This window comes from Pseudoalteromonas sp. Isolate6 (genome assembly GCF_022398435.1).
GTDB lineage: Bacteria > Pseudomonadota > Gammaproteobacteria > Enterobacterales > Alteromonadaceae > Pseudoalteromonas > Pseudoalteromonas galatheae.
On sequence record NZ_JAKEVK010000003.1, the window covers coordinates 1 to 57671 of the forward strand.

Consider the following 57671-nt stretch of genomic DNA (forward strand, 5'->3'; position numbering starts at 1 on the left):
AGACCATCATTTCCCTCCTTTTGGCGACATTAGCGATTTTTATTTCCGGTTGTAAAACCTCTTCTAACTCTGAAAGCACAGAAGTAGTTAAAAATACAATAGAGCTTGGCAGTGCTGAAATTAAAAAGTCAGGCCATGCACAACCTCTTTTTCAAAACAACCAACTTGTAGGGTATGAGTTCAAAAAAGGCTTTGCCATACCTGCTGAGTTAGGAAACTTCTTTGGCTTTAGCTATCGAGTGAATCAACTAATAAATAGCACGACTGAAAACCCAAACAGTACGGGCTATGTCGCGGTTAAAGTACCAGTTACCGTAACGGTTGTGCATCCTGAGATCATGATCAATGGAAAACCAGAAACAACCTCTTCATGGAAAGATACATTATATTTTGGTCGTGATAATTTTGCGATGTGGAAGTTTGAAAGTCCGAATGAGCTTGTTAACGGCAAATGGACTATATCTGTTACCTACCAACACAAAGAAATCGCGACCAAAAACTTTTTTGTAAGTGTGCCACCAAAGATGCCGAAAAAAGTGACTCAAGTTTGCCAAGTCGAAATTGATAAGTTTCCAAGTGCTTTGCAGCAAGCAAATACGGCATGTTGTACGAACAATGATGCGCAAGCATGTTATAACTTTGCATGGCGTGGTCTAGAGCGTATACGAGATAAAGAAGGCGCGGCATTATACTATGCAAAAAGCTGTGAACTTGGTGATATTTCAGGCTGCCGCCAAGCAGCAAAAATGGCAACGACTCCTGAAAAACGTGATGCGTTTTATCATAAAGGTTGTGATTTAAAAGATATGGATAGCTGTATTGAAGTAAATCGGTTTAATTAACCCCGACTTAGTTCATAGAGTTTAACGAGGACACCCACCTCAGCTTCCAAATTACGCATCCCAACTTGTATGTTGGGGTGGTTTGCCTAAGCTAGAAGTTATTCATAATCAAGTTTTGAAGGCGATTTATAAAGGACTGGTACTCATGGGCATCAATTTACTAAAACTTGGTTATCGCGCACGACAACGCTCTGCAAACACAAAAGTTAGAAATTTAGAGTTGAAAAGCTTGCTCTGCTAAGCCAACAACCGCTCGCAGTTTGTTAGGTTTGTCCGTCGTCGTTTTTGCAGTGTTTCGCAGTAAGCGGTTATTGTTCGCTCTCGACCAACAGCACCGTGGAATACCCGAGAAAACTGCGTAGTGAGTTTTATCCAGTTCTCAGGCTCTATATTAAGTGGAATGAGTATGGGTTGAGACTCAAAGATATAGCCTCGCTTGTCGGCGCGAATATATTGGCCTGTGAGTTCAACCAATTCAATATAAGATTTAATTTCAAAGGGCAGGCCTTTAGGCATGCGTTTTCGTGGGCTACCCGCAAAACGTAACAGACTTTTTGATTGTTTTCCCAGCTTTGCATGGTTGATTCGTTTTTTGATGCTGGTGTAGTCTGAGGTTTCAGGCGTTGCGGCAATGTTGGCTCTAATTGGGTTTAGGTCTACGTCAGCGAGACAATCAGTCAATGCAGCCTCGTCTAGTAATGCTGGGGTTTAAACTGTCCTTCTCAAAACCAGTTAGCCTTTCTCTGTACTTGGCGACATGTTCATTGAGTATCAATTGCTCCGATTCGCTGAGTGACTCACCTTCAGTAAATTTTTGGCTTACCCTATTACCTTTAAACAGCTTGTGCCACCGTGTCACAACTGATTTATCCGATAAGCGCTTAGCCTGTCTTGCATCAACGTATAAAACAATGTGAATGATTACTCATCGCGGCATAAGCACAGACATCAATAAAAAACGGAGCCAAACATCAGGCGCTTTTCTTCAACCCGATCCCGGCGGTGTTCGTATGATTTTCCGGTAAATTTATCTTTACCACATAAAAATACGCGTCTTACGCAGCGGGAGATACAGTGATAATATTTGATGTTAGTTAAACTGATTTGTTTTTTACGGGCTGTTGCCATAGTTTGGTTTCCTCAATCCTTTGAGAGCGGGATTAACGCTTAGGCGGTATCTGAGGAAGGTACAAGTTAGGGGGGGAGGTAATTGTTGTTGGCTTTGTTCGTGCCCCACAAAATTTTAGCCAACTAGTTTTGGCTAGTTGCAACGGCTTATGCAGCCGTGAATCATTTGGAATACAGGAGAATATAATGAGTGATAGTTGGGATGATTATGCTGATGACTGGGATACAGATCCAGATGTGGTCGAATATTCAAAAAAAGCTTTTGACTCGTTAACTAAATTTACAAGTCTGGAAGGCAAAAATGTTTTAGATTTTGGTTGTGGAACAGGGCAACTAACTGAAAAAGTAGCTCGTGTCGCATCTTCAGTTGTTGCTATTGATCCCTCACCGAAAATGATTGAAGTTTTAAAGAACAAGAATATTCATAATGTAAACTCACTATCGTGCGAAATTTCAAGAGACTCAATCAACCATCCTATTTTTGAGCCCGGTTTTGATTTAATTATTGCGTCATCCGTTTGTGCTTTTGTTCCAGATTATGAGAAAACGTTGTCTGAGCTTAAGCTTCTTCTAAAAGAAGGAGGGACATTTGTCCAGTGGGATTGGAAACGAGCCAATGAAGATGGTGATTTTGGCTTTACCGAAGACATGATAAAAAGTGCCTATACAAATGTAGGTCTTTCACTTGTACGTGTTACCGAAGAGTTTTCGTTAGCAAGTGAAAAAGGCACTATGCATGTATTAATGGGAATAGCATGCAATGCATAGCAAGTTCATACCCGATCTGCTGCGTTAGAACGCTATTTTTAAGGGAGTACATAAGTTGTTTAAAACAGTAACAGATTTGGCCGAAATCAAGGAATGTCAATTACTTCTTGAAAGAGTATTAAAGAACAGTCTTTCGAACAAAGGGCGCTTTAATATCGGTTTTCCCGGGGGGAGTTGGAAAGACAAAGAGATACATTACAATAATGATTTTTGGTTTTTACATTACGAAATAGATGGTGAGGAGAAGTCTCCTCGGTATTGGAATGGTTTTGGACTTACGGAAAGTTTAAGTGATAAAAAATCTAATAATATAGTAGTCGAGATAAACATCCCTACGAACAGAGTTAATCGAAAAGTAGCTGGTTTTTTTGCAAAGAGTGAGAATGGAAAGGTGGCTCTTTTTCATAGAGGAGGTCTTGGTGGAGGGTGTAAAGGGGTAGGTAAACAGGCTTTTCTAAAATGCTCATCTTATGAATTAACTGAAGTAATGACAGGTGTGGATGTGGATAAAGCCATAATGGTTGGCTTTGTTGAAGACGAGAATTTTATCACGAATCTATATAAGTTTTTACAAATAATTGCCAGCTTTAAAGAAGCAATTAGGTCTGGAGAGCTTACAGAAGCTACTTTCCTTACAGACGATGACTTATTAAATCGCATTCTCAACGAAAACCCAAAGAGAAAAACACCCAAGCGAGCAAAGACAGCAAGCACTACTTATGAACGTAGTGAGTATGTTAAAGAGTTTGCTCTCAGGCGTGCCGGTGGTTATTGTGATTTGTGTAATCAAAAAGGACCATTTAAATCAAAAATGGGCCGCTGGTTCCTTGAAGTTCACCATATAAAATGGCTGTCAAAGGGGGGATTAGATACTGTCGACAATGTAGTTGCTCTTTGCCCTAACTGTCATCGAAAAATGCACTTGGTTGCTTTTCCTGACGATATTAGAAAATTAAAACTAGCTGTAGAATCGAAATAATACCGTAATAACACGAACGCTTTAAACAAGAGATGCAAAACAGCAGGCTTGCATCCCTTAGTTGCTAATTTTAGCCTGCTATTTTGTGTCGTTTACGACAAGCGTTATAAGTACTAGGAGAAATCGTGCACCCAAATAGAAATGCAATTGCTTCTGGCGGCCTTGTTGCTTCGGTGTTATTTTTTGTAATTCTAATTGTCCTAGCGCTCTGGGCATGGCCAAAGTACAAAGTTTATAAACTAGAAATGAATGGTATCGCTGCTCTGAAAGAAGCTGAGTGGAGTAAGCAAATTCTAATTGAAGAAGCCAAAGCGAGAGAGCAGGCAGCTTTGATGCAAGCTAAAGCGCGAGTCACTTTAGCTCAAGCAGAAGGTGAGGCGAAAATCGTCCAAGCTAAAGCTGAAGGCCAGGCTGATATCGAACGTGCAAAGGCTGCCGCTGAAGCTAATAAAATTATTGGTGAGTCGCTTAAAGGCAACGAAGCTTATCTGCGTTACGTTTGGATAAAAGGGCTACAAGATGGTAAAGGAGAGCGCATTTATATACCAACAGAAGCTGGACTCCCAATTTTAGAAGCTGGTAAAGCTAGAAAATAACGTACTTATAGCAAGGCCGTTAAACAAAAAACAGCTTCTGATAAAATAGATTGAAAACCTCACTAATAGCAAAGTGTTAAAAACTAAACTTGTTATGTTGTTCGACGACCAACCACCATTGGAGTATGCCAGAGATAAAAATGAGGATAAAAATAAGTCACACCCATCACTATTAATATCGAAGCTGAGAAAGTGAAGTAAATACTTAATGCGGCGTTACCACCGCTCGCTATTGGCACATATACGACGTTAGATTTAACTAAGTTCTACCAGTCAAATCTAACAGAGCAAGTTAAGGTTTACTCACATTAGCTCTTGCCCAAATTAGCATAAAAAAAACCAGCGTATTGACGCTGGTTTTTTGGGTTATTTTTTCTTTTTAACCTTGGCGGCTTTCTTTTTCGCCTTGATTTTCACCGGGTCTTTTTTCTTCTTCGGTGCTTTTGCTTCTTTATGTTTAGGTTCAAGACCTTTAATTACACGGCGCTTAAGTTTTTGGTCGGTGTAACGCTCAACCTTTCCTAAAACCTCAACATCGTGAGCTTCAACCAAAGAAACCGCAGTGCCTTTTTTACCAGCGCGGCCAGTACGCCCGATACGGTGTACATAAATATCCGCAGTGCGTGGCATATCAAAGTTGAATACGTGGCTGATATCAGCAACGTCAATACCACGGGCTGCAACATCTGTTGCCACTAAGATATTGGTCTTGCCACTGTGAAAACTTGCCATCGCAGCCATGCGTTTGTCTTGTGGCATTTCACCACGTAGCCAGGTGGTTTTAATGCCTTTTGCAAATAGCTCGCCCACCAGTGTTTCAAGTCTTTCGCGGGTTTTAACAAACACAACGGCTTTAGTGACTTCTTCATCATCGAGCAACTGCGCTAATAGGTTAACCTTGTGCTCGTAGTTATCTGCGAGATGAACCCACTGATGGATTTTACCTTTTTCTTTTCGTGATGGCGTGGCTTCAAGTAGTGCTGGGTCTTGTAATATACGTTCAGCAAACTTCTCAACGCTTTCGCCCTCAAGGGTTGCAGAGAACAAAAAGCACTGACGACGGTTAACCGCTTCAGAGCAAATACGTAGCATTTCTTTTCGAAAGCCCATGTCTAGCATGCGATCCGCTTCATCTAAGATCAGTAGCTCAACGTTTTCTGCGTGGAAGTTCTCGGTTTCAAGATATTCCATCAAACGACCAGGCGTTGCGATGAGGATATCATTGTTCTTTTCGAAGATTTCTTTGTGACTGCCGTAATTAATACCGCCAGTTACCACACCTATTTTAAGGTTAACACCTGCGGCAAGGAGTTCACATTGCTCGTGTATTTGATAGGCAAGTTCACGCGTTGGCGTCATGATAAGTACGCGGGCAAAGCCGGGCTCTTTGCGAGGGAAATCAAGCAAATACTGAATCGCAGGGATCAAGAATGCAGCGGTTTTACCCGTACCGGTTGGTGCGCTGGCGAGAATATCTCGGCCAATTAGCGCTTCAGGAATAGCCATCTGTTGAATGCTGGTGGGAGTATCGAACCCCATTTTTTTAATCGCACTAATCAGCTTGCTGTCTAAATCAAATTCAGTAAATTGCATATTGCATCACAAATAAAGGACAATAGCGGAATTATACGTTGCTATTGCATTTTCTCAAAGGTATAGGATGTCTCAGTTTGCATTTAAACAATTTTCGGTGACTCAGCATCATGCGGCAATGAAGGTTTCAACTGATGGTATTTTGCTTGGCGCGTGGGTTCCACTCGCTGAAGCCAACCGGATTATTGATGTCGGAACGGGAACTGGACTTATCGCATTGATGTGTAAACAGCGGAGTCCAATTAGCAAAGTTCATGCAGTTGAGCTTGATGACGCTGCGTTAAAGGATGCAGAATTTAATATCAAGCACAGCCCGTGGCCTGATATTGAGCTACATCGCTGTGCAATACAAGAGTTTGATAGCGAGCTGCGCTTTGACCTCATGGTATCAAACCCACCTTACTTCAACGCGAGTTTGAAAGGAGAAAATCAAGCGAGAAATAGAGCGAGACACACGGACAGCCTAAGTTTTGATGCTTTGCTTGATGCCTTCGAAAAGTTTACGACGGATGCTGGGCAACTTGCGGTAATTTTACCCTATGAAGAGAGCTTGCTATTTCAGCAGCTATTAGAAAAAAGAAATCTGGGGCTTGCAGCTAGTTGTATTATTCACACAACACCTAATAAAGTACCTTCAAGGCGCTTGATGTTGCTAGGCAAAGCGCGTTATGAAAGCGTCAGTGAAGAGGTATTGGTGATTTATGACTCAAATAATCAATATACGAAAGAGTATGTTAGATTATGCCATGCGTTTTATTTAAAAATGTAGATGCCAATGCGTTACACCAATTGCATTACGTAAATGAACTATTCCAACTTTCAAATAGGTTTCAGAGTTAATGCAATTGGGAGTGTGCTAACTCATCGAAAGGTTAAAGCGCTAACTCAGTATATTCCGTCATGATTTGCTCTATCCAAGTTGCGATACGTTCGTCGCTTTTATCGTATTGACTGTCTTCATCTAGTGCCAGACCAACAAACTGACTTTTATCTTCGGTAAGTGCTTTTGACGCTTCAAATTCATACTCGTCTGAATTTGGCCAGTAACCTAAAAAGGTGACGCCTTGTGGGGCAATTTTTTCATGTAGCATGCCTAGTGCATCTTGAAACCATTCACCATAGCCTTGTTGGTCACCCATGCCGAATAGCGCTATCACTTTGTTGCTAAGGTCAACACTGTCGATATCGTCCCAATGAGACTCCCAGTCTTCTTGAAGTTCGCCGAAGTCCCATGTGGAAATACCAAAAATGAGGAAGTCAAACTGCTCTGCTTGTTTTAGCGGCTCGTCCTTAATATTAAATAAGGTAATTGTGTCTTTGCCGATGATTTCTTGAATCTTTTCTGCGGCCATTTCTGTGTAACATGTTGTCGAGCCGTAAAATAACCCAATTTGCATTGTATTTATCACTTTCAATTTGACTGGTATTATAGGTGGCAAGTCTACATCATGACGTTAATAATTAATACAGGTACTCTGTGAGCGAACACCAAGCAACTTCCCATACACTGTCCGATCCACAATATATAGAAGCCTTTTTAGATGCGCTATTTTTGGAGCAAGGGCTCAGTGAAAATACTATTGCAGCCTATCGTAGCGACCTTGAAAAGTTTCTCTTATTTATAAAAGCAGAAACCTCTGTGTCTTCTTTACTGGAGATCACAAGTCAGGACGTTGAGGCTTATTTGGCACACAGAATAGACAAGGGCTTAAAAGCAAAGAGTAACGCGCGAGCTATCAGTGCATTGAAGAGATTTTATTTATATTGGCTGCGAGAAAAACAAATCGCGCAATCGCCGCTGGATACTATTGCGCAACCTAAAACAACACAGTCGTTGCCAAAAACCCTGTCAGAGCAGGAAGTTGAAGCCTTGCTCAATGCCCCTGATTGTGATGACCCGATGGGACTGAGAGATAAGGCTATGCTTGAACTCTTGTATGCTACAGGATTGCGCGTGACTGAGTTGGTTGGGCTAAGAATGGAACAAGTCAATATGAGACAAGCTGTTGTACTTGTGCGTGGTAAGGGCGGCAAAGAACGCTTAGTGCCGATGGGTGAAGAAGCATTGCATTGGATTGAACAATTTCTCAAAAAAGGGCGGGGCTTAATGATCAAGCATGCTACCGATTTTGTCTTTCCATCCAAGCGCGGTATAGGTATGACACGACAAACTTTTTGGCATCGGATAAAACACTATGCTATTTTGGCAGACGTAAAGTCGCCGTTATCGCCACATACGTTACGTCATGCTTTTGCAACACATTTATTGAATCATGGCGCTGACTTGCGAGTTGTACAGATGATGCTTGGCCATAGCGACTTGTCGACGACTCAAATTTATACACATGTTGCTAGTGAACGTTTAAAGACGTTGCATCAGCAGCATCACCCAAGAGCTTAATTTGTGTTGCTTGGGAATTATTTATGGTTATTCCGGTCTTAGTGGGTAACACAAAGGGGCGAGTGCTCCCCTCAAATAACAGGTTTAGAGAGAACATAATGAAAAAATTAATTGTTGCCGCTTCACTGGCATTGAGCTTTGGCGCTTTCGCTGAACAAGTTGAGGGTCCTGTCGCACCAACGGCACAAGTAGACCCAATTACGACGCAATTTAGCGGACTAGGTATAACGGTTAAGCAAATCAAAGATAGTCCGCTTGCTGGCTTAAAAACAGTGATCACAGATAAAGGGGTACTTTATTCAAGTGCTGATGGTAAATACCTGATTCAGGGCACTATGATTGATCTTGATAACCGCCGTAATATCACTGAAGACGCGTTGAGCGATGTACGCCAGAAAGGTATTGCTGAGTACGAAGACTCCATGATCGTCTATAAAGCGGAAAATGAAAAACATCAAATTACGGTATTCACAGATATTACTTGTGGCTACTGCCGCAAACTTCACCGTGAACTAGAAGATTACTTAGCGGCGGGTATTACCGTGAAATACCTAGCTTTCCCGCGTGGTGGCTTACGTGGCTCAGGCTATGAAGATTTGAAAAACGTATGGTGTGCAAAAGACGCCGCGGCTGCACTTACTGAGGCGAAAGCTGGCGGTGAAGTGAAAACAGTCGAAAGCTGTCATGCACCAATTGCAGAACACTATCAGCTTGGGCAAAGTTTTGGTATTTCAGGAACGCCTGCGATCATTCTTGAAGATGGTTCAATGATCCCGGGTTATCAACCTGCAGCAGCTATTGCACAAATGCTAGACGCAAATAGCCCTAAGTCATAATGACTCACGCTTGTTGATGGAGTTCGTGTTGAGAACTCGATAAGATAGCAAGATTAAAGAATATAAAAGGCCATTTTGGCCTTTTTTGTTTTGTGAAAAAGTATGCATACAGAAATTAAACCAAGAGAGCGAGTTGATGACAGCCATTTACCGGCTTCCCTGCATCCCGTGATCAAGCAGCTTTATGCTGCCAGAGGGGTTAAGTCGGTTGTTGAACTAGACAATAGCGCCGCAACTTTACACGATTTTAAATTATTTAAAGACATCGAGCTTGCAAGCCAAATTCTGGCTGAAGCACTTTCTTTGCAACAACAAGTGTTGATTGTTGGTGACTTTGACGCTGATGGCGCAACGAGCACTGCCGTGTTAATGGAGGGGTTGCCTCAGTTTGGTTTTCAGCGTGTGGATTACCTCGTGCCGGATAGATTTAGCTTGGGGTATGGCCTAAGCCCAGCATTGGCCGAGCAAATCGTCGCCATAAAGCCTGATTTGGTGATCACCGTAGATAACGGTATTTCCTGCATTCGCGGTGTCGAAATCGTGAAGCAAGCGGGTATAAAGGTGATTGTTACCGATCACCATTTACAAGGCGATGAGTTGCCGTGTGCCGATGCGATTGTTAATCCAAATCGTGTTGACTGCGATTTCCCGTCTAAGTCTATCGCGGGCGTTGGGGTTGCCTTTTATCTGCTGATAGCGCTGAGGCATTATTTACGGGCACAAAATTATTTTGTGGAGCAAAATATCGCGATGCCAAATTTGGCGGCATTATTAGATATTGTTGCCCTAGGGACCGTGGCTGACGTTGTGGCTTTGGATGCGAATAACCGCACTTTGGTACACCAGGGGCTCGCGCGGATCCGCAGTGGTCAAACGCGACCAGGGATCCAAGCGCTTATCGAGGTTTCTAACCGTAATAATGCAAGATTAAGTGCCAGTGATTTTGGCTTTGCGTTAGCGCCAAGACTCAATGCCGCGGGGCGTCTTGACGATATGAGTTTAGGTATTGCTTGCTTGTTATCGAAAGACATTAACCAAGCTCGCCGTATTGCGTCTGAGCTCGATAGTCTAAATATAGAGCGACGAGAGATTGAGCAAAGTATGCAGCAAGAAGCACAAGCCGTATTGGAGCGCTTGGTACTTAAAAGCCAAGAAGTACCAGATGCCTTGTGTTTGTATCAAGATGATTGGCATCAAGGCGTGATAGGTATTCTAGCGGGACGCTTAAAAGAAAAATATCACCGCCCGTGTATTATTTTTGCACAAGGCGACAACGGCGAGATCAAGGGCTCATGTCGTTCTATTGAAGGTCTACACATGCGCGACCTCTTAGAATCTATAAACACTCAGCATCCAGAATTAATTGTAAAATTCGGTGGTCATGCGATGGCAGCAGGACTGACCATTTTAGAGTCTGAATTTGCGCGGTTTAAACAGATATTTGAACAAAACGTCAGTGCGACGCTGAGTGAAGAAGCAAAGCAAAGTATTCTGTTGACGGACGGTGAACTGCCGGGCGATTGCTTCACCATGGATTTTGCTTTTGAACTACAGCAGGCAGGTCCGTGGGGGCAGCAATTTAGTGAGCCGGTATTTCAGGATGTATTTGAGTTGGTGCAGCAACGTATTGTTGGCGACAAACATCTAAAACTTGTGCTTAAGCATCGCTCGGGCCGATTGGTTGATGCGATAGCGTTTAACGTTGACGTTCGGGCTTGGCCTAATCTCCAGGCAACCCATGCGTTGTTTGCTTATCAATTAGATATTAATGAGTTTCGTGGTAAATATAATTTGCAGCTCATTGTGCGTGAACTTCAGGCGCAGCCGAATAAATAGAGATGTGCGACTGAGTTTGTTAAAAAACTCCCAAAATTCTCACTTTAAGGGATGCTAAGCGCGGTTATTATTTGATACTATTGGTCGCTTAAATCTATGGTCTGACCCGTTGTCAGACCTGTTTGTGTGAATTCGCAAACCGACAAATTTAGTTCTGGAGTAAAGGTAAATGTTTGAAGTGAATCCTGTGATTAATCAAATCAAGGAAATTCGCGAACGTACAGAGCTTCTTAGGGGGTATCTTTGACTACGCTCTAAAGCAAGAGCGTTTAGAAGAAGTTAATGCCGAATTAGAAGATCCTGCTGTATGGAATGAGCCGGAAAGAGCCCAAGCACTGGGCAAAGAAAAATCGAATTTAGAAGTGATTGTTGAAACCATCGACAATCTTGTGGCTGGTGCCGATGATGCGGAAGGTCTGGTTGAGCTTGCCGTAGAAGCCGAAGATGAAGAAACCTTCACTGAAGCAGAGCAAGAGGTCAACGGTCTTGTTGAGCAGCTGGAAAAACTAGAGTTTCGTCGTATGTTCTCGGGCGAGCAAGATGCCAACGATGCTTACATCGACTTGCAGTCAGGTTCTGGCGGTACTGAAGCTCAAGACTGGTGTAACATGTTGCTGCGTATGTACTTGCGCTGGGCTGAGGCGAAAGGTTTTAAAGCCGAAATCGTTGAAGCGACCGATGGCGATGTTGCTGGTATTAAGGGCGCAACAGTTAAAGTCACGGGCGAATATGCTTATGGTTGGCTTCGTACAGAAACGGGCGTACACCGCTTAGTACGTAAGAGTCCTTTTGATTCAGGCGGCCGTCGTCATACTTCGTTTGCTTCTGTATTCGTTTACCCAGAAATTGACGACAATATCGAAATCGATATTAATCCTGCAGATCTTCGTATCGATGTATATCGTGCATCGGGCGCGGGTGGTCAGCACGTTAACCGTACAGAATCAGCGGTACGTATTACCCATTTACCAACCAATACAGTAGTGCAGTGTCAGAATGACCGTTCGCAGCACAAGAACAAAGATCAAGCGATGAAGCAGTTAAAGGCGAAATTGTTTGAACTTGAACTGCAAAAGCAAAACGCTGAAAAGCAAGCCCAAGAAGATGCAAAATCTGACATCGGCTGGGGCAGCCAAATCCGTTCATACGTGCTAGATGATTCACGTATTAAAGATTTGCGTACAGGTATTGAAAATCGCAATACCCAAGCCGTACTAGACGGCGATTTAGACAAATTTATCGAAGCAAGCCTGAAATCAGGCCTTTAATCCACAAGCTAAACTAAGAGCTAAACAATGACAGATCACAATCAAGACGAAAATAAACTTATTGCTGAGCGTCGTGGCAAGCTAGATGCGATCCGGGAAAATTGCCCTGCGAATGGCCACCCGAACTCATTCCGCCGCGAAGACTACACACAAGATCTACAAGCTAAGTTTGGTGATAAATCGAAAGAAGAGCTGGTAGAACTTGATCATCATGTTTCTGTTGCGGGTCGTTTGCTTGCGAAACGTGGTCCTTTCTTAGTGCTGCAAGACATGAAAGGTCGTATTCAGGCTTATGCTTCAAAAGACGTACAAAAAGATCTAAAAGAGAAGTATGGTCAATTAGATATCGGCGATATCGTTGGTGTTAAAGGTCCGCTTCATAAATCAGGTAAAGGCGATTTATACGTCGACATGGTTGAGTATGAACTACTGACTAAGTCGCTACGTCCACTACCTGAAAAGTTCCACGGTCTGACTGACCAAGAAGCAAAATACCGTCAGCGTTATGTTGATTTGATCACTAACATGGATACGCGCGAAACATTCCGTATTCGTTCAAAAGTGATTGAAGGTATTCGCCGTTTCTTAGCCGAGCGTGACTTTATGGAAGTGGAAACGCCGATGCTACAGGTTATTCCTGGTGGTGCCTCTGCACGTCCATTTGTAACGCATCACAATGCACTCGATATCGATATGTATCTACGTATCGCGCCTGAGTTATACCTTAAGCGTCTAGTGGTTGGTGGTTTTGAGCGTGTATTCGAAATCAACCGTAACTTCCGTAACGAAGGTTTATCTACACGCCATAATCCAGAATTCACTATGATTGAGTTCTATCAAGCATATGCAGATTACAATGATTTGATGAACTTGACTGAAGACATGTTACGCACCGTGGCACAAGACGTGTTAGGCACTACTACGGTTGTTAATACTGTGAAGAATGCTGAAGGCGAAGTGACAGAGACGATTGAGTATGACTTTGGTAGTGCGTTCCAGCGTTTGTCTATGGCTGATGCTATTTTACAATATGGCCCAGATGCTGAAGCACAAGCTGAAATCTTCAAAGATCCAGAAAACCATTTTGAAGCACTAAAAGCATACGCTAAGAAAGTTCACGTTAAGATCCCTGAAAACTGTGTATGGGGCCCTGGTAAGTTCTTATGTGAAATCTTCGAAGAAGTCGCTGAACACAGACTTATCCAACCGACGTTCATTACTGAATATCCTTGGGAAGTGTCACCGCTTGCGCGTCGTAACGATGAAAACCCATTTATCACTGACCGCTTCGAGTTCTTTGTTGGTGGCCGTGAGCTTGCAAATGGTTTCTCTGAGCTTAATGACGCTGAAGACCAAGCTGCGCGCTTTGCTCGCCAAGTGGAAGAAAAAGATGCAGGTGACGATGAAGCAATGCACTACGATGCGGATTATATCCGTGCGCTAGAGCATGGTTTACCACCAACAGCGGGTGAGGGGATTGGTATCGATCGCCTTGTGATGTTGTTCACGGACTCACCGACTATTAAAGACGTTATCTTGTTCCCGCATATGCGTCCTGAAGTGCAAGCTGAACAGTAAGTATTTTCACGTAATCTGAACGTACATCTAGAAAAGCGCCTTATGGCGCTTTTCTGTTATTTTCGTAAGATAAATCTCACAGTATCTCTAAATACTTAGATTTATTATGTCCTTATTGCCAACGCCTATTCATAATAAAAGTTGTTTCTCTTTTGAAACTAGATTATCCCAATTTCCTAACTAGTCTTTTTCAAGTTCTAATGCTGTGTTAAAAATAACGAATAGGGAATCCAATAAGATGAGCAATAATGAGTTTGAAAATGTCGATGAGCACGAGCAAGCGAGAATTTTATATTATCGGGCTTGTATCGCTGAGTTTCAGCAGCTTGGTTATCAAGAAGCATTTTTGGACGAAGTTTTGCGTCAACAACGTGCATTAAGAAACACCTACAGCGATCCTAACCCCCTACAAAATGAGTAAAAATTGGCGTTAGTGCCGAGTAACTAAGCAGACTGCACAATCTATCACCATTCAGTGCTTTTTTACAAGAAAAGTATTTGACATATTTTTTCTAACCTATATTATACGCCCCACAAGACGGAGAGGTGGCCGAGTGGCCGAAGGCGCTCCCCTGCTAAGGGAGTATAGGGTTTGTAGCCCTATCGAGGGTTCGAATCCCTCCCTCTCCGCCATTTTTAATGGTTGTCTTGTACGGACGCATAGCTCAGCTGGATAGAGTACCTGGCTACGAACCAGGCGGTCGGAGGTTCGAATCCTCCTGCGTCCGCCACTTTTCCTTAAGTGGTTAAATATAAAGGCAGGAAAAAGGCGGTCGAAGGTTCACCTTCAAAAAATACGTCCTGAGTCCAGCACTTTTCTTTAGGTGGTTAAATATAAAGAAAGTTGGAAAACTATACATTCGTAACGGACGCATAGCTCAGCTGGATAGAGTACCTGGCTACGAACCAGGCGGTCGGAGGTTCGAATCCTCCTGCGTCCGCCACTTTTTCTTAAGTGGTTAAATAACAAAGGTAGGAAACAGGCGGTCGGAGGTTCACCTTCAAAAAATACGTCCTGATTCCGGCACCTTTCTTTAGGTGGTTAAATATAAAGAAAGTTGGAAAACTATACATTCATAACGGACGCATAGCTCAGCTGGATAGAGTACCTGGCTACGAACCAGGCGGTCGGAGGTTCGAATCCTCCTGCGTCCGCCACTTTTCCTTGAGGTGGTTAAATATAAAGAAAGTTGGAAAACTATACATTCATAACGGACGCATAGCTCAGCTGGATAGAGTACCTGGCTACGAACCAGGCGGTCGGAGGTTCGAATCCTCCTGCGTCCGCCACTTTTCCTCAAGTGGTAAAATAAAGAGAGAAACAAGCCGACGAAAGTCGGTTTTTTTGTGCCTAAATATCTCGTGTAGGAGCAGGTTTACCCTGCGATCTTTTACAAAAGTTGAATATGACGACGGTCGGAAGTTCACTCTCCACAACACACGTCCTGCGTCCGCCACTTTTCCTCAAGTGGTGAAATAAAGAGATAAACAAGCCGACGAAAGTCGGTTTTTTGTGCTTAAATATCTCGTGTAGGAGCAGGTTTACCCTGCGATCTTTTACAAAAGTTGAATACGACGGCGCTCGGAGGTTCACTCTCCACAATACACGTCCTGCGTCCGCCACTTTTCCTCAAGTGGTAAAAAAAGAGAGATATACAAGCCGACGAAAGTCGGTTTTTTTGTGCCCAAATATCTCGTGTAGGAGCAGGTTTACCCTGCGATCTTTTACAAAAGTTGAATATGACGACGGTCGGAAGTTCACTCTCCATAACACAGGTCCTGCGTCCGCCACTTTTCCTCAAGTGGTGAAATAAAGAGAGAAACAAGCCGACGAAAGTCGGTTTTTTTGTGCTTAAATATCTCGTGTAGGAGCAGGTTTACCCTGCGATCTTTTACAAAAGTTGAATATGACGGCGCTCGGAGGTTCACTCTCCATAACACAGGTCCTGCGTCCGCCACTTTTCCTCAAGTGGTGAAATAAAGAGATATACAAGCCGACGAGAGTCGGTTTTTTTGTGCCCAAATATCTCAGGTAGGTGCAGGTTTACCCTGCGATCTTTTACGAAAGTTGAAGACGACGGCGCTCAGAGATTCACTACTGCATGATTAAACTCCCGAAACACTTTTCATTTTTTTTCTGACTGATACCCTAATTGCGTATTTATTTAGAGAAAGCGTTATATGTTTCAATCACTCAGAATTTGTTTACTGCTTGTTTTTTGTTGTGTTCCTTTAACTGTTGAAGCGCTTACATTAGGTGCTGAGCGCGCAGATGAGTATTTACCTGTGTTAAAAGGTAAGCGCGTCGGATTAATCGTAAACCAAACATCCCGCGTTGACGACCAGCATCTAGTTGATTACTTACTTAATAAAGAAGTGGATGTTAAAAAGGTCTTTGCACCGGAACACGGTTTTCGTGGTAATTATGATGCGGGTGCTAAAGTCGATGATGCAAAGGATGTGAAAACTGGGCTACCAATCATTTCGCTTTATGGCAGTAATAAAAAGCCAAGGCCTGAGCAGCTCAAAGATATCGATGTGCTTATTTTTGATATTCAAGATGTGGGGTTGCGCTTTTATACATACATCAGCACTATGCACCTCGCGATGGAAGCTGCAGCCGATGCAAATATTGAATTTTGGGTTTTTGATAGGCCAAATCCAAATATTGCGTATGTTGATGGCCCATTATTAGAAAAACTATTTCAATCTTTTGTTGGTATGCATCCCATTCCTGTATTGCATGGCATGACCGTTGGCGAACTGGCAACTATGATTAAAGGAGAGGGGTGGTTAACCTCGCTTAAAGCGCCACAGTTACGAGTGTTTCCAATGCGAAACTATAGTGGCAGCACTGAATATAGATTGCCGATCCCGCCAAGTCCTAACCTACCAAACCAACAAGCAATCTACTTGTATCCATCTTTGTGCTTTTTTGAAGCGACACCTATTTCTGTTGGTCGTGGAACGAATTTTCCATTTCAAGTTTTTGGCTACCCAGATCCTAAATTGGGTGAGTTTCAGTTCACTCCTCGACCAGTGCTAGGCGCGGCTTCTAATCCTAAATTAAACGGTGTGACTGCGTTTGGTCAGGATTTAAGAAACAGCAATGTACGAGGTTTTGATCTAACTTGGTTTGTTGCTGCATACGCGCAGTTCAAGCACGAGAATAAAGCGTTTTTTCAGTCCCCCGATTTTCTCGATAAGCTTGCTGGCACGGACAAAATCCGCAAAGCCATTGAGTCTGGCCAATCAGCATTAGAGTTGAGAAAACTGTGGCAGCAGGATGTACAAGGTTTTTTAAAGCAGCGGAAAAAGTATTTATTATATCCGAGGTAGTATTGGGTTTTTGCTAGAGGTAAACGGCAGTGAAAGTCTGCCGTTAGAGGTTTACATCTTACTCGCTACGCAATATTTGCATGTTTTCATTGGCCTTATCCACACGTTTTTGCCAATGTAGGTTAGATTGCGTAAGTGCCGTGAATAAAACATCAATAAGGTAGGCCTGAGAAGTACGAGACAGCATACCTGAATGTTTAAGTGGTTCCCCTTCATTAATGCAATATAGTATCGCATCCGCCATTTCTGCGAGTGAGTGGCTACCGTAACGTGAAATGGCGAGACATTTACAGCCATTATCCAATGCTTGATTAGTCAAGGTTAGCAAGCTCTTGCTGGTTCCTGTATTGCTGATCACAATTAAAAGATCGTCTTTCCCCATTGTTGCAATAAAGCTAGAGGCGCTGATTTCATCAACTTGAGCAATCGCAGGTATACCAAGCTTTTGGAGTTTCCAAGTTAAATCCTGTGCCATCGTGAAAGTGCTACCAAGTGCACATACGATGACTTTTCGTGCATTTTTCACTAACTGAATTGCGTTTTCGAACTGTTTTGCTGAGTTCAATTTTCGAGTTTCGGAAATAACATTTTGCTGTTTTAGTTGTAGTTTATCTGCGATCAACTCGATAGAATCATTGCTGGAAATTAACTCATCAATTGGGGCGCTATTGTCTGTTTGCTCATTGAGCGCATCAACAACGGCAAGTTTAAAAGCTGGAAATCCTTTATAACCCAACTTTTGGGCAAATTTTACGACGCTAGATTGGCTGACACCTGCTTCGCGTGCCAGTTCAACAGAGGAAAGCGCACGGATTTTATCGCCCGAGTTCAAGGTAAAGTCAGCAAGCTTTGCCTCACTATTAGATAGTGATGGACGAAGTGCTTTTATTTTGACAAATGTAGACATACGATACTCAATCCGAACTAATTTAATCTGTCCATATTATAGGTTCAATTGGAACGTTACGATAGACCAAAAAGGAATATCATTGCACAAAACACACTCATTGTACCAGTATTGGGGTTAAATGTTGACTTAAATTTAATTTAGTCGCAAAGACTTGGTGTTTTAAACCGCTTAACTTAAGCTAAGTGTTTTGAATTTGTAGACTAAACTATATGGCTTGGTACTCGATTTTGCCACCTTTGATTGCAATTGCAGTCGTGTTTTGGCGTAAAGAAGTAATTATCGCATTGATTTTAGCGCTAGTTTCTTCCGAATTTTTGTTAGCTTTACATGGCCAGCAGTCGTTAGTTGCAGGCACATTTGTGGGCAGTATTGAACGTATTATCGAGGTTGCAACATCGGCAGGTAACAGTCGGATCTTGATTTTTAGCATAGTGATCGGTGCATTGCTCGCCTACATACGAGAGTCAGGCGGTGTTGCAGCAACGGTGAATATGTTGCTTAATCGAGGTGTTGCTAAGAGTAAACGTCAGGTTGGCTTATTGACTATGTTTACAGGCACGGCGGTGTTCATCGAATCAAATATGAGCGTGCTAACCTCAGGAATTGTTGCAAGGGGACTATTTGATAAGTTCAAAATGAGCCGAGCTCGTTTGGCTTACATTATCGATAGTACTAGCGCTCCTGTATGTATTTTGATTTTACTTAATGGCTGGGGCGCTTATGTTCTTGGACTGCTGAGCAACTATGAACTTGAGCAATCAGCAGTGAGCATTTTATGGGGGAGTGTCGCGTTTAATTTTTACGCAATTATCGCGCTGTTAATTGTTCTCTATACGATTGTCTTTGATAAGGTCCATGGACCGATGAAGAGTGAAGAGCAAGAGTTAAAGCACCATACGGGTGAATTAAGTAGTGGGCCGAGCGCCACCAAGTCGCGTTATATGCTGATCCCTTTATTGACGCTGATTGTGAGTATGATTGGGTTTATGTTTTGGACAGGCGATGGTGTATTGGCAAATGGTAGCGGCTCTAAGTCAGTACTTTATGCCACAATCTTAGCTTCAACGGTTGCGTACTTGCTGCTTTTGACTGGCAAGAGGTTTAGTCATCACGAACTAATGGATGTTGGATTTAAGGGGATGGGGGAGCTGCTACCACTGGTAAGCATTGTGTTGCTCTCTTTGACCTTAGGTGCAAGTCTAAAAGAGTTGGGAACTGGGACTTTTGTCGCGTCTTTAGTTGGTGACTATCTGCCTATTTACTTGATAGTGCCAGTGCTCTTTATTACTGGTGCAATCATGTCATTTACAACCGGTACGTCGTGGGGCACCTTTGCCATATTAATACCGATTGGTGTGCCACTTATTCAAGCGCTTGGCTTACCGCCGTCACTCGTACTTGGAGCTATCTTAAGTGGCGGTATATTTGGCGACCACTGCTCGCCTATCTCTGATACCAGCGCAGTATCGGCACTGGCATCAGGATGTGATTTATTAACTCATGTTAAAACCCAACTCCCCTATGCACTGGTGGGGGGCGTATTAGCTATTACCAGCTTCTTTATTGCTAGCCTTATTATGATTTAAGAGCGCCTGTTAGGGGCAAGCCAAAACTTGGTGTTGCCCCATACTCTCAATTGCAATTATTTGACCTTTTTCGGCGGTCGACAGTGCGAGCATAACGGGTGTATTAAAATTGATAACACTGGTTTTTGATTGTGGCATAGCACTAAGTAAACTCTCTTTTAACTCGATTAGAGTACGAGTATTACATTCCTCAATCAACCAAGCGTTGTCGTTAATCGCAACCAATCTACCGTAACGTTGCTCTTGAACTCGCTGCTTTGCGACTTCAAATTGGGCATCTAATACTTTCTTTTGTTCATCTATCCGAGCTAGATATTGGCCTTGTGTTAGCTCATGCGTTTCGATGTGCTGAAAGTTGCCATAACTCACTAAATGTGCACTTGAATTGTATTCTTTATTAAAATTAAAATCTTGATTCTGGTACCACAAGGTGAAAAGTAAGGCGAGTGAACAAGTAACTGCGCTCCACTGCCATGTTTCTACGCGACTGAGATAGTGATGGATAAAGCTCACCACCCGTACCTTGACGCGAGCTGCCAGTGTTAGCGGTTTGTTCTGTTTATTAGCTTGATAAGCTTCTTTCAGTTTTACGTCAAATTCATCTAAATTACTCATGCTCTTCACTCACCTGAGACTTAATAGTCTCTTTTGCGTATCTAATTCGAGTTTTCACAGTTTCTTGTGTGGCCCCGACAATTTGGGCTATCTCAGCTAAGCTGAACCCTTCTAACTGTAGGCTTAGCGCTTCTTTTTGTAATAAAGGAAGCGCAGCTATTTGCTGGTATAGCCACGACTGTTCAGAGGTCTTAGTGAGCGCGTCGGTGCTAATGGTGCCTACTTTACTGTTAGTAAGCTCCGAGAGTTTATCTGATGCTCTAATAGAGTCGATTAACAAGTTACGTGCAATTTGAAACAGGTAAGCTTTGGGGTGACCCTGTTGTCGATAAGAGCTCTTCTTTTCGATGACTTTAAGCCATGTTTTCTGGCATATATCTTCTGCCGATGCTGTCTGTGTTTGTGTTCTTAGAAAGTGAAATAAATCACTTTGATAGCGCTCAATGACTTGCTCTAGGTACTTCACTTTACCCGTCGTAGCATACTCATAGAGCGGATCTACTATATTGCTGGTGGCGCGAATGCGCCACATTTTCAGGCTACTCAGCATAGGCAATTCCACGTCGTTATACCAATTTGTGTTGTTCAGTGATTTACTTTGGAGTTAACCTCTCAAATTGGTTGGATACTTATCTACTGTTATTTATTGTTGTAATGTAAATTCCAACACAACACGTTGAGCGTATTGTGATTGTGGCTTTCCGTCAACGATGAGCGGTCTGTATTTCCATTTTCTCAGTGCTCTTATAGCGGCCTGGTTAAATACTCTTTTGGGTTCTGCATTTGTTACTCTAACATCAAATACTTCACCTTGTGGAGAAATGGTAAACTCCATTTCAACCCAGCCTTCCACTCCGTCTCTTGCGGCTGCTGGTGGGTAGTTAGGGTTGCTTCTAACAAGTGGAGTCGCTTGCCCATCAGTGTTTAGTTTTAGTGTCATAGTATTAGTGAATTTACCTAAATTGATATCAGGTGCTTCATTACTAATTTGTAGGTTATTTCCTATATCAACAATATTTTCAACTGGTCTAACAGGCGCAACCATGGGCTTGGGTGGTTCAGGTCTTGTGCTTTTCTCCGCTACAGGAGAGTCCTCTTTGTCTGTTGCTATCGTAAGGTCAAATACCTCTATATCTACAATTGGACGCGTTAACTCTTGAGAAACTAAATTTTGCATAAAACTGAAAGTAGCAAAAGTAATCACAATTGCGCCAGCAAATGAAAACGCAAGTTTTAGAATCGTTGAATTCGGTTGTTTAAATGTCGTTAATGTTGTCATGATTTCATCCCCAGTATGATATTTCATATATAGAACGTTTGGGTAAATGAAACAGGGTGAAAGTTTTTAGATTTTTTTGATATGTATCTTGGTTCGGTTGCAGGCTATGGATTACAATGCACGAAAAGCAGAACACATATTTTATTTTTCGTGATCATCATAGGTAGTTATGAAGTTAGTTGAGATCAATAAAGCGCGTTATCGCAAACATTTAAATCAAGTAATTATTGCCTGTGTTGTGGCTTTGACTATCGGCAGTTTAGGTATTGCTCAGTTATTGATCCAGCTATTTCCTGACGCCGATGGCAGTCACTTTCATTGGAATTTAACTGGTGTGGCAGCGACCTGCATCGTCATTGGACTTGTGCTTAAAAAGTATAAAGCGCACCCTTTTATGACCGAGGTCAGTTATGTGTGGGACTTAAAGCAGTCACTGAACAAAATTACCCGTAAAATGTCGAAGTTAAAGCAGGCTGCACAGCAAGGTGATGTGGACGCGATGACGGCAATACAGTATAGCTATGCAGGGTCTCGTCAACTGTGGCAACTGGATGACAACACCATAACAATGGATGATTTAGCGGTGTGGCAAGCGGAGCTAGATGCGCTTGCGTCCAAGTATCAGGTTGAAATAAAAGCAGAAAATTACCACGAAGTGCTTTTACAAAAATACTAACCGAGTGAGTTAGATTAAGTTTATAAATTTTCACAATTTTTAATGTGACACTTTTGTTTCATGTCGGTAATATAGCAAGCCAATTTTTTCTATTAAAGGAACGGGTTGGTTGTGCTATTACGTCATCGTTTACACCAGTTTGGCTGGTTGGTTCTTATCAATTCTCTTTTCTCAATCTTAATTACCATAAATGTCGTAAATACAAACCCTGTCGATTATCACGGATTGACGCTATTCTATGCTTCTATATCGACATGGAGCCACATGGCTTTGCTCACGGCTTTAGTGAGTATTGTGGCTATGCCGATAATATTGTTACGGTCAAATAAAGTAAGGTTTTTTTGCTTTGCTTTATTCTATGCATTGTTTTTTGTAGCGCTTATTGCGAATAGCTTGTGCTTTGAGCTTTACAAATTTCATATTAATGGTGTTATTGTTGATATGTTGCTTGCCGGGCAAGTTATAGAATTTTCTCCAATAGCGTGGACTCAAGCGATCGTTATTTTTATTGTGATATTTGTTTTCCAGTTTTATCTTGCAACGTGGCTGAGTAAACCCCGAACTGTTATGAAGTTGCGGCTTGGTCGAAAGTTTACCAGTGTGACCGTTATAGCGCTGTTGGCGAGTAACACAATGCATGCTTGGGCGAGTGCGACGGTATATCAACCGATTACGGGGTTCAGTAAATACTTACCATTTTTTAAACCAGCTACAGCAAACTCCTTCATGCGTAAATACGGTCTTGTTGACGAGGAGGCACTGGCACAGCAAAAGTCTATGTCTTTAACACAAGGACAATTTAACTATCCGTTACAACCTATTGAAGTAGAGCCAGTTGAAAAGCCTCTCGATATTGTTTTTGTGGTACTAGATTCTTGGCGTTATGATGCTTTCACGGCACAAGTTACTCCGAATATTTGGCGGTTCTCACAGCAGGGAGTGGTCTTCAATCAACATTTCTCCACAGGTAATTCTACACGAACGGGGATCTCTGGACTGTTTTATGGTTTGCCAGGCACTGCTTGGCAGGATATTTACAATAATCGAGTTACGCCATTATTGATGGATAGAATGCGCGATTTGGGTTATCAATTTGGGATATTTTCGTCTGCACAACTGGTTCGCCCAGAGTTTAATGAAACCGTGTTTGCTCGCATTGAGGGACTAAAAACGCATACAAAAGGCGATGACGTATTAGCGCGAGATAAGCAGGTCACAAAAAACTGGTCTTCTTGGTACACAAAGCGAGATCCAAATAAGCCTTCATTTAGCTTTATTTTCTATGACGCAATCCATGGCTATGCAGTTCCTGAGGGTTACCATGCTGGGTTTGAGCCAATGCACGGCCCCATTAATCATATGTTGTTGGACAACAATTATGATAGAGAACCAATTTTAAATCGTTATCTGACCAGTACACACTTTGTAGACAGTCTCGCTGCATCGGTATTAGAGCAACTCGATATAGAAAATACACTTGTGATCATTACTTCTGATCACGGTGAAGAGCTTAATGACAACAAGCTTAATTACTGGGGACACAATAGTAATTTTACGGAACCACAGATAAAAGTGCCATTTGTTGTGGTTGGGCCAAAAAGCGAAAAGTGGCAGCATTGGCAAGCCTCAGATGTGGTGACCAGTCATTTAGACGTGGTACCGACGTTGATGAACGAGTACTTGGGGGTCAAAAGTACGCCTAAAGATTATAGCGCGGGTTATAACTTAACTGGACCGGTTAAACAGAGAAATTGGTTACTACTTAGCAGCTATAATAAATATGCGGTTGTGAGTAAGCAGCAAATTATTGAAGTTTCACCCATGGGAACCTATGAGTTGCTCGACCCAGCGAACAAGCCATCTGAACAAGAGCCTAATTTTGAGTATATTCAAGAGGCAATGCAGCAGATAAGCCACTTTCAGTAAATACAAGTAAATTATGTATGCTGATGGGCTGCTGTGTTGTTCATCAGTACACACTAACGCGAGCTATAGTCTCTAAGCGCTTAACGAGTAGAATTGAAAGGCATTTTTCTTGTCTTTTTTGACCGTATACATAGCGACATCAGCACATTCAATTAATTGACTTAATTCAACCGCGTCCCTTGGGTAAGTTGCGATACCTATGCTCGCACCAACTCGTAGTGGTTGTGATTTCCCTTCGGGCGTTTGCCAAATCATTTCAGTGTTTATCGCCGCTAGCAGACTTTCTGCGATACGCTGCAATTTTTCATTTTTGGCGCAGTGCAAGGCAATCAAGAATTCATCTCCCCCCCAGCGGCAAACCACATCTTGTTCTCTAACCTGAGCGCTAATCTGTAAAGCGATATGTTTTAGCATCGCGTCACCAGCGTTGTGGCCATAAATGTCATTGATTGGCTTAAATTCATCCAAATCAATAATAAAGAGGCTAAAGGGAGCTTCGTTATCTAACCACTCGTTGATTTTTATTTCAGTACCATGACGATTATAAAGGCCAGTAAGTTTATCGCGACTTGCTTTTCTATTGAGCTCATGAAACACAGTTTTCCGTAGGGTGATGTCTGACAATAAGATTTGTAAGTAGAAATGCCCACCGCTTTCGACTCTCAACATGATAATGCTCAACCATACAGGTTGTTCGGTTAACGGATTAATGAATTCAAACTCTGACTGGGTTGGTTGGTTTAACTCCAGTGTATGCTCAGTGAAAGTATAAAGAATATCTGGAGTCGTGCAGTACCGACCAAAGCTTTCTGGGAAATATTCATCAAGGTCAATAGCCATGCCAGCCAGTAAATCACAGGCTGCATCGTTAGCTAAGATGACTTCGCCTTTATCTTTTACCAATAAAGTGGGAGAGGAAGATCTTTCAAACATGAGCCGAAAGCGCTTCTCTAGCACTTCAATATCAGCTCTTAGTTGCCGTTCTTGCTCAAACATAGAAGCGGTTTTGGCAATAAGTTGATTGGCATTACTCGCAATGTCGCCGATTTCACTCGATCTGTGTCCTCTTGGCACGACTAAATTCAAAGGTGTTCCAGGAATAACTGTCGCTATCTGACTGCTCAAGTTGCTTAGGGGTTTTGTCACTATGAAATGTGTTACAACAGTGAAGATGATCAAGATAGGGATGATTACGACCAGTAAGGTTTGAACGCTTGAACGTGCGATTTCTCTAGCATTTTGTTCGATAAAAACGGAGTTTGGTTGTATATAGATCTCACCAACAACTTCGCTCAATAAAAATGGATGATTAAGTTTAATAATAGTGGCATCTTGTGGCCTAAACCCTACACTCTGAGCAAGCCATTTTGCTTCACTCTTAATTGCAGCCGAAGAAATAACGTCATTACTGACTAGGCCATTAATAACTTCTACAGCAAGATCTTTATCATTGAGATAAGTCGCAATAGAAGAGGAGGATGAAACAGTTTGGCCAATTTGCCCGATAATAGTAGTAGAGCGCCGAAGCTCACGGTCAAAAATATGGTCGTGATATAACTTAGCGTAAAGCATCGAAAAAATAAAAGTCGAGACAACAAGCACGAGTGCCAGTCGCACGATCAACCCATACTTAGTCATTGATTTGATAGATTACCTTCACATCACCTGTTACAAAGTCTGCTGGAACATAGCCGATTGCATTTGGAATATTTCTAACATTTTCAAGTATAGCCGACGGTGAGGAAAATGACTGTGGGGGAGAAACTTTACCGCTGAACTTTATTCTCGACCAATAGGCGTTGATTTGGCTCTCATTGCGTCCTGTCAGTGCCAGAAAAAAAGGGCCTCTTAAAGGGTGAGATTTTTCGTAGTCATAGGTCACAGCCATATCGCCGTTGGGAAAGGCAACGTATTTTCCCATGTACATGTCGATGAGCTGACGCTGAGATATAGAGTCAACAGGGTTGTCTTTGTTAACAATGACCGCAATATCAGCAGTTGCCGAGAATGGATAAGAAATTAGGACGAAAACAATAGAAAGTAACTTACCCATCAGAACACCCAATTAAAGCTAAGCGTAAAGGTGTTGAACGAGAGGTCGGGATCATCAAACTGGTCAATGTGATGAAGATAGAAAGCGCTTGGCAAGTGATCGGCTGATGTATGTTTCCAGTTGAGCTTTAAAGCTAATGTCGGGCTTAGCTCACGTCTCCAAGTAACCGAGGTGCTATACTGATCCAGCTGATAAAAGCCAGAATGCATGGAGGCGGCTTCATAAATTTGCATTAACTCGGGTAATGGAACAAGTGGACCTGGCTCTACTCTCTCTTCGTTGTCGGATTTAGCAAGTGAGTAAGTGAAAGACAAGGTGTCTAAATCGAAACGCTTACCCAATGTGATATAACCTGCTTTTAAGCGATTAAGTACGCTGGAATTTGAATCCGTCAAAGATATTTCACTTTGTACCAACCACTTCGAGTCATCGTATCTCATGCTGAACGCACTATAAGTAAAGCGTTTATCGAGGATATTCAATGATTCGATCAGCTCATTTCTTGTTGGCCAAACTTGTAACGGAACTTGTGACAAAGCGTCACGTAATTGCCGTTGCTGCTGGTGTTCATTTGCTGACTTTGTCGTTGTGTAGTTGGCTCTAAACAGCCAGTTTAACGTTTCGTATTGTATCGCCACGCCTAAGATAGACTTGAGCTCTACATTCCAAAAAAAATCATTATCACTATATATAGGAGATTTGGAACGCCCCCAGTATGTTTTGATGCTGGCTATGCCTTGATGAAGTGGTGCGCGATATTGCAAGTCAACACCGTCCAAGTTTTGATGAGGAATAATAGAATAAAACTCGACAGGCGGATGCTCCATATCCATTGAATAGCCAATATCACGATATTCAGTCATTAAAAATAGGTCTAACCCGGTGCGTCCTGCGCGAAATTGCCAGTTTGAATTTAGGTTGTAGCGTAGAAAAGCTAGTTTGATTGCATTGTTAACTCGATCATCACGCTGCTCTTTTAAAAGCAATTGGCCAACAAGCTCTACATTATCATTTGCATGCCACTCGGCCTGTAGACCCAAAGAAGAAAATGAAAAGTCGAGCTCATCTTTGGTGACACCACTTGGTTGAGAGATGGTCTCTCTAATTTTGGCTGTGTGTGAATCTGTTTTAACCGCTTTGAGTGTAGCGAAGCCGCTGAAATCAATGTCAGAGCTGTAGCTAAACGTGGTTGAAAATAATAGTAGGCAGATAAAAACAGAGCGCATGAGATATATACGTTTTCGCTTTCCTTTTTATACAGCCTAGTTCGAATTTTGACATTTACCAATGCGATGTTCGTCTCGCCCTTGTATAATGATGCAAGAGACACCATATCCCATTTATGGTAACATATTGTTATATTATCACATTAGGCAAGATTGAGACGTGGCAGAAGTAAGAGCGAGAGTCGGGCTGAAAGTAGGGCAGCACAGTAACATCCCTGCAGAAATAGTTTCATTTTCTGGGCTAAAAGATGGTCAAGAACACGTTGCGCTAGTATTTAATGGCGCAGACAGTCAGCAGCAAATTCCCCTAATCCGTATGCACTCTGAGTGCTTGACTGGCGATGTCTTTCATTCTTCTCGTTGTGATTGTGGCGAACAATTAAATGAGTGCATCGAGACGATGCATAAACAGGGCGGCATATTACTATACTTGCGCCAAGAAGGTCGTGGCATTGGTTTATACAATAAAATCGATGCTTATGTATTGCAATCACAAGGGATGAACACCTACGAGGCAAACAACCACCTCGGCTTTGAAGATGACTTAAGAGATTTCTCTGATGCCGTGTTGATGCTTCAGGCGCTCGGATTAAACCACGTTAAGTTAATGACGAATAATCCTAGAAAGCTAAAGGCGTTGAGAAATGCAGGTATTATCGTCGATGAAGTGGTTGGCACTCAGGCGCATGTTAAAGCAGGGGTTTCTGGTAATGAACAATATCTAAAAACTAAGATTCAACATGGTGCCCACATGCTCGATATCAAAAAGATATCAAAAGCTGATTAGCCCAATCGCATAGAACCATTATTACAAGCCAACTAGATAACTGCTCCGGTTGGCTTGAAGCACCAAACACTTAATTTTCATTTTTAACTCCTCAAACTCAAGATGTTTAAATAGGTTACGTTAACTGTCAGTATTTACCTAAAATATGCGAAAAAGCGCTGATAAATACGCCTTTCATGGCTTTTCACCCGACGTGGTAATCAGTATAATCGAAGGCGTTATAGCTTAAATTAAGTGGACTATGTCGACACCAATTAGAACATTCAAAGCAAGCATGGGCGTGCAGTGGCTAAAAGCCGGGTGGGCAATTTTCAAAACCCAGCCTATGACTTTCATGCTGATGTATATTTTCATGGCAGTAGTAAGTTTATTGCCTCTGTTCGCACCTATTTTTCATATTATCGCTGCATTGTCTGGTCCTTTCTTAAGCGCTGGTTTCTATCTTGCTGTCATCAATAAACAGATCGATAAACCCATAAAATTGGCTGATATCTTTGAGCCTTTTGCAGCAAAAGGGCGGCGATTAAATTTGTTCCGCGTTGGTATATATCAAATGGCAGGTGCACTGTTGCTGACTATGGTTGCCGGTGTGCTATTCAGTGATGTAGCGACTGCGCTCGAGAGTGTTGGCCCAAACACGGATCCGAATGAACTTATCGGACTCATCGCGAGCAATATTAGTTTTGCCGAAGTTGCAGTATTTGTGATTGCACAATCGGTCATTATGATGGCCTTTGCTTTTGTCGTGCCGCAGGTCTTTTTCCAGGGTGAGAAACGTATTTTTCACGCGATGAAGTGCTCGCTTGCCGCTTTTTATCATAATATGGCTGCGCTGAGTATTTACGGCTTAGTCGTCGCCGCACTTATCGTCGCGTCTATACCGCTGTCTATGATCCCTGCAATTATAATCATGCCGGTCGCGATGATAGGTTTTTTTGTTTCTTTTCAGGCGATGTTTATGCCAATCGTCGTTGAAAAGAAAGAAAATGATGAGAACGCTGACATCTCTCAGTCTGACTCAGGACGCTTTGACGCCTGATGGACGAACAAGAAATTAAAAAGCTAAAAAACTATGCGGTTTGGTTATTGTCGAGACAAGAGTACTCTGAGTCAGGATTGACGCAAAAACTACTGCAGAAAGGGGCTACAGCGGCAGTCGCAGAGCAATTGGTGTCTTGGCTAAAATCGCTCGATTACGTTAATGACGACCGCTATGCAGAGAGCTTTCTAAACCGCCAGATTGCAAAAGGACTTGGAGAAAAGCGTGTATTAATGGATGCAGGGCAAAAGGGGGTGAGCCGAGAGGTTCTGCATACACTAATTGCTGAGCGCGAAATTGATTGGTACATGCAAGCCGCAAAAACCTATGAAAAAAAGTACGGTATTTGCGCACAACCGATAGAATATAAAGAAAAAACTAAGCGCGTGCGTTACATGAGTTATCGTGGCTTTAGTTTTGATGAAATAGATTTTGCAATTGAAGCTGCAATGACAGCAGCAGAGCAAGAAGAAATAAAGGGTGAATGATCACATGCAGCATATGACTACCGCACAAATCAGGCAAAGCTTTTTAGATTTCTTTGCTAAACAACAGCACCAAGTGGTGCCTTCAAGCTCGTTAATTCCGGGTAATGATGCCACCTTACTGTTCACCAATGCTGGAATGGTGCAGTTTAAAGATGCTTTCTTGGGAGCGGAAAAGCGCCCTTATACGCGAGCAACTAGTTCACAGCGCTGTGTTCGTGCGGGTGGTAAACATAATGACCTTGAAAACGTAGGTTATACCGCAAGACACCACACTTTCTTCGAAATGCTAGGTAACTTTAGCTTTGGTGATTATTTTAAAACCGACGCAATTAAGTTTGCTTGGGGTTTCCTCACGGATGTAATTAAGCTGCCAAAAGAAAAGCTATTGGTCACCATTTATCATGAAGATGATGAAGCATTTGATATTTGGTCAAAACAAGTTGGTGTTCCAGAAGACAGGATCATCCGTATTGCGACGGCGGATAACTTTTGGTCAATGGGCGACACGGGTCCTTGCGGTCCTTGCTCTGAAATCTTTTATGACCACGGTGAGCACATTTGGGGTGGACCTCCGGGCTCACCAGAAGAGGACGGTGATCGCTTCATTGAGATCTGGAACTTAGTATTCATGCAGTACAACCGTCATGCTGACGGCACCATGGAACCGCTGCCAATGCAGTCGGTCGATACCGGAATGGGCCTTGAGCGTATCTCTGCAATTATGCAGGGTGTGCACTCAAACTATGAGATTGACTTGTTCCAAGCGCTGATAAAAGCTGCTGCAAAAGTAACAGATGCACAAGATTTAGAAGATAAATCATTACGTGTGGTTGCTGACCACATTCGTTCGTGTGCGTTCCTTATTGCTGACGGCGTTATGCCATCGAATGAAGGCCGTGGTTACGTGCTGCGCCGTATTATTCGTCGTGCAGTTCGTCACGGTAATAAACTCGGTGCAAAAGGGGCCTTCTTCTATAAACTAGTTGCCGCACTCGCTGAGCAAATGGGTGAAGCTTACCCTGAACTAGTGAAGCAACAAGCGATTATCGAAAAAGTATTACGCATTGAAGAAGATCAGTTTGGTAAAACTCTAGACCGCGGTTTGACTATCCTAGAAGACAGCCTTGCAGGTATTGAAGGCGACGTTATTCCAGGCGATCTGGTGTTCAAACTCTACGATACTTATGGTTTCCCTGCGGACTTAACTGCGGATGTGGCGCGTGAGCGTTTTATGACGATAGACGAGCGCGGCTTCCAAGCATGTATGGAAGAGCAGCGTAAAAAAGCGCAAGCGGCTGGCAAGTTCGGTGCAGATTACAACGAGCGCTTGAAGTCTGATAAAAACACTGACTTTAAAGGCTATGACGCTGAGCACTATACCGGCACTGTGGTTGAAATCTTTAAAGAAGGCCAACACACCAATACGTTAGAAGATGGTGAACAAGGTGTGGTTATCCTTGACCGCACGCCTTTCTATGCTGAGTCAGGTGGCCAAGTTGGTGATACGGGTGTACTAAAAGTAGCTAACGGCGAGTTTGTAGTTACTGACACGCAAAAGCTAGGTAATGCATTTGCACACCATGGCCATGTGGTTGGCCGTATTGGTGTTAACGATAAAGCCGATGCACGTATTGACGCAGAGCGTCGCGAGAGAGTGAAGAAAAACCATACTGCAACTCACTTGGTCCACAAAGCACTGCGCGATTTACTGGGCGATCACGTAACACAAAAAGGCTCGTTAGTATTACCAGATCGTCTTCGTTTCGACTTCTCGCATTTTGAAGGCGTCACTAAAGCACAATTGCAGCAAGTAGAAGATGCAGTGAACGCAGAAATCCGCCGCAACTTTGCTTTACAAACTGAGTTGATGGATATCGATGCTGCTAAAGACAAAGGTGCGATGGCGCTATTTGGCGAGAAGTATGACGATGAAGTTCGAGTCGTATCAATCGGAGAGTACTCAATTGAACTTTGTGGTGGTACACACGTGAAACGCGCAGGTGATATTGGCCTATTCAAAATTGTCTCAGAAGGGGGTATCGCAGCAGGTGTTCGTCGTATCGAAGCAGTAACAGGTGCTGATGCTATCGCTTATGTTAATGAGCAAGAACAGGTGCTTTCTGAAATCGCGGCTTTGGTTAAGGGTGATACCTCATCTGTGCTAGAAAAAGTATCAGCGCTGCTTGAAAAGTCAAAAGGCCTTGAAAAGCAAGTTGCTCAGCTAAACGACAAACTAGCAAGTGCAGCGGGTGCAACGCTGCTTGACTCTGTAACGGAAGTGAATGGGATAAAATTACTCGTTGCAAACGTTGCAGGAACCGAGTCTAAAGCACTGCGTGGCATGGTAGATGATCTGAAGAACAAGATTGGTTCAGGCGTTATCGCGCTGGGTGTAGCGAATGGCGATAAAGTAAGCCTAATCGCTGGCGTAACAAAAGACTTAGTAGGTCAAGTTAAAGCAGGTGAGCTAGTTAATCACATGGCTTCTCAAGTCGGTGGTAAAGGTGGCGGTCGTCCTGATATGGCACAAGCTGGTGGCTCACAACCAGAAAACCTAGACGCAGCACTAAACAGTGTTCCAACTTGGTTAAATGAAGTAACGCAGTAATCAGCAAGTGGCGCTGATTGTACAAAAGTTTGGTGGCACCTCGGTGGGTTCGGTAGAGCGTATTGAGGCTGTTGCCGAACACGTTATCAAAACACAACAACAAGGCCACCAAGTGGTGGTCGTGTTGTCTGCAATGTCAGGCGAGACAAACCGTCTTATTTCCCTTGCCCAACAAATTGATGCACGTCCAAGTTCTCGTGAGCTAGATGTGTTGATCACCACTGGCGAACAAGTTTCTATCGCGTTATTGGCGATGGCCATCATTAAGCGTGGGCATTCTGCCGTGAGCTTACTTGCCGATCAGGTTGGTATTAAAACCGATAACATGTTCTCTAAAGCGCGGATCACGGAAATAGACACGACCCGCTTAAAGCAAGAGCTTGAGCATAACCGAATAACCATTATTGCCGGATTTCAAGGACGCGATGAAGAAGGCAATATCACCACGTTGGGGCGTGGTGGTACAGATACCTCAGCAGTTGAAATCGCAGGGGCTTTGCAAGCAGACGAATGTCAGATATATACTGATGTCGACGGTGTGTACACTACCGATCCACGAATAGAGCCAAATGCAAGGCGTTTATCACATATTACTTTTCCTGAGATGTTGGAGCTGGCAAGTGTTGGCGCTAAAGTTTTGCAGATCCGCTCGGTTGAAGCGGCCGGTCGATACAATGTACCACTGCGCGTACTTTCTTCGTTTTCTCCCGATAACGGCACCTTAATTAGCTATGAGGAAGGTAAGATGAAAAACACTAAAGTGGTCTCTGGGGTAGCGAGTGTCAAAGACGAAGCACTTATCCTAGTTAACAATGTCGATGCAAAACCTAGTAATCTTGCCAATATACTTTCGCTTCTTGGTGAGCATAATATTGAAGTCGATATGATTAACCATTTGAACCACAGTGAGAAAAAAATAGACTATGCTTTTACTGTGCACACAAATGATTGTATTCTGGCGGAAGAAGTTTTAGCGCAACATGCACAAAATTTAGGTGGCGCAACCGTAGAGGTTAATGCTAACGTGGCAAAAATCTCAGTGGTTGGCATCGGGATGAAATCTCATTCAGGTGTTGCTGGTCTCTTTTTTATGGCATTGGCCGAAGAAAATATTCACACTCTATTAGTATCCACATCAGAGATAAAAATCTCGGCACTGGTAGAAGAAAAATATTTAGAGCTAGCTGTTCGGGCTTTACATGCCAAATTCGGATTGGAAAGTACTGAGTAAAAGAAGTTTTTGCTTACTTTTCTAGGAACTTTTATTTAAAATGGATTTGACGCGGAATCTTTTAAATTTTGGAATAACAGGAGCAAGAGAATGCTAATACTAACTCGTCGAGTAGGTGAAACCCTGATGATTGGTGATGAAGTGACTGTAACAGTACTAGGTGTTAAAGGTAACCAAGTACGTATTGGTGTAAATGCGCCTAAAGATGTTTCAGTTCACCGTGAAGAAATTTACATGCGAATTCAGGCTGAAAAATCTAGCCCAGGCAATATGTAATTGACCAAATACTGAATTACGATGCTAGTTAACATGATTTAACTAGCAAAAAAACCCCGCGGCTGCGGGGTTTTTTATTTCTGGCTTTGCCCAGATAAAAAGGTAATTGCTTCTTCGCTAAGTCCAGATTTACTGATATAGCTCGGTTTATTTTGGTGAAACACCAAAAAACCTCTGTCTGTTTCGACGAGTTTATCTAAGTCGTCAAATGGGTAAGAAAATTCGGCATGTGTTGCCTTGGTACTAATGCCAGTTTTAGTGATTGAAACTTCAACGGTATTACCAGCTGCGCGAGAATATGCTTGCCTTATCACCCACCACGCTTTGCGATAATAGAAAGCAACGCATTCAACCACAGCTAGTAAAATAAGAAAGTTTCCGACGTAATGCTCTTGCAAACCGTAAATTGCAAACAGCCCCAACGCAATTAGCAGTACAAGGAGACCATATTTCGGTTTAACCGCAAGCCCATTAGCTTCAGATTCTTCAAAACACTCTCGATAGTAGGCTTTATCTAACTTAAATTGGCTTTGAAAAGATAAATTTTCATTTTGTTCAAGGGAGGGCATAGACGTTCGTTTTGGCAAAAATTTCCCCCTATTATACCCATCTGTATTGAAAAAGCTGTAATGCGAATAAATTGTTTGCAGCTGCCTTTTGCTACAACCAGCGAAATACGTGCTACACAGGGTGACGTTTACGTAAACGTTACGTTTTGGTCTGTCCAATTTACAATTTGCCTTGCGTAATCAAAAATCCATTCTATATTCATTAAAATCTCAGTATTAGTTGACGCTATTTTGAATATTTTTCATATTTATTACGTTAATTTTCTATATTTATTAGTACTTTCCTAGTTAACTCACTGATTATTTGTAAGTTAAGTGTTTTGGTAATACCAATTTACAATGGGCTTTACATTGGAACATTTTTTGTTATAAGGTGAATAAATATCTACAAAAAGTGAAGGTTTATACCAGTTCGTTAACATCGAATAGGAAAACCAAACAGCAAGTAAGGGGTAAAAATGGATATTGGAGCGCAGCTACTGCAAGCAGGAAATCTCATGCTGACCGGCATGGTTGGTGTTTTTGTTTTTCTGTCCATTTTGATTTTTGCGATGCGGCTGTTGGCCAACTTTGCTGCTCAATTTAAAGAAGTAGCGCCAAGTACCACAAGATCAAAAACAACCAGAGCAACATCGTCACAGGGTGTGCCGCAGGCACATATTGCAGCCATTAGTGCTGCCGTTGCAGCCTACAGAAAAAACAATTAATAGGGGTTTTGCATGTCACAGTTAAAGCTAACCGAATTAGTGCTGCGCGATGCGCATCAGTCATTACTCGCCACCAGAATGCGTTTGGAAGATATGCTTCCCATCGCTGAGAAGCTAGATAATATGGGCTATTGGTCTGTTGAATCGTGGGGGGGAGCAACCTTCGACTCGTGTATTCGCTATTTAGGCGAAGATCCATGGGAGCGGATCCGTGCACTGAAAGCTGCGATGCCGAAAACCAAACAGCAAATGCTACTGCGTGGTCAAAATTTATTGGGCTATCGTCATTATGCTGATGATGTTGTCGAGAAGTTTGTTGAACGTGCCCACCATAACGGGGTAGATGTATTCAGAATATTCGACGCAATGAACGATGTGCGCAACTTAGAAACGGCTATTAAAGCGGCCATTAAAGTGGGCGCGCATGCGCAGGGGACGATTTCGTACACCGTAAGCCCAGTTCATACGCTGGAAATGTGGCTCACGCAAGCTAAGCAGCTTGAAGACTTAGGCTGTCACTCTATTTGTATCAAGGACATGGCTGGGTTACTGAAACCCTATGATGCTGAAAAATTAATCTCTGGGCTTAAAGCGTCCGTCTCGATTCCTATCGCAATGCAGTGCCATGCAACCACAGGACTCAGCACCGCAACTTATCAAAAAGCCATAGATGCGGGTATTGATATGCTCGATACGGCGATTTCTTCGATGAGTATGACCTATGGCCATAGCGCAACAGAAACTATTGCGGCGATTGTGGAAGGCACAGAACGTGATACAGGGCTTGACTTACTTGAGCTTGAAGAGGTTGCAGCCTATTTCCGTGAAGTGAGAAAGAAATATGCCGCTTTTGAGGGCAGCTTAAAAGGGGTCGATGGTCGTATTCTATCTGCACAAGTGCCAGGTGGCATGTTAACCAATATGGAAAATCAACTTCGAGAGCAAGGTGCAGGTGACAAGCTTGACGCGGTACTAAAAGAAATTCCAAGTGTGCGTAAAGAGCTTGGCTATCTGCCGCTCGTAACACCAACCTCACAGATAGTTGGGACGCAAGCGGTATTAAACGTACTGACTGGTGAGCGATACAAGTCTATAACCAAAGAAACGGCTGGCGTGCTGAAAGGCGAATATGGAGCGACACCAGCGCAAGTCGACCAAGCTTTACAACAACGCGTGCTTGAAGGCGCAGAGCCTATTACTTGCCGTCCTGCCGACTTAATTGAACCTGAGTTGGATAGCTTACAAAGCGAGTTAGTCGCCACTTCAAAAGAGGAGCAAATTAACCTAGCAGATGAGGTTATTGATGATGTGCTTACCTATGCATTATTCCCTCAGATTGGTCTTAAATTCCTGAAAAATCGCAATAATCCAGATGCATTTGAGCCAAAACCGACGCTTGTTGAAAGTAAAGAACAAAAAGCTGCAGCGACGCCTGCTAAAGCCAATTCATCAGCTGCTGAGCGTTACAGCGTAAAGGTGGATGGTAAAGTATACGATGTAGTGGTTGCGCCGGGTGGTGAGCTCAAAGAAGTACAAGTCAAAGACAGTGAGCTTATTCCGCAATCAACCTCTGTGAGCTCCAGTGAAACTTTGAATGCGCCACTTGCCGGCAATATTTTTAAGCTTATGGTGCGGGCAGGAGATGAAGTACAAGAGGGCGATGTGGTACTCATCATGGAAGCCATGAAAATGGAAACCGAGGTGCGTGCAACACACAGTGGCCAAGTCGCGGAGCTACTCGTCTCTGAAGGCGACTCCGTCAGTGCTGGCGATGCCATCATGTCTTTAGCATAAGGGTGTCGTGATGGAAGGGTTACTTAATTTATGGCAAGCAACAGGGCTTGCCAACTTCACAGTGCCAGCACTTTGCATGATGGCTGTAGGCTGCGGACTTTTGTATCTTGCGATCGCCAAAAACTTTGAACCGCTCCTGCTGGTGCCGATTGGCTTTGGTGCCATACTCACGAATATTCCTGTTGCTGGGCTTGCCGATCCAGGCGGACTGTTGTACTACGTGTATTACATTGGTATAGACAGCGGAGTATTCCCCTTGCTGATCTTTATGGGGGTGGGGGCGATGACAGACTTTAGTGCCTTGATAGCCAACCCCAAGATGCTGTTGCTTGGTGCCGCTGCGCAGTTTGGGATTTTTGCCACTTTGTTTGGGGCTATTTTGCTGAATTATATTCCGGGCTTTGAATTTACCCTGCAAGACGCTTCAGCAATCGCTATTATTGGCGGTGCAGATGGACCAACTGCGATATTCCTCGCGTCTAAGCTTGCACCCGAGTTACTAGGGGCAATTGCGGTGGCGGCCTATTCATATATGGCGTTGGTGCCAATTATTCAACCACCAATCATGAAAGCACTCACGACGCAGCAGGAGCGTCAGATTGCGATGCCACAACTGCGCCATGTATCAAAAACCGAAAAAATCTTATTTCCTCTGGCCGTACTAGGTTTGACGATATTGTTTTTACCTGCTGCAACACCTTTGGTTGGTATGTTCTGTTTGGGTAACTTGATGAAAGAGTGTGGCGTAGTAGATCGTTTGAGTAAAACAGCACAAAATGAATTGATTAATATCACCACCATTTTCCTCGGATTGGCGGTGGGCTCAAAGTTGGCAGCTGATCAATTCTTAACGGTTGAGACGTTGGGGATTTTAGCGTTAGGTGCCGTGGCATTTGGAATTGGCACAGCAACAGGAGTGTTAATGGCTAAAACTATGAATAAGTTTAGCGATACGCCCATTAATCCGCTGGTTGGTGCCGCTGGGGTGTCTGCAGTGCCAATGGCTGCGCGTGTGGTTAATAAGGTCGGCCTTGAAAGTAATCCACATAACTTCTTGCTGATGCATGCGATGGGCCCCAATGTCGCGGGTGTATTAGGCAGTGCGGTTGCTGCTGGTATTTTGCTTGCACTGGTAGGCTAAGTTACACTTCTCCAACCATTTGCGTGGCGATTTTAGGTTGCCGCGCATTTTTATTTCTGGACTTTATATTCTTGAACTTGATAGTCTTTCGTCACTTTTAATTAACACGAACAACTTCAGATGAAGTTTTTAGCTCCTTTCTTATTCTTGTTGTCCTGCGTGACAGTTGCAACGGAAGTGTCGACTTTAGTGGTAACGCCGATTGCAGAGCATGTTTATAAACATGAATCTTCGCTACGCGTCGAACCCTGGGGGTTAGTGTCAGGCTCAGGGTTGATTGTGGTCGACGGTCAAGACGCGTACATTGTTGATACACCTTGGACCGAGCAAGACACAGAAGCGTTGCTATTATGGACTGAGGACCGCAAGCTCAATGTCAAAGGGGCGGTGGTCACGCATTATCATCAAGATGCAAGCGGTGGCCTAGCGGTATTAAATAAACACCAGATCCCAACCTATGCATCAGCCCACACTAACCATCTATTAGCCCAAAAACACAGCGCAATCGCGTCACATAATTTGCCACAAGCCTCAGCAGCGATAAAGTCAGGTGTCGTTGAAACCTATTTCCCAGGTGCAGGACACTCGAAAGATAATATTGTCGTGTGGCTGCCACAATCTAAGATTTTATTCGCAGGATGCTTTGTGAAAAGTGTGGCAAGTAAAAGCTTAGGTAACTTGGAGGATGCTTCGGTTGATGAGTGGCAAGCGTCTATACACAAGGTATTGAGCCGATATCCGGAAGCAAACATGGTTATCCCAGGGCATGGTAAAGAAGGGGATTTATCTTTGTTGCACCATACCATTGAGTTAATCAAAATCGAGCAATCAAAAGGTAAATAAAGGACTGACATGAAATTTATTCCATTTCGTAATTTACGCTGTCCGGGTTTAGAAACTGCGCTGTGGTATTGTCGCTTGTTGTTTTTAACGGGCGTAGCCTTGATAGTGCTCGGGGTGATCAAAGAGGGGATTGCAATCTATCATTGGCTAATCGCCATGATAGAGAATGGCGACGCGCCAATAAAAGCAGCCTATATCTATGACTTAGATTTGCTTTCCCACCCAAACTTTCATTTGATCATTGTTGGAGTGGTGAAGATCTACTTCTCCTGTGGCCTTGCGATTAAACTTAAAACCATGTCCCACGAGCAGGCGTTACAAAAATAACGAATGCCACGTAAAGGAGTCTCATAGAGGAGTTTCTCAGAGAAATTTGTTAGACCCTTTTACGTGGCGGAGTTACTATTTAAAAATTAATACTCCAGCTGTCCACCATTTTGGATAAAGGCGACATATTCGTTCCAAACGTCTTCAACACTTCGGCCCAAGATGTGTTGAAATGCAGCATCAAATGACCAAGTATAATTGCCCATATCTTTCGCCGCTTTATTAAACTTGTAGATAAACTCTGAGTCGTGCTGTTGTTTGACGTAATGTAAGAAAAATCCAGTTGTGGTGTAGCCACTAAGCCAGCGTTTAGCGTTGATGATATCTGGTGAGCGTGACTTATGAAAACCCGCACCGATCCGCACAGCATCAGCTAGGCCTTCGGTGTATGCCCAATTTGCCTTGCCATCACCATAGTTGTCATGAGTCAGCGGCGAGTTATTGTAACCATGGGTGACTTCGTGGAATAAAATGCCGTCGATTTCATCACGGATCACGGCATCGTTGTTGTTATTATCGCGATAAATTTGCTCTAAGTGCGCGGTGCTAACGACGATAGTCATCTCACCTGAACCGTCTCGTCCCATCTTATAGGCAACGAAATCCTTACCCCAATGATCTTTGGCTCTTAGCTCAAACTGCAATTTTCTAAAACGCTGGGATTCACTGGCGTCGCGGTATAGCACTTTTGCTACATCCACACAGCGTTCGGCCATATGCGCGGCTGGGTTTGATATGATCCGTTTAAATAATGCCGAGCCTTGTGTTTCAGGGTTAACATCAACAAAGTTTACTTCCGGACGTTGCCATGTGTCGTTTGGTGGTGTGCTTTCACTACTGACGGCTAATTCATAATTGGCGCTTTGGAAACCGTATACAGAAACATAAACCGGCGCATTTGAGCTTATATCGCAGCGCTCGTTGGAGCTGGCATCAGTGATACTTTGGCAGTCATAACTTGCGGTGGTCGGTTGACTATTTGCTTTTAGGTATAGATCTGCATCACCGCTGCCGGTCAAGGTTGCTGTGATAGGAGCTGAGCTTGTAAATGGCCCAAAATGCGCCCATTGACCAGGAGTAACGCTACCACTTTGGTTAAATGGCAAGGTTGTGCCACCGTTTGCCGGAGCACCGATAAATTCGATTTCTGCAAGCTGTAATAAATTGGCACCTTGCGTTGCGGTGACATTTAAGCGCACAAAGCGGTACGCTTGATTGGTACTGACATTGAACTGCTTAGTTTGATGTCTTGAAGTAAAACTTTGATTGTTTTGCGAATCCATAGTGAACCACACTTGACCGTCTTGAGAGCCTTGAAGCGTCCAATTTTTGGGATCTCTTTGTGGCGCATCGTTCGCGGAAGTGAGGGTGTAAGCTGTTAAATTAACTGCTTCGCTAAACGCATAGCTTATCCAACCGGAAGCTGAAAAAGTAAGCCACTTGCTGTAGTGGTTATTATCAAATGCGTTGACTTTGCCTTCATAGGGCTGGTTTTCTCCTGAAACGCTGATAGCAGCGGCATTGGCAGTAGTCAGATCGCTGTTTGCGTGCGCCGAGCTTAAGCCCAGGCTCACTAAAGCGGCTGCTATAAAAGAACGTTGGAATCGCGTTTTAGCTATAATGATGCTCATGTTGACCTCTTTTGTATCGTTCCACTTTTTGTGGGCAGATATCTGTTGATGTTGTATCCATGGTTATTTTCATTTTTCGTCCAAATGTGTTTGGAACGATTTAATTGTTGTTGCTTTTATGTGCGTTTGTCAAATGGTAATTTACTTTAATTTAACGATAAAGGTGAGATTGTTGCTTCTCATTTAGATTGAATTACGCTGCGAAGGCGAGCGGCATCAGGCTTTACGGGCGTAATATTAGGGGATGTTATTTATTGTGAACTGTATTTTGTTGGGTTGTGTTTGATTGATTTTTCGGGATTTTTTCATTCGCAGTCTCTTGGGTCGCATTTTGTTTTCGTTGTTTCTTTTTTAATCGCTTTCGCTCTGCTTTAGTTGCGTGCTTTGCCACCCACTTGGCAATTTTTTGCATGAGCATTGGAGGGAAGTCATGGCCCATCCCATTGACCAACTTTAGTTTGGATTTGCGAATGGTTGCGGCGGTTTGCTGACCAGCGGCTGCGGGAAAAATAGGGTCGTCGGTACCATGGATCACAAGTGTTGGCGTTTTTATCTGTGCCAGCGTGTGCTTGCGACATTGGCTTGCGACAATCGCCGCAAGCTGACGCTTAAATCCCTGCGGGTTATGCGCGCGTTCAATGCTGTGTTTGGCTTGTTGATGTAGCGTCCCTTCGTCTTGAGGGTAAGCGGGACTGCCGATCAGCTGGTTGAGTTTTATATTGTATTGAATGGCAGATTGGTGGCAGTCTGACTTTGGCCGTGCTTTTGCCAGTTGCAGCATGACTTTTACATTTGCTGCGGTAAACTTGGGATACGCTGAGGTTGACATAATTGAGGTCAAACTAACCACTTTCTTTTTATGCTTAGCGGCAACGATTTGTGCAATCATCCCGCCCATAGAAGCACCAACTAGGTGGGCGCGTTTAATCTTAAGTCCTGCCATCAAAGCGACAACATCTTCGGCCATATCCTCTAGGGTATAGGGAACAGAAGCGCGAATGGGAAGTTTTTTGCTCAGCATGGTTTTTATCACACTTGGTGAACCTAGATGATCCAAGTGGCTCGATAATCCCGTGTCGCGATTATCAAAACGGATCACCCGAAAACCTTTATTGACTAGCCCAAAGTACAATTCATCTGGCCAAATTGTCATTTGTGCCCCAAGACCCATTATCAAGATAATAACGGGGGCGTGAGGCGCACCCTCATCCTGATAATGTATGCTGATCCCGGTTGCAATCTTGATATCGGTCATTGTCGCGAATGTTTAGCTTGACTTGAAAGGGCTGCATTTAAGTATAGAGCGTGGGTATGAACTTAACTTTAAAATAACAGTCAAAAAGACGAAAATTTATTGCTAAAAGCCATTGCGCTTTAAAGCATTTAGGTTAATATTCGCGCTTGTTGATGGCCGGAATTTATACATCAATACTATCAATTTATATGATTCTTATTTGGAGTAAGTCATGACTAAAAAAAGCAAACTTCAGCATGCTCATCAGCGTGGTGAAATTAAAGATAACGCACTAAAAGCGTTGGTAACCAGCCCATTGTTTAAGGCGAAAGTTGAAAAGAGCAAAAAAGGCAAAGGTAGTTATCAACGTAGCGTAAAGCACAAAGGCCAAGAGCCTTACCTTAAGGCAGCCTAAGCTTTAAGATAAGGTTTTTTGCTGATACATTTGCTTGTCAGCTTGTGCGATTAAGTCGCTGATATCTGTTATCGGGTGTTGGGAAAATGCTCGCCCGACACTACCTTGAATTGCTACCTCTTGTTTTCCATGACTAAATTGCAAGGTATTGAGTTGTTGTTGCAGCTGTTGTGCTTTTTCTTCTGCGGATTGTGTGTCGTCAAATAAGCAGAGCGCTGCAAACTCATCACCACCTAGGCGTCCTACAATATCTTGTTTTCTGATACTTGATGACAAAAACGTCGCAACATGGGCAAGCGCCTTATCTCCAGCATCGTGACCAAATTGGTCATTAATCAACTTAAACTTATCTAAGTCAATGTAAAATAATGCCAGAACACCACCGCGCTTATTAAACTGCTCGACTAGCACGTTGGCTTGTTTGTACCAGCCTCGACGGTTAAAAATGCCGCACAATTGATCATAATTTGCTTCATTTTCAGCTTGTTGCTTTTGCTGTCTGAGTCGTCCGATGCGTTTAGATACCGCAACGGCAAGCAGTAAAGACTCAATGGCAAACGCAAAAATAAGTGCATAGCGCTGCATAAATGGGCTATATCCCACTAACAGCACGCGAAATACCATGCCGACTAATACTAGGCTCAGTGCCGCAAAAACCAAACTTGCTTCGCCAATTTTACGCTTGGTTTGAAGAGCTGATAGCACAAAGATAGTGGCGACAATAACGAGGGTGATATAGGCCATAATTTGGCTTAATAAGTAGGACAATTGTGCTTGTTGAGTGGGAATTTTAAGTATGCTCAGGAGCATCACGATACCCGCGGCACTTTTAAGTAACAACACGAGTTTTGGCCAGTGTTTGTCAACAAGTAGGATACTCAACATAAACCAAGTTGCTGAAACCACAGTGAGACCAATACTAAGTAAATATGCGTGTTTGAGTAATGGCTTATACTGAGATGAAACAAAAAGATTTAATTGCCCTTCTTGGAATAATACAAATCCACAAAGGCAGAAGATATAAGCGCCGTAAAGCCTAAATATAGGATCATTGAGGCGACTCCCCATGATCAATACATAGCAAATCAAGGTAAAGCAAAGGCCATAAAATGCGCCCATGACTAGGCTGCTTTTTTGACTTTCCCAAATAAATTTCTCCATGCTCATCAGCCTAAATCTTGGCGTATGAATTTGCATAGAACCTAAGCTTAAGGTTGCTATGTACTTACCTTTTGGAAGGATAAATGCGGGTTGTGAGAACTTAACTGGCGGCGGGGCGTTGACTCGCCATTGATAGTGATTAAGGCCAACATCTACAAATGAAAAAACGCTGTCCTCATTTAAATTGCAGGCTATCGAGATGGTGTTGTTGCCGCGCTCAATTTTGCGATAAGACGTGGTATTGATAGCAAGCGAAATCGAGTTACCGTGAGCGGTCGTGAGCGAGCAATTGTCATCAAGCGCAAAAATTGAGGGGCTAAACAAAAATACAGCGCCGTAAATAACAGCGAGTAGGAGCGTAAGCTTCCTACTAAAGTTGCTGTGTATTTTGACGCCATTCAACCTAGACTGCAGCACAACCAAAACCTAAGGTTATTGTTGTGGTTAATGTAACAAACTTGTACGTAACTTAGCCAGTGTAAAATCCTTTAATCTGAGACTTTTTACACTTTGTCGAACAAGAAGCTAAACCAAGCAAAAAACAAGTAAAAGCTACTTAACCGAAACAATAGGGTTCGCAACCGTAAATTACTGACTAGTATGTGCTCGTAGCTGAGCCAATATCTTGCAGCGACAAACACGGTATTAAGCACAAGCCAGAATTGTCCTGTCATTTGCTCAATATGCAAAAGTATCAGTAGTGCAATAAATAAAATCGGCTGTTATCGCAATAATCAAGTGTAAAACATGACTACTACAGAAAACCAAACTACGGTAATTACTAGCTTGGAAATGTATTATATGTTTACTTGTAAAGTTTCTCTGTTGCTTCTTTAAGCCCTGAGTGGGGTAAAAATTGATCTGTGATTGTTAGAATGGAGTGCAGGTTATTTTTTAATTTATCAAGCTCTATGTTACCTGGCTTAATAGCTGTTTGTAATAAATGAATGGCCATGTCAGCTAGCAGAATACGCTGTTTTTCTAGCCATTCTTCATCGCCTTTGGTAGCGGGATTGTCAAGGTAGCTATTTTCTACCAAACTATGTAAATCCCAGCTTGTTTTGATTAACTTATTCTTTTCAATATCATTCACTGCCGACCCTCCGAAATATATAGATACAATGACCCCCACACCATGCTCGCCTTCTCTTTTTTGTGGGTTAGCTTAATATAAAGCAAAGCCATAATTAATTTGTTGAATAGTTAAACAGCTGAGGCTAGCATGAACGAACATAACATACTTTGTATCTGATTTAATACACTAAAACATGCAACGCAGTAGCCCGTCTTGAAGGCTATAGCCGAGCATAATTCGTATCTTTTGCTAGAGCACTATGCTTTAAAATTGCCATCTAAAAACGAGTTCGTTATTTTGAATGTAACTACCCTGATATTATTTGGGTCAGGCAATCACCACTAACTTCGACACATCCAAGGGTTTAGCTACGAATAATGCTAAGTGTCAGCGTTTAGATTCTTCGTTGCTTTTCAATATATCAATAGTAAGAATAGTGGGATTATGGCAAAGCACATTCAAAGCACGTCAATCTGTTGTCTTGGATGTTCGAGTTCGGTGTATGTTCGTTTGGATAAACTGCACGGCTCTTCTTTGGCATCTCGATGTTTTATTGCCAACCACTTTAGTGATGCTGCTTGTAGGTCTTTACCGGTAATTAAATGTATAAGTAATCTCACAAAGAAGGTTGGGGGGTAAAAGGCACATATAAGAGCGAAGTCATTGTGAATAAAACAACAACGATAAATGTAATATAGTGCTTGAAGGAATAGGGTGTGCAGCTTGCAGCGCAGGGAGATCCCCGCGCTTTCACGTTAGTTAGTTTGTGAAATTAAAGTTCTAAGTTTTGCCACTTTAAAAGTAGCTTTAAGGTCGATCCACCTATACTCCCTGCCTCTGATAGCCCATAATGGATCATAGCCGCATTTTGGTATGATAAAGAGATACCCATGAGATAGTCTTTGACGCCGTCTTGACACTCCGTTTCTTCATCACCATCATAATCTGAGCATTGTATGTATAAGCCATCAATTAATGGCACAAAATGAGAGTCAAAGTGATCAGATAAGTCAACTAAGTATGACTCGATTAGCGGTTTTGAAGCATGTTCCACTGCTGCTAACGTACTAGCTTGATCCCAGCAACGCTGCCACACCTTCGGGTAATCAACTTCTTTATTCTCTAGTAAAGTAATAAACTCATCATAGCTGCCATTGATATCGAGCATTACTTGCGTGTCGTCATAACTCGTGCAATTTTGAGGGTTATTAATCGTATCAAAAATGGTGACTTTTAACTTTGAATTATAACTAATTCGCGCAGGGTTATATGTTGAGGATAATCTTTTCCAGAGCGGCAAAAGTGTGCCTAAACGCACTGGATAAAAATCGTGGTCAATTGCCACCCCCTTCTTATCAAGCCAATGAATGATATCTAACGCTTCTCGATAGCGGCCAGACTCATATAAGTAATTTGCTTCATCTAGCTTTGCTTGTAATTGCGGATTGATATCGTTGGCGTGTGCAAAACCGCTTAGAACGCAGGTGATAATAAAAGCGCCTGAGGTTAACAGTTTTTTCATTTTGCTCTACTCCTTAGTAAAAAATGAATGGGTAGTTTCCTACCGCAATTTGGGTTGCTTGCGTGAGGTATTGAGATCCCTTCCAAGTTGCAAGCAAATATATAGAGCAAAATGCGCACCAAAACTATGATTTATGGTGTTTCTGTTTTCCAATGGCTATTGCGACTTAAAGCGATGAGTCCAACAACGTATAGACTTAACTCAATAGAGCATAGAAGTTAAATTGGAAGCCCATAAAGTAGTTAAATCAGATAATGTCAATCGGACACCCACCTCAAACTTCAGTGGCAATAATGGTGGGTGTCAGCGTTTTACTTTGTACGGATATCGCTTAATGAGTGTTTAAGGCTGCTGGCGAGTTGCTGCAACTAATAACTCACGAATACAAACTTGTTGAGGTTGCTCTTGAATAAACAGCGCTGCACGAGCAATATCATCAGCAACTAATGCTCCTCCCATCGTTTGCTTCCAGTCTTCATAACCATCTTTTATGTCGTCAGACGTTGTATGACTCAATAACTCTGTTTCCACCGCACCCGGACAAATTGTAGAAACACGCACGCCAAAGTCTGCAACTTCTTCTCTTACATTTTCAGATATTGCAGAAACGGCAAACTTAGTTCCACAGTATGCGGCATGATTGCTAAAAGTCTTTCGACCGGCTATGGAGCTAACATTGATGATAGTTCCGCTATTACGCTTCTTCATGGGTGATAAAACGGCTTGCATACCGCCAAGTAAGGCCAACACATTAACGTCAAACATCTTTTGCCATTCATCACTGTCCTGAGTGTCTACTTGTCCAAGTAGCATCACTCCAGCATTATTGATTAAACATTCGACCGGACCATATTGTGCTTCAGCTTTTGCAATGACTATAGAAAAAGCCTCTCTATCGGTTACATCAACTTGTTCACATAAACAGTTGGATAAGTTGAGCGCTTCTAACTTTTCTATACGTCGCGCAACTAATAGTAAAGGATAACCTGCTGCATTAAAACGCTTGGCAATTGCTGCACCGATACCTGAGCTTGCGCCAGTAATAACAACCAATTTTTTCATTATCATTCTCTCCATATTAGATGATGTTCAAAGTATTGAGCATCGCTAATTTTATTCATGATGTTTTTTTGAATTAATAAACTTACTATTTGAGCTACAGGAGAAATTCTATTCAAAATCTTTTTGATGATATATAGCTTCTAATTCACACTACTGTTTACAAAAAGGATCGAATAGATATTATGGACTTGAACTCAACTTGGTATGAAACATGAAGAGAGACATTAATTATTCTGATATTAAGAGCTTCATTGTGTTAGTTGAAGAAGGAAGCTTTACTAAAGCAGCTGCCAAGCTACTTTGCTCTCGCTCACAAGTATCGAAACAGTTATCTCAACTAGAAGCTAACCTAGGTGTCAGTCTGTTGGTAAGGACTACACGTACTCAACACCTAACACCATCTGGCGAACTCTTTTACGAAAAATGCAAACGTTCATTCAATGGTATAGAACATGCCATTGACAGGGCGATAGAAAGCGCAACCGAGCTTTCGGGTGAAATAAAGATTAATTGTGTGGGTGGGTATATAGGGGAAAATATTGTTGGTCCATTGGTCGCTGATTTTATGAAGGAAAACCCTGAAATGAATGTGTTACTCGATTTTAGTAGCAGGAGAGTTGATTTGATTTCAGGTGAATTTGACTTTGTTTTTAGAATGGGAGAGTTAGCGGATTCAGCATTGATTGCAAGGAAGCTGACCGAACTTTCTATTGGTATATATGCAAGCCCGGAGTACGTAAAACAATATGGTCAGCCTAGCGAGCCTAAAGATTTAGTTGAACATAAATGTATAGTGGGAAGTATGAATACTTGGACATTGAAAAACAGTGAATCCCAAGTTATTCAAGAAGTAACGGTAAAAGGTGACCTTGTATGTAAAAATGGGAGAATAATGCTCTACTCAGCACTGCGTGGGAATGGCATTATTCGGGTTCCAGAGATTTATTGTAGAAAAGAGCGTGATGAGGGAAGCTTAGTGCCTGTGTTTGAATATTGGCAACCTAAATCAACGCCATTATCCCTAGTCTATCTACAGGACAAACATCAACCTATGAGAATAAAAGTGTTTAGAGACTTCGTGCTCAAAAACTTCTTAAATTATCTTAGGACCTATTGAACTTTCAAGTCTGTTTTTGCAGTAGTTAGAGTGCCATTTATACAGAAGAGGAAGCTTGCGTAGCATAATTTGTACTAGTTCAGACTTGACCTGACAGTTACTCGTTTTTCAATCGGTGACTGTCAGCCTAGATTGATTGATAAGGCTTCATCCCTAACTCGCTGAGTTCTAAACAAGAAGTCCCATGAGGTTATAACAAGTCTGCCAACAAACAAAATCACCCCCATGAGGAGGTTCTCTGTTGTTCTTCCAATATCGATATCTTTAACCCAGTCTGGGATACTTGCTTCTTTCTTTTCCATGATACTTAAAGATTTAGTCAAAGAGCACTAGCCTCTTTTGTAAAAAGGTGTGTCCATATTCATTATATATGAATAGCAAGTTATATGGTTTTTCGCTACCTATATACTTTCCTCATATCGTGACAGGAGTTAAAACGCTCACACCCGCAAGCCAGCTAAAGTCCATATCAATTTGTCTAAACGGTGATAACAGCAATGAGCAAATACAGTTGGAGGAATATTTTCCTCCATTCAGTTAGTTCAACTTGCTTAGCTTGAAGCGAGACAATGGACACTCTGGGTGTCACCGGGTTCGATGATATTAAGATTGACCTCTTTTAAGTCACCGATTATGGGTTTTAAAGCTTTATCAAAACGATTTGCTGCGGCTTCGATTTTTTCGGCATAGTCGTCAATGGCATCAAAATTAGCAGCGTGGCTTTCAATTACCGCCTCAATCTGCTTGGCCTTTTCTTCTTGTTTAGCCAGTAGTGCTTTATTGATCACAAGTCGATCGTCGTCTTCTTGTACGGCCTCTTTACTAATGGCTTCCATTTCTTTGCTGAGTAGTGCGAGCTTGTCTTCGATATCTTTCATTGGTAACTCAGAAGCTGACATATCAAGCTCTGCTGCTTTGAGCGCTTTGTATGCGGCAACCTGTTCGGCGTCCATGGTGTGTTTGATTATTGGGTTACAGTCTTGGTAAGCGATAAGCTGGTAGCTACCTTGTGTTTGCGGCTCTGTTGGATTTGCATTGGAGTAGCCAACGCAGGCACTCAAAGCCAGTGTTACCGAAATAATGAGTATTGATTTTGTGGTTTTCATAAGCACCTCGAAGGAGTATGTCTGATTTACAAAATTAGTCGCGGTGCAGTTTGAAAAGGTTGGTTTTAGATACGCAAGTATTGGTAACAAAATATGAATCGGGCAGTGAGCTTAGAATTAGTTACCACTTTTATCCGGCGCTTGGCATTGGTACTGTGCAATTTCTTCGGCGTATTTGGCTTTAACTAATTCAACATAATGATTGAGGTTTTTATCAGGATTTACGGTAAAGGTCAGCTCACTTTTATGTATCGCGGTGATACGGTCCAAGCGAAATTCACGGTAATCACTGCGGAGCTGACAAAATGCGACCAGCGTCCATTTTCCACCCCAATAAACCAATCCGAGTGGCTCGATAATACGCTGGGTTTGTTGCTTTGCAACATCTTGATATTCAAGTTGTACACACTGCTTAGCCGCAATAGCGAGCCTAAGTTTAGCGCTAAAGGATTGTTGTTGTGGTCTGTGCTTAAAACTCGAGACCAAATAAGGGGAGTGGTCATGCTGTTGTTTGAGGTGGGCGGGTAGCACGGCCTCTATTTTGGCAATTGCTGCTTTTGCATGCGCGCTTAGTTCGGGATCCGTCCACGCTCCAACCATTTTACTGCCAAGTAACAGTGCGGTGAGTTCATCATAGCTAAACATCATAGGGGGCAGTGGGTAGTCACCAATAATATAGCCGACACCTGCTTCCCCCTCAATTGGCACGCCAGAACTTTGTAAGTCCTGAATATCGCGATAAATCGTACGCTCAGATACCGTAAAGTGATCGGCCAATGACTTAGCGGTAACCGCTAATCGTCGACCCTTGAGCAGATCCACTAACTGAAAGAGACGTTCGGATTTATGCACGAGTTTTCCTTGTTATTCAAATCTCAGATTAATTAACCGCTACATGGCGTTTGAGAGAGTACATTACTGTGACTAATGGTGACACTCTCGCTGTCTATGTATTGCGTTAACCTTTGGCATACCTCGGTTTTTGGGAACTGCGCCGAAACCGCTTTTGCATGTTCCATCGATTGCCAATAAATAATATCTAAATACTCGCCAGTCTGACTGTCTTTAGTCAACGAACGATATAGTAGCCCAGGTTGCTGTTCAACCCACTCGGTAAAAGCTGGGTTTACATCCATAATGTCACTCTCTGTAGCACCAAGAGCCAATTTAAATTTTACAATCTCTACGACATTTTGTTGCATGGTCTTTCTCCTTTTTGAGTTCAAGATGAGTAAACCACGATGTTGTGTCAGGGAGTGTCAGTAGTGTTTAAATATACAGTGTTAAAGATAAGATACCAAACATGGGTTGATATACACTATGAGTGATTAGGTTCAAACTATATCGGGTCGTCTCGTTCTATAAAACAGGAGTTGCACAATGGATCATCAACAAGTACACGACTACTTGCTTGCAAAACCCTATACCAGCGTAAGTCAGCCTTTTGGTGAAGGCGTTGATGTATTTAAAGTGAAAGACAAAATGTTCGCGACGTTGGCGCTTGGCAAAATGGGCAAAGAAGATGACGAGCATCCCCATTGGCGCGTAAATCTCAAATGCGATCCTGATGAAGCGCAAGCGCTGCGAGACATTTTTAGTGCGGTGTTACCGGGTTACCACATGAATAAAAAGCTCTGGAACACGGTGGTGCTTGATGGCTCCATTCCTACAGGAGAACTTGAGCGGATGATGGATAACTCATTTCGCCTTGTAGTCGAAAAAATGCCGAAAAAGCAGCAGGGGATTATCCTTGCGCAGCATCAATAGATGCACAAACGACTTGGTACACAGCGTTCACTTTAGGCTCTGTGAGCGCTTGATTTACTACAACAAAATGTACGGGGAGCGAAAAGTCTAGCAAACTAGACAAGGCAACCTCTGCTCCTTGATCTGCAATGGCGTTGGCTTCAATAAAGCTCACGCCGAGTCCTGCCTTAACTAAAGCCAAGCGGGAGCGCTCATCCGCAGCATTAATATTTACCGCGTTTACTTCGCTTAGCTGTTGATCAAGTTGCTTATCAAAAGGGCAGCCTTTTCCCATACGTATCCACGTCATCTGTGCCAATTCGGCTTTATGTGATGGCGTAGGCCAAGATGCTGGATAAGCGGTGGTAACTGCAACTTCTGTGAGCGGTACAGCGCTAAAATGTGCAGGTACTTCGCCATAAATAACTCCACCATCAAGTAGGCCATCACTGAGTTTGTCGACGATGACACCACTTGAGAGTAATTCCAGCGAAAAAGAAAGACTTGGAAAATGCTGGTTGAGGGTTTTTATTAGTGTGCTAAGTTCGCTCGAGGTGCCAATAGGGTGGTTCAAGCCAAGTCTGAGCTCGCCTGTGAGCATTGTTTTGGCTTGCGCTGCGGTGTGCATTAAATCATTTGCACTTGCAAGCGTTAACTTAGCTTTGTCTAGCAAGATCTTACCTTGCTCTGTGAGCTGCATCCCTTTGCTAGAACGATGAAACAATACGGTATTGAGTTCTTCCTCAAGTGCTTTGATATGGGCGCTGATAGCAGGTGGTGTGGTGTACAGTCGTTTCGCTGCTGCTGTTAGATTTTGGGCCTCTGCAACCGCAACAAACGACCTTAAATGGTAAAACTCCATTGCACTAAACTCAATCACGTATTGAATACCACCAGTTTAAATGAGCTTGCTGTGATTGCCTATTCCGAAATGATGAACATCGCCTTCAAAAAATATGAATTCATTAACGCCTATCGAGTGCGTAACCTAGTTGACCTCGGGTGAGGTTAAATATTTATCCGCAGCTCTGGTTATTTAGGACCCAAGGTATTTAAATAGGAGTTAGAAGATGAAAGTAGATGTATCACAGTATTTTGCAATGAAGCTGGCTTGCGAAACGGATTGTGCTGATGTTTATCAGGCGATGTTAACGGGGCTGCAGGATTTTGTGCTATTTGATGTCAGGTCGAATGAAGCCTTTGCCAAAAGTCATGCTCAAGGCGCAGTCAATATGCCAAGCGCAAACATAAGCGAACTGACGATGGCTAAGTATGACAAGGTCACGCCAATCGTGGTTTATTGTTGGGGCCCTGGGTGTAACGGTGCGACAAAGGCCGCGTGTAAGCTTGCAAAAATGGGCTATCAAGTAAAAGAGATGATAGGTGGAATTCATTACTGGGAGGATTTCGAGCGTTACCCCGTTAATCGCCGAGTGTCTCAGGCACAAAGTTGATGTAGGTGCATTTTTCTTCATCTCATGATTATACTGTTATTCATTCACCGCACATTTATCAATGTGTAAAGTGAGTGAATAACGATAATAACAAGGGAAATATCATGTCGAAACTATTGTACTGCGCCATATTTTGCTCGTCTTTGCTAAGTCAGACATCCTTCGCCACTGACTCGGCTCAACATCAAGTTCAACAAGTTGCACAAAATCTTTTACCTAGAGTGCAGCTAAAAGGCCAAAAATACCAACCTGTAGATTTGCAGACGCGTCTTCAAGAAACGCATTTACCGGGCTTAAGCCTTGCCGTGATCAAAGATGGTAAAGTGGTGTGGGCTGAGGGTTATGGCATTGCAGATAAAAAGCAAAATCGTAAAGTGACCACTGAAACGCTATTTCAGGCAGGGTCCATTAGTAAACCCGTTGCAGCGCTCGCGGTATTAAAGTTAGCGCAAGACGGAAAAGTCGATTTAGATGCTGACGTTAATCAATATCTCACCTCTTGGAAAATACCAACAAACGAATTTACCAAAGCCAACCCCGTTACTTTAAGGCAGTTAATGACTCACACCTCTGGGCTCACTCAACATGGTTTTCCGGGCTACGTGCGTGGCAGTAAAATTCCAACTGACGTTGAAGTCTTAATGGGTAAAGGCAATACCGATTTAGTGACAGTTGACACTTTGCCAGGTAAAGCTTGGCGCTATTCTGGCGGTGGCTATACGGTAATGGAATTGCTCGTGGCAGATGTGACAAAAATGCCATTTGAAGAGTATGTCCAACAGGCAATTTTAACTCCGCTAGGGATGCACAACAGTACCTATGCGCAACCACTACCTAAAACGTTATGGTCAAAAGCCAGTGCCGCGTTTGACGATAAGGGCGAGCAAGTCGATGGAGACTGGCATGTTTATCCAGAACAAGCCGCTGCTGGTCTTTGGACCACTCCGGTGGATCTCGCTAAATATATTATGGCCGTACAACAAGCATATGCCGGCAATACTGTGGGGCCCATCACGCCTGAGCTGGCGAAGCAAATGCTTGAAGTTCATCATGACGTATGGGGTTTGGGACCAGAGCTTGAACAGCGTGAGCAAGGGCTTGTCTTCACCCATGGCGGTAAAAATAAAGGCTTTAGCAATCGTTTTGAAGCATTTGTGGAAAAAGGTGAGGGTATGGTATTGATGTCCAATGGTGACTCCGCGAGTACCGTATTTGGTGAGCTTCGCATTGCCATCAGCGAACATTACGGCTGGGATTTTATACGCAGTAAAAAGATAACTGCGATTACATTATCTGAGGAACGGGCAAAGCAGTTGGAAGGTTTGTATGCTTATGATAAAGATCATCAGTTTAAAATGAAAATCACCCGAGATGTTACGCGATTTAACGTCTTAGATATGGCCCGCGATAACCTGATGGCATTTGTCGCCACTGAGGAAGACACCCTGATTGAACTTGAAGGGGGCGCGGATGTCACCATTGAAACGAATGACAAAGGTGAGATCACTGCGGTGATTTGGCGTAGCCTATATCGTTTTGAGCGGATTTAATCGGAAGTTTCACTTCAACGAGTAGCCCGCCAAGCGGGCTGTGGTTGGCGCGGATAGAACCATGATGTGCCAATACAATATGTTTGCTAATCGCAAGTCCAAGCCCCGAGCCACCAAGATCCCGACTTCTAGAGTGTTCACAGCGATAAAGTCGTTCAAAAATTTTATCCAGCTCCGAGGTGGCTACACCTGGGCTTGAATCTTCCACTGTGATAATGGCATATGAGTTGACTAAGCGTGTATGTATCAGGCTGGTTCCCGCTGCATCGGTGTAAAAATGGCTGTTTCGCAAAAGATTCAGGATGACCTGTTTTAGGCGCTGAGGGTCGCCTTCTATCTGCAAGGCTAGCTCACTTAAATCACATTGCAGAGATTGCTGCTTTTTCGCAAAGACGGGGGTGAGTTCTGCGCAGCAATCCTTAACAATGATATTAATATCAAGCGGCCTGAGCTCTAACGATATCACATTATTGTCAAACTGAGCGGATTGATAAATATCTGAGATTAAGGTGTCCAGCTGGTTGATTTTACCGTTCACTTTTTTGTAAGCGACATCAATATCAGGCTCAATATTAAATTGCATCGCCTCAATTGTCAGTTTTAGTCCAGTTAACGGGGTACGCAACTCGTGAGAAATATCGGCGAGTAATTGGTTTTTTTGTTCCAAAGCTCGCGCGGCCATACGCTGCTCTAAGGCTTCTAGTTTTTGTTTCTGGCGTTGTCTTAAAAAGTATATGGCAAGCCCTGCGAGCAGCAATAGGGCTGAGGAAATAGCCAAGCCTCGCTGTAACTTTAGGTTTTCTAAATTTGCTTGTTGCAGTGACTGCTCTTTTTGTAACAGGCTAAGCGCTTGTTCTTTTTTCACCAGCTCTATGTTTAATGCCATTTTGTACGCTTTGTTTTTATCGCTTACCTTCTTTAGCTCAGTTTGTGTGTGCTGGTATTGTTTTAATTGAGTAAGTGCGGCTTCAAACTCGCCTGCTTGCTGATAAATTGAGGCCAGCTGTTTGTGAATATCGCTTTGCGTTTGAGTGCCAAGCTGAGGCTGCTTTAGCAATAATTCAAGCTGTTCTTTGGCGTCTTCACTCTTATCTTGGGCCAAATAGACATTAGCAAGTGCCAGCCTAACGGTGCGCTCGGTTCGGTTGGCACCAGATTTTATCGCAAGTGTAAGCGCTTCATTTGCACTATCTAAGGCATCATTCACATCTCCTTGAGCAAGTTGGACATTGACTAAATTGCTTAATTGCCAAGCCGTATCGCTGTCGGCTTCCATTTTCTTGGTCAGGGCAAGGCCGTTTAGAATAAACACTTGAGCTTGCTTATATTCTCCTTGTTGATATAAGACTTGACCAATCTTACCGTAGCTGTTGGCAATATGACGCGGATTGCCTAATAACTTATCGACTTTGAGTGCCTGTTCAAAATGAGATAGTGCAAGAGGAAACTCTTCTAAATCACGGTAGAGTTCGCCGATGTTGTACAGTGAGTTGGAGATCCCTTGCTGGTTATTGCGTTTGCGCTGTAGCATAAGAGATTGCTCATGAAAGCTGATGGCTTGCTCAATTTGGCCCATGTAATCGTAAACAATGCCAATTTGGTTATAGAAGTCTGCGAGTCGCGAAACATCATTAATGCGTTTTGCAAGTTGGATGGCCTGCTCGGCATGATTTAACGCGCTGAGGTAGTCTGCTCGAAAGCGATTAATATGAGCAAGGCGACCATGAATGTCGGCAATGAGTCGTTCATCAGCCTGAGAGGTGGTGTTGAGTGCCAGCTCAAGTTTTTCTTCTGCCTCTGTCGCACGATTTTGACTAAGTAGCACAGTGGCGTGACTCAATAGTAATTTACTTTTGGCATTAGGGCCTGCGACCTTATCTAACACCTGATTGAGCTCATCTATCGCTTGATAGGCAGCTTCATAATGGCCAAGCAAGGAGAGGGCTTCAATCTTCATTAGGCTGAGTTTAAACCAGGCTGCTGAGAGATAAGTTGGAGTTGTGTTTTTGTTTAAGAGTGTGTCAATTTCTTCAAGCGCAACGGAAGGGTTATCAGATAACAGCTGCTTTAACGTTTCAAGTGTAGGTAATAGTGCACTGCCTTGGGTAGAAAATGAAGCTAAAAGTAAAAATAGCGTAAATACGGTTTGGGTAAATAGCAACCTAACTATGTTCAACACTGCAAAAAGCCCATAACCAACAAATATATTTGCATTATAGTTGATAATCGTGGAGTAAATATGCAGAAGTATTTACTCTAAATTGTCATGTTCTGTGGGCTGGTGCTGCATATGCTCAACCAACTGCGGAAAAAAGGTTTGAAATCCAGATTCAAGCTGGTGGTAGTGCTTTTTTATATCCATTTCACTGCCTGTAAATTGGTTTTGAAAGCGAATTCGTTTGGCGATGTTGTCCAGCGCGTGGCCTACACCAGCTACGGATTCATAGGTGGCAAACCAATCATTTTGTGTCATTGCGCTAACGACTCGTTGCATGTGCGCAGGCATGATGTGCAAGTTATCGTGCAGCAATGAAAAGCTCTGACGTTTAAAGTCATCAAGCGAGGTACTGTGATATTGCTGCCAGTGTTTAATCAAAAAGTGGTCATATAACACATCCAGTGCAATGCCTGCAAAACGGCGACGCGCGGGCGAAAAAAGTTGTTTAGCAGATTTTGTAATCGAGTGGCTATCAGTAAATTTATCAACTTGCCTATGTGTTTGTAGACCAAGTTGCACAGGTTTGGGCAGTACTTGTATATTCACGCCTTTTTGAAAGTCACCGAGCAAGTTGCCAAAGTGCGATGCGGCAGTCGGTTTGGCAAAGTACAAATGCGCCAAATAATTCACAGAAACATCCCCCCAATAATTCACTCTACAACAGAGTATCGCATTTGTCCTCACATACAAATACCAGCCATTTAATTCAGGAAGGAGAAACCTAGCTTAGGTTATGCTTGTCTCCATTACTGTGAACATCAGGGGAAGTGTGATGGCGTTAACGGCTGAATTGAAGCAAAAGACCAAGCGACTAGTAGAATCAAAAAATATGCTCAAAGGGATCACGGTTGCCTCTTTTTTAGAGTCAACCATAGTGCCGATTCCGCTTGAAGCTGTGATGGTGCCGCTTATGCAGGCAAGGCGAGAAAAACTATGGCTAATTGCGTTAATGGCAACGGTTGGGTGTGTGATGGGTGCCTTATTTGGTTATGCGTTGGGTTATTATTTATTTGATGCAGTAGGGGACTCCGTTATTGAGCTGCTATCGAGCCAGTCTCAGTTTGAGCAGGTGAAAGCACAGATGCAAAGTCAGGGGTTTTGGTTTGTGTTGACCTTAGGTATTGCGCCAGTACCT

General features: G+C 42.9%; 54 protein-coding genes, 5 tRNA genes and 1 pseudogene (1 of these 60 running past the window's edge). 37 read left to right on the plus strand and 23 right to left on the minus strand.

Annotated elements, in window-relative coordinates; genetic code table 11:
• Window positions 1–842, plus strand: an 842-nt coding sequence (locus L1D50_RS00520) for a DUF3859 domain-containing protein (RefSeq protein ID WP_275660126.1), incomplete at its 5' end; no start/stop codon positions are given.
• Between the two features lie 237 nt (window positions 843–1079).
• On the opposite strand, the pseudogene L1D50_RS00525 reads toward L1D50_RS00520, so the two are convergent.
• A pseudogene (locus L1D50_RS00525) lies at window positions 1080–1970 on the minus strand (transposase).
• A 186-nt stretch (window positions 1971–2156) separates the two neighbouring features.
• Here L1D50_RS00525 and L1D50_RS00530 point away from each other — a divergent pair.
• From L1D50_RS00530 to L1D50_RS00540, 3 genes are all read left to right on the plus strand, one after another.
• A complete protein-coding gene (locus tag L1D50_RS00530) occupies window positions 2157–2738 on the plus strand; it encodes a class I SAM-dependent methyltransferase (protein WP_128725900.1) in 582 nt (193 codons plus the stop codon).
• Between the two features lie 55 nt (window positions 2739–2793).
• Entirely contained in the window at window positions 2794–3717 is a 924-nt protein-coding gene (locus tag L1D50_RS00535) for an HNH endonuclease signature motif containing protein (RefSeq protein ID WP_235956570.1), read from the plus strand.
• Between the two features lie 125 nt (window positions 3718–3842).
• The gene (locus L1D50_RS00540) at window positions 3843–4313 is read left to right on the plus strand and encodes a hypothetical protein (protein ID WP_239965291.1); all 471 of its coding nucleotides are present in this window, start codon (window positions 3843–3845) and stop codon (window positions 4311–4313) included.
• Window positions 4314–4679: 366 nt separating this feature from the next.
• Here the strand turns inward: L1D50_RS00540 and srmB are convergent, their stop codons facing one another.
• Entirely contained in the window at window positions 4680–5906 is a 1227-nt protein-coding gene (gene srmB, locus L1D50_RS00545) for an ATP-dependent RNA helicase SrmB (RefSeq protein WP_138523280.1), read from the minus strand.
• A gap of 67 nt (window positions 5907–5973) precedes the next feature.
• Between srmB and L1D50_RS00550 the strand changes: the two genes are divergently transcribed.
• Window positions 5974–6675 (plus strand): methyltransferase, encoded by a 702-nt coding sequence (locus L1D50_RS00550; RefSeq protein ID WP_128725897.1) that lies wholly within the window; start codon window positions 5974–5976, stop codon window positions 6673–6675.
• A gap of 103 nt (window positions 6676–6778) precedes the next feature.
• On the opposite strand, the gene fldB is transcribed toward L1D50_RS00550, so the two are convergent.
• Window positions 6779–7303 carry a flavodoxin FldB gene (fldB, locus tag L1D50_RS00555; protein WP_128725896.1) on the minus strand — a complete coding sequence of 175 codons (525 nt, stop codon included), beginning with the start codon at window positions 7301–7303 and terminating at the stop codon, window positions 6779–6781.
• 80 nt (window positions 7304–7383) lie between these two features.
• Here fldB and xerD point away from each other — a divergent pair, with 80 nt between their 5' ends.
• From xerD to L1D50_RS00615, 12 genes are all read left to right on the plus strand, one after another.
• Entirely contained in the window at window positions 7384–8307 is a 924-nt protein-coding gene (gene xerD, locus L1D50_RS00560; protein ID WP_128725895.1) for a site-specific tyrosine recombinase XerD, read from the plus strand.
• A 98-nt stretch (window positions 8308–8405) separates the two neighbouring features.
• On the plus strand, window positions 8406–9143 hold the full coding sequence (dsbC, locus tag L1D50_RS00565; RefSeq protein ID WP_128725894.1) for a bifunctional protein-disulfide isomerase/oxidoreductase DsbC: 738 nt from the start codon (window positions 8406–8408) through the stop codon (window positions 9141–9143).
• A 102-nt stretch (window positions 9144–9245) separates the two neighbouring features.
• Window positions 9246–10979 (plus strand): single-stranded-DNA-specific exonuclease RecJ, encoded by a 1734-nt coding sequence (recJ, locus tag L1D50_RS00570; RefSeq protein WP_239965292.1) that lies wholly within the window; start codon window positions 9246–9248, stop codon window positions 10977–10979.
• Window positions 10980–11148: 169 nt separating this feature from the next.
• Window positions 11149–12247 (plus strand): peptide chain release factor 2 gene (prfB, locus tag L1D50_RS00575; RefSeq protein ID WP_100053028.1). Its coding sequence is split into 2 segments (ribosomal slippage): window positions 11149–11223 and window positions 11225–12247, totalling 1098 coding nucleotides; the frame shifts between segments, so codons are not numbered across the junction.
• Window positions 12248–12274: 27 nt separating this feature from the next.
• On the plus strand, window positions 12275–13825 hold the full coding sequence (gene lysS / locus L1D50_RS00580) for a lysine--tRNA ligase (RefSeq protein ID WP_099030199.1): 1551 nt from the start codon (window positions 12275–12277) through the stop codon (window positions 13823–13825).
• A gap of 238 nt (window positions 13826–14063) precedes the next feature.
• On the plus strand, window positions 14064–14246 hold the full coding sequence (locus L1D50_RS00585; RefSeq protein ID WP_010375970.1) for a hypothetical protein: 183 nt from the start codon (window positions 14064–14066) through the stop codon (window positions 14244–14246).
• Window positions 14247–14365: 119 nt separating this feature from the next.
• Window positions 14366–14458, plus strand: a tRNA-Ser gene (locus L1D50_RS00590).
• Window positions 14459–14479: 21 nt separating this feature from the next.
• A tRNA-Arg gene (locus L1D50_RS00595) sits at window positions 14480–14556 on the plus strand.
• Window positions 14557–14692: 136 nt separating this feature from the next.
• Window positions 14693–14769: transfer RNA gene (locus L1D50_RS00600), tRNA-Arg, on the plus strand.
• A 137-nt stretch (window positions 14770–14906) separates the two neighbouring features.
• Window positions 14907–14983 (plus strand) — tRNA-Arg (locus L1D50_RS00605).
• 55 nt (window positions 14984–15038) lie between these two features.
• A tRNA-Arg gene (locus tag L1D50_RS00610) sits at window positions 15039–15115 on the plus strand.
• An 891-nt stretch (window positions 15116–16006) separates the two neighbouring features.
• Window positions 16007–17164 carry a DUF1343 domain-containing protein gene (locus L1D50_RS00615; RefSeq protein WP_239965293.1) on the plus strand — a complete coding sequence of 386 codons (1158 nt, stop codon included), beginning with the start codon at window positions 16007–16009 and terminating at the stop codon, window positions 17162–17164.
• Between the two features lie 58 nt (window positions 17165–17222).
• Here the strand turns inward: L1D50_RS00615 and L1D50_RS00620 are convergent, their stop codons facing one another.
• Window positions 17223–18071: a MurR/RpiR family transcriptional regulator gene (locus L1D50_RS00620; protein ID WP_128725540.1), complete on the minus strand. Its 849-nt coding sequence runs from the start codon at window positions 18069–18071 to the stop codon at window positions 17223–17225.
• A 212-nt stretch (window positions 18072–18283) separates the two neighbouring features.
• On the opposite strand from L1D50_RS00620, the gene L1D50_RS00625 reads away from it, so the two are divergent.
• Entirely contained in the window at window positions 18284–19660 is a 1377-nt protein-coding gene (locus L1D50_RS00625) for a Na+/H+ antiporter NhaC family protein (RefSeq protein ID WP_239965294.1), read from the plus strand.
• Window positions 19661–19669: 9 nt separating this feature from the next.
• On the opposite strand, the gene L1D50_RS00630 is transcribed toward L1D50_RS00625, so the two are convergent.
• The 3 genes from L1D50_RS00630 to L1D50_RS00640 all read right to left on the minus strand — a co-directional run bounded on the left by L1D50_RS00630 (window position 19670) and on the right by L1D50_RS00640 (window position 21581).
• The gene (locus L1D50_RS00630; protein WP_239965295.1) at window positions 19670–20275 is read right to left on the minus strand and encodes a hypothetical protein; all 606 of its coding nucleotides are present in this window, start codon (window positions 20273–20275) and stop codon (window positions 19670–19672) included.
• Complete coding sequence (locus L1D50_RS00635) at window positions 20268–20825, minus strand: sigma-70 family RNA polymerase sigma factor (protein ID WP_239965297.1); 558 nt, start codon at window positions 20823–20825, stop codon at window positions 20268–20270. Before L1D50_RS00635 ends, L1D50_RS00630 begins: the two co-directional genes overlap by 8 nt.
• Before the next feature lie 93 nt (window positions 20826–20918).
• On the minus strand, window positions 20919–21581 hold the full coding sequence (locus L1D50_RS00640) for an energy transducer TonB (RefSeq protein WP_239965298.1): 663 nt from the start codon (window positions 21579–21581) through the stop codon (window positions 20919–20921).
• A 142-nt stretch (window positions 21582–21723) separates the two neighbouring features.
• Between L1D50_RS00640 and L1D50_RS00645 the strand changes: the two genes are divergently transcribed.
• Window positions 21724–22230: a DUF3087 domain-containing protein gene (locus tag L1D50_RS00645; protein WP_128725545.1), complete on the plus strand. Its 507-nt coding sequence runs from the start codon at window positions 21724–21726 to the stop codon at window positions 22228–22230.
• A gap of 111 nt (window positions 22231–22341) precedes the next feature.
• Complete coding sequence (locus L1D50_RS00650; RefSeq protein ID WP_239965299.1) at window positions 22342–24156, plus strand: DUF3413 domain-containing protein; 1815 nt, start codon at window positions 22342–22344, stop codon at window positions 24154–24156.
• 72 nt (window positions 24157–24228) lie between these two features.
• On the opposite strand, the gene L1D50_RS00655 is transcribed toward L1D50_RS00650, so the two are convergent.
• From L1D50_RS00655 to L1D50_RS00665, 3 genes are read right to left on the minus strand one after another with little or no spacing between them, the layout of a single operon-like run.
• A complete protein-coding gene (locus tag L1D50_RS00655) occupies window positions 24229–25794 on the minus strand; it encodes a GGDEF domain-containing protein (protein WP_239965300.1) in 1566 nt (521 codons plus the stop codon).
• A complete protein-coding gene (locus L1D50_RS00660; protein ID WP_128725548.1) occupies window positions 25787–26209 on the minus strand; it encodes a hypothetical protein in 423 nt (140 codons plus the stop codon). The genes L1D50_RS00655 and L1D50_RS00660 overlap by 8 nt, the downstream gene beginning before the upstream one ends.
• The gene (locus L1D50_RS00665) at window positions 26209–27435 is read right to left on the minus strand and encodes a hypothetical protein (RefSeq protein WP_128725549.1); all 1227 of its coding nucleotides are present in this window, start codon (window positions 27433–27435) and stop codon (window positions 26209–26211) included. The genes L1D50_RS00660 and L1D50_RS00665 overlap by 1 nt, the downstream gene beginning before the upstream one ends.
• Window positions 27436–27595: 160 nt before the next feature.
• Between L1D50_RS00665 and ribA the strand changes: the two genes are divergently transcribed.
• From ribA to csrA, 6 genes are all read left to right on the plus strand, one after another.
• Window positions 27596–28222 carry a GTP cyclohydrolase II gene (gene ribA, locus L1D50_RS00670; protein WP_128725550.1) on the plus strand — a complete coding sequence of 209 codons (627 nt, stop codon included), beginning with the start codon at window positions 27596–27598 and terminating at the stop codon, window positions 28220–28222.
• Between the two features lie 241 nt (window positions 28223–28463).
• Window positions 28464–29261, plus strand: coding sequence for a BPSS1780 family membrane protein (locus L1D50_RS00675; protein ID WP_128725551.1), 798 nt, complete (start codon window positions 28464–28466; stop codon window positions 29259–29261).
• A complete protein-coding gene (locus L1D50_RS00680; RefSeq protein ID WP_138522335.1) occupies window positions 29261–29749 on the plus strand; it encodes a regulatory protein RecX in 489 nt (162 codons plus the stop codon). The genes L1D50_RS00675 and L1D50_RS00680 overlap by 1 nt, the downstream gene beginning before the upstream one ends.
• 4 nt (window positions 29750–29753) lie before the next feature.
• A complete protein-coding gene (gene alaS, locus L1D50_RS00685; RefSeq protein ID WP_128725552.1) occupies window positions 29754–32357 on the plus strand; it encodes an alanine--tRNA ligase in 2604 nt (867 codons plus the stop codon).
• Between the two features lie 7 nt (window positions 32358–32364).
• Complete coding sequence (locus L1D50_RS00690; RefSeq protein ID WP_128725553.1) at window positions 32365–33588, plus strand: aspartate kinase; 1224 nt, start codon at window positions 32365–32367, stop codon at window positions 33586–33588.
• Window positions 33589–33678: 90 nt separating this feature from the next.
• Window positions 33679–33864, plus strand: a complete 186-nt coding sequence (gene csrA, locus L1D50_RS00695) for a carbon storage regulator CsrA (RefSeq protein ID WP_010375935.1) — start codon at window positions 33679–33681, stop codon at window positions 33862–33864.
• A gap of 74 nt (window positions 33865–33938) precedes the next feature.
• Here the strand turns inward: csrA and L1D50_RS00700 are convergent, their stop codons facing one another.
• On the minus strand, window positions 33939–34451 hold the full coding sequence (locus L1D50_RS00700; RefSeq protein ID WP_235956568.1) for a YcxB family protein: 513 nt from the start codon (window positions 34449–34451) through the stop codon (window positions 33939–33941).
• A gap of 440 nt (window positions 34452–34891) precedes the next feature.
• Between L1D50_RS00700 and L1D50_RS00705 the strand changes: the two genes are divergently transcribed.
• The 5 genes from L1D50_RS00705 to L1D50_RS00725 all read left to right on the plus strand — a co-directional run bounded on the left by L1D50_RS00705 (window position 34892) and on the right by L1D50_RS00725 (window position 39245).
• On the plus strand, window positions 34892–35140 hold the full coding sequence (locus L1D50_RS00705; protein WP_128725554.1) for an OadG family transporter subunit: 249 nt from the start codon (window positions 34892–34894) through the stop codon (window positions 35138–35140).
• Between the two features lie 12 nt (window positions 35141–35152).
• Window positions 35153–36934, plus strand: coding sequence for a sodium-extruding oxaloacetate decarboxylase subunit alpha (gene oadA / locus L1D50_RS00710; RefSeq protein WP_138522331.1), 1782 nt, complete (start codon window positions 35153–35155; stop codon window positions 36932–36934).
• A 10-nt stretch (window positions 36935–36944) separates the two neighbouring features.
• Window positions 36945–38075 carry a sodium ion-translocating decarboxylase subunit beta gene (locus L1D50_RS00715; RefSeq protein WP_138522329.1) on the plus strand — a complete coding sequence of 377 codons (1131 nt, stop codon included), beginning with the start codon at window positions 36945–36947 and terminating at the stop codon, window positions 38073–38075.
• 120 nt (window positions 38076–38195) lie between these two features.
• A complete protein-coding gene (bla, locus tag L1D50_RS00720) occupies window positions 38196–38918 on the plus strand; it encodes a subclass B1 metallo-beta-lactamase (RefSeq protein ID WP_239965301.1) in 723 nt (240 codons plus the stop codon).
• A gap of 9 nt (window positions 38919–38927) precedes the next feature.
• On the plus strand, window positions 38928–39245 hold the full coding sequence (locus L1D50_RS00725) for a hypothetical protein (RefSeq protein ID WP_010606216.1): 318 nt from the start codon (window positions 38928–38930) through the stop codon (window positions 39243–39245).
• Between the two features lie 86 nt (window positions 39246–39331).
• Here L1D50_RS00725 and L1D50_RS00730 read toward each other — a convergent pair whose 3' ends face one another.
• Both L1D50_RS00730 and L1D50_RS00735 read right to left on the minus strand, forming a co-directional pair.
• Window positions 39332–40876 (minus strand): basic secretory protein-like protein, encoded by a 1545-nt coding sequence (locus L1D50_RS00730; RefSeq protein ID WP_239965302.1) that lies wholly within the window; start codon window positions 40874–40876, stop codon window positions 39332–39334.
• 247 nt (window positions 40877–41123) lie between these two features.
• The gene (locus tag L1D50_RS00735; RefSeq protein WP_138522323.1) at window positions 41124–42131 is read right to left on the minus strand and encodes an alpha/beta hydrolase; all 1008 of its coding nucleotides are present in this window, start codon (window positions 42129–42131) and stop codon (window positions 41124–41126) included.
• 211 nt (window positions 42132–42342) lie between these two features.
• Between L1D50_RS00735 and L1D50_RS00740 the strand changes: the two genes are divergently transcribed.
• Complete coding sequence (locus L1D50_RS00740) at window positions 42343–42525, plus strand: ribosome alternative rescue factor ArfA (protein WP_010606219.1); 183 nt, start codon at window positions 42343–42345, stop codon at window positions 42523–42525.
• Window positions 42526–42528: 3 nt separating this feature from the next.
• Here L1D50_RS00740 and L1D50_RS00745 read toward each other — a convergent pair whose 3' ends face one another.
• The 4 genes from L1D50_RS00745 to L1D50_RS00760 all read right to left on the minus strand — a co-directional run bounded on the left by L1D50_RS00745 (window position 42529) and on the right by L1D50_RS00760 (window position 47345).
• Window positions 42529–44010 (minus strand): diguanylate cyclase, encoded by a 1482-nt coding sequence (locus L1D50_RS00745; RefSeq protein ID WP_239965303.1) that lies wholly within the window; start codon window positions 44008–44010, stop codon window positions 42529–42531.
• A 481-nt stretch (window positions 44011–44491) separates the two neighbouring features.
• Complete coding sequence (locus L1D50_RS00750) at window positions 44492–44779, minus strand: hypothetical protein (protein ID WP_128725561.1); 288 nt, start codon at window positions 44777–44779, stop codon at window positions 44492–44494.
• Window positions 44780–45533: 754 nt separating this feature from the next.
• A complete protein-coding gene (locus tag L1D50_RS00755; protein ID WP_239965305.1) occupies window positions 45534–46283 on the minus strand; it encodes a hypothetical protein in 750 nt (249 codons plus the stop codon).
• Window positions 46284–46625: 342 nt separating this feature from the next.
• Window positions 46626–47345 (minus strand): SDR family oxidoreductase, encoded by a 720-nt coding sequence (locus L1D50_RS00760; RefSeq protein WP_138522566.1) that lies wholly within the window; start codon window positions 47343–47345, stop codon window positions 46626–46628.
• A gap of 211 nt (window positions 47346–47556) precedes the next feature.
• Between L1D50_RS00760 and L1D50_RS00765 the strand changes: the two genes are divergently transcribed.
• Entirely contained in the window at window positions 47557–48462 is a 906-nt protein-coding gene (locus L1D50_RS00765) for a LysR family transcriptional regulator (protein WP_239965307.1), read from the plus strand.
• A gap of 551 nt (window positions 48463–49013) precedes the next feature.
• Here L1D50_RS00765 and L1D50_RS00770 read toward each other — a convergent pair.
• From L1D50_RS00770 to L1D50_RS00780, 3 genes are all read right to left on the minus strand, one after another.
• Entirely contained in the window at window positions 49014–49568 is a 555-nt protein-coding gene (locus tag L1D50_RS00770) for a hypothetical protein (protein WP_239965308.1), read from the minus strand.
• 117 nt (window positions 49569–49685) lie between these two features.
• Window positions 49686–50420: a YafY family protein gene (locus L1D50_RS00775; protein WP_239965310.1), complete on the minus strand. Its 735-nt coding sequence runs from the start codon at window positions 50418–50420 to the stop codon at window positions 49686–49688.
• Window positions 50421–50452: 32 nt separating this feature from the next.
• The gene (locus L1D50_RS00780) at window positions 50453–50770 is read right to left on the minus strand and encodes a hypothetical protein (RefSeq protein ID WP_239965312.1); all 318 of its coding nucleotides are present in this window, start codon (window positions 50768–50770) and stop codon (window positions 50453–50455) included.
• A gap of 178 nt (window positions 50771–50948) precedes the next feature.
• Here L1D50_RS00780 and L1D50_RS00785 point away from each other — a divergent pair, with 178 nt between their 5' ends.
• A complete protein-coding gene (locus tag L1D50_RS00785; protein ID WP_138581031.1) occupies window positions 50949–51335 on the plus strand; it encodes an MmcQ/YjbR family DNA-binding protein in 387 nt (128 codons plus the stop codon).
• Here the strand turns inward: L1D50_RS00785 and L1D50_RS00790 are convergent.
• Window positions 51313–52194, minus strand: a complete 882-nt coding sequence (locus L1D50_RS00790) for a LysR family transcriptional regulator (RefSeq protein ID WP_128725571.1) — start codon at window positions 52192–52194, stop codon at window positions 51313–51315. The genes L1D50_RS00785 and L1D50_RS00790 overlap by 23 nt on opposite strands.
• A 190-nt stretch (window positions 52195–52384) precedes the next feature.
• Between L1D50_RS00790 and L1D50_RS00795 the strand changes: the two genes are divergently transcribed.
• Window positions 52385–52768 carry a rhodanese-like domain-containing protein gene (locus L1D50_RS00795; protein WP_128725572.1) on the plus strand — a complete coding sequence of 128 codons (384 nt, stop codon included), beginning with the start codon at window positions 52385–52387 and terminating at the stop codon, window positions 52766–52768.
• A gap of 104 nt (window positions 52769–52872) precedes the next feature.
• Complete coding sequence (locus L1D50_RS00800) at window positions 52873–54318, plus strand: serine hydrolase domain-containing protein (RefSeq protein WP_239965313.1); 1446 nt, start codon at window positions 52873–52875, stop codon at window positions 54316–54318.
• Here L1D50_RS00800 and L1D50_RS00805 read toward each other — a convergent pair.
• Both L1D50_RS00805 and L1D50_RS00810 read right to left on the minus strand, forming a co-directional pair.
• Window positions 54272–56497, minus strand: coding sequence for a tetratricopeptide repeat protein (locus tag L1D50_RS00805; RefSeq protein ID WP_239965314.1), 2226 nt, complete (start codon window positions 56495–56497; stop codon window positions 54272–54274). The genes L1D50_RS00800 and L1D50_RS00805 overlap by 47 nt on opposite strands.
• Before the next feature lie 72 nt (window positions 56498–56569).
• Window positions 56570–57166, minus strand: a complete 597-nt coding sequence (locus L1D50_RS00810) for an ACP phosphodiesterase (RefSeq protein WP_138522576.1) — start codon at window positions 57164–57166, stop codon at window positions 56570–56572.
• 142 nt (window positions 57167–57308) lie between these two features.
• Here L1D50_RS00810 and L1D50_RS00815 point away from each other — a divergent pair, with 142 nt between their 5' ends.
• A protein-coding gene (locus L1D50_RS00815; RefSeq protein ID WP_128725576.1) for a VTT domain-containing protein crosses the window boundary here: on the plus strand, window positions 57309–57671 show its 5' portion. 219 nt of this gene lie beyond the right edge of the window; the window shows 363 of its 582 coding nt (coding positions 1–363); its start codon is at window positions 57309–57311; its stop codon lies beyond the right edge, outside the window.

Excerpts from the sequence above, each read along its gene's own strand:
- L1D50_RS00530 (WP_128725900.1), top strand. The coding sequence starts at position 2,157 with ATGAGTGATAGTTGGGATGATTATGCTGATGACTGGGATACAGATCCA.
- srmB (WP_138523280.1), bottom strand. The coding sequence starts at position 5,906 with ATGCAATTTACTGAATTTGATTTAGACAGCAAGCTGATTAGTGCGATT.
- L1D50_RS00550 (WP_128725897.1), top strand. The coding sequence starts at position 5,974 with ATGTCTCAGTTTGCATTTAAACAATTTTCGGTGACTCAGCATCATGCG.
- fldB (WP_128725896.1), bottom strand. The coding sequence starts at position 7,303 with ATGCAAATTGGGTTATTTTACGGCTCGACAACATGTTACACAGAAATG.
- dsbC (WP_128725894.1), top strand. The coding sequence starts at position 8,406 with ATGAAAAAATTAATTGTTGCCGCTTCACTGGCATTGAGCTTTGGCGCT.
- recJ (WP_239965292.1), top strand. The coding sequence starts at position 9,246 with ATGCATACAGAAATTAAACCAAGAGAGCGAGTTGATGACAGCCATTTA.
- lysS (WP_099030199.1), top strand. The coding sequence starts at position 12,275 with ATGACAGATCACAATCAAGACGAAAATAAACTTATTGCTGAGCGTCGT.
- L1D50_RS00585 (WP_010375970.1), top strand. The coding sequence starts at position 14,064 with ATGAGCAATAATGAGTTTGAAAATGTCGATGAGCACGAGCAAGCGAGA.
- L1D50_RS00615 (WP_239965293.1), top strand. The coding sequence starts at position 16,007 with ATGTTTCAATCACTCAGAATTTGTTTACTGCTTGTTTTTTGTTGTGTT.
- L1D50_RS00620 (WP_128725540.1), bottom strand. The coding sequence starts at position 18,071 with ATGTCTACATTTGTCAAAATAAAAGCACTTCGTCCATCACTATCTAAT.
- L1D50_RS00625 (WP_239965294.1), top strand. The coding sequence starts at position 18,284 with ATGGCTTGGTACTCGATTTTGCCACCTTTGATTGCAATTGCAGTCGTG.
- L1D50_RS00630 (WP_239965295.1), bottom strand. The coding sequence starts at position 20,275 with ATGAGTAATTTAGATGAATTTGACGTAAAACTGAAAGAAGCTTATCAA.
- L1D50_RS00635 (WP_239965297.1), bottom strand. The coding sequence starts at position 20,825 with ATGCTGAGTAGCCTGAAAATGTGGCGCATTCGCGCCACCAGCAATATA.
- L1D50_RS00640 (WP_239965298.1), bottom strand. The coding sequence starts at position 21,581 with ATGAAATATCATACTGGGGATGAAATCATGACAACATTAACGACATTT.
- L1D50_RS00645 (WP_128725545.1), top strand. The coding sequence starts at position 21,724 with ATGAAGTTAGTTGAGATCAATAAAGCGCGTTATCGCAAACATTTAAAT.
- L1D50_RS00655 (WP_239965300.1), bottom strand. The coding sequence starts at position 25,794 with ATGACTAAGTATGGGTTGATCGTGCGACTGGCACTCGTGCTTGTTGTC.
- L1D50_RS00660 (WP_128725548.1), bottom strand. The coding sequence starts at position 26,209 with ATGGGTAAGTTACTTTCTATTGTTTTCGTCCTAATTTCTTATCCATTC.
- L1D50_RS00665 (WP_128725549.1), bottom strand. The coding sequence starts at position 27,435 with ATGCGCTCTGTTTTTATCTGCCTACTATTATTTTCAACCACGTTTAGC.
- L1D50_RS00675 (WP_128725551.1), top strand. The coding sequence starts at position 28,464 with ATGTCGACACCAATTAGAACATTCAAAGCAAGCATGGGCGTGCAGTGG.
- L1D50_RS00680 (WP_138522335.1), top strand. The coding sequence starts at position 29,261 with ATGGACGAACAAGAAATTAAAAAGCTAAAAAACTATGCGGTTTGGTTA.
- alaS (WP_128725552.1), top strand. The coding sequence starts at position 29,754 with ATGCAGCATATGACTACCGCACAAATCAGGCAAAGCTTTTTAGATTTC.
- csrA (WP_010375935.1), top strand. The coding sequence starts at position 33,679 with ATGCTAATACTAACTCGTCGAGTAGGTGAAACCCTGATGATTGGTGAT.
- L1D50_RS00705 (WP_128725554.1), top strand. The coding sequence starts at position 34,892 with ATGGATATTGGAGCGCAGCTACTGCAAGCAGGAAATCTCATGCTGACC.
- oadA (WP_138522331.1), top strand. The coding sequence starts at position 35,153 with ATGTCACAGTTAAAGCTAACCGAATTAGTGCTGCGCGATGCGCATCAG.
- L1D50_RS00715 (WP_138522329.1), top strand. The coding sequence starts at position 36,945 with ATGGAAGGGTTACTTAATTTATGGCAAGCAACAGGGCTTGCCAACTTC.
- bla (WP_239965301.1), top strand. The coding sequence starts at position 38,196 with ATGAAGTTTTTAGCTCCTTTCTTATTCTTGTTGTCCTGCGTGACAGTT.
- L1D50_RS00725 (WP_010606216.1), top strand. The coding sequence starts at position 38,928 with ATGAAATTTATTCCATTTCGTAATTTACGCTGTCCGGGTTTAGAAACT.
- L1D50_RS00730 (WP_239965302.1), bottom strand. The coding sequence starts at position 40,876 with ATGAGCATCATTATAGCTAAAACGCGATTCCAACGTTCTTTTATAGCA.
- L1D50_RS00735 (WP_138522323.1), bottom strand. The coding sequence starts at position 42,131 with ATGACCGATATCAAGATTGCAACCGGGATCAGCATACATTATCAGGAT.
- L1D50_RS00740 (WP_010606219.1), top strand. The coding sequence starts at position 42,343 with ATGACTAAAAAAAGCAAACTTCAGCATGCTCATCAGCGTGGTGAAATT.
- L1D50_RS00755 (WP_239965305.1), bottom strand. The coding sequence starts at position 46,283 with ATGAAAAAACTGTTAACCTCAGGCGCTTTTATTATCACCTGCGTTCTA.
- L1D50_RS00760 (WP_138522566.1), bottom strand. The coding sequence starts at position 47,345 with ATGAAAAAATTGGTTGTTATTACTGGCGCAAGCTCAGGTATCGGTGCA.
- L1D50_RS00765 (WP_239965307.1), top strand. The coding sequence starts at position 47,557 with ATGAAGAGAGACATTAATTATTCTGATATTAAGAGCTTCATTGTGTTA.
- L1D50_RS00770 (WP_239965308.1), bottom strand. The coding sequence starts at position 49,568 with ATGAAAACCACAAAATCAATACTCATTATTTCGGTAACACTGGCTTTG.
- L1D50_RS00780 (WP_239965312.1), bottom strand. The coding sequence starts at position 50,770 with ATGCAACAAAATGTCGTAGAGATTGTAAAATTTAAATTGGCTCTTGGT.
- L1D50_RS00785 (WP_138581031.1), top strand. The coding sequence starts at position 50,949 with ATGGATCATCAACAAGTACACGACTACTTGCTTGCAAAACCCTATACC.
- L1D50_RS00795 (WP_128725572.1), top strand. The coding sequence starts at position 52,385 with ATGAAAGTAGATGTATCACAGTATTTTGCAATGAAGCTGGCTTGCGAA.
- L1D50_RS00800 (WP_239965313.1), top strand. The coding sequence starts at position 52,873 with ATGTCGAAACTATTGTACTGCGCCATATTTTGCTCGTCTTTGCTAAGT.